Source organism: Secundilactobacillus similis DSM 23365 = JCM 2765, from assembly GCF_001311075.1.
Classification (GTDB): domain Bacteria; phylum Bacillota; class Bacilli; order Lactobacillales; family Lactobacillaceae; genus Secundilactobacillus; species Secundilactobacillus similis.
Map to the genome: position 1 here is coordinate 1 of NZ_BBAD01000017.1, position 49,974 is coordinate 49,974.

39 protein-coding genes, 6 pseudogenes and 1 riboswitch are annotated in these 49,974 nt (G+C 48.8%); of the genes and pseudogenes, 29 read left to right on the top strand and 16 right to left on the bottom strand.

From position 1 onward, the window contains the following. A partial coding sequence (locus JCM2765_RS05755) for a MarR family winged helix-turn-helix transcriptional regulator (protein ID WP_054734827.1) occupies positions 1-410 on the bottom strand: 410 nt, incomplete at its 3' end. Between the two features lie 571 nt (positions 411-981). Between JCM2765_RS05755 and JCM2765_RS05760 the strand changes: the two genes are divergently transcribed. Further along, positions 982-1,605, top strand: a complete 624-nt coding sequence (locus JCM2765_RS05760; protein WP_225351996.1) for a LysE/ArgO family amino acid transporter — start codon at positions 982-984, stop codon at positions 1,603-1,605. 954 nt (positions 1,606-2,559) lie between these two features. Here the strand turns inward: JCM2765_RS05760 and JCM2765_RS05765 are convergent. Further along, entirely contained in the window at positions 2,560-4,407 is a 1,848-nt protein-coding gene (locus JCM2765_RS05765; protein ID WP_225351997.1) for a heavy metal translocating P-type ATPase, read from the bottom strand. A gap of 98 nt (positions 4,408-4,505) precedes the next feature. Between JCM2765_RS05765 and JCM2765_RS05770 the strand changes: the two genes are divergently transcribed. Next, positions 4,506-4,856, top strand: a complete 351-nt coding sequence (locus tag JCM2765_RS05770) for an ArsR/SmtB family transcription factor (protein ID WP_054734828.1) — start codon at positions 4,506-4,508, stop codon at positions 4,854-4,856. 80 nt (positions 4,857-4,936) lie between these two features. Here the strand turns inward: JCM2765_RS05770 and JCM2765_RS05775 are convergent, their stop codons facing one another. Both JCM2765_RS05775 and JCM2765_RS18995 read right to left on the bottom strand, forming a co-directional pair. Then, positions 4,937-6,058 (bottom strand): aminotransferase, encoded by a 1,122-nt coding sequence (locus JCM2765_RS05775; RefSeq protein ID WP_054734829.1) that lies wholly within the window; start codon positions 6,056-6,058, stop codon positions 4,937-4,939. 12 nt (positions 6,059-6,070) lie between these two features. Further along, a pseudogene (locus tag JCM2765_RS18995) lies at positions 6,071-7,093 on the bottom strand (ornithine cyclodeaminase family protein); the annotation flags it as partial. Between the two features lie 454 nt (positions 7,094-7,547). On the opposite strand from JCM2765_RS18995, the gene JCM2765_RS05785 reads away from it, so the two are divergent. The 5 genes and pseudogenes from JCM2765_RS05785 (at position 7,548) to JCM2765_RS05810 (ending at position 11,789) form a co-directional block, all read left to right on the top strand. Further along, positions 7,548-7,919 carry a cupredoxin domain-containing protein gene (locus tag JCM2765_RS05785; RefSeq protein WP_054734831.1) on the top strand — a complete coding sequence of 124 codons (372 nt, stop codon included), beginning with the start codon at positions 7,548-7,550 and terminating at the stop codon, positions 7,917-7,919. Between the two features lie 23 nt (positions 7,920-7,942). Next, positions 7,943-8,215 (top strand): cupredoxin domain-containing protein, encoded by a 273-nt coding sequence (locus JCM2765_RS05790; RefSeq protein ID WP_054734832.1) that lies wholly within the window; start codon positions 7,943-7,945, stop codon positions 8,213-8,215. After that, positions 8,215-10,142: pseudogene (locus JCM2765_RS16655) on the top strand (copper-translocating P-type ATPase). The gene JCM2765_RS05790 and the pseudogene JCM2765_RS16655 overlap by 1 nt, the downstream one beginning before the upstream one ends. Positions 10,143-10,230: 88 nt before the next feature. Continuing rightward, the gene (locus JCM2765_RS05805; protein WP_054734834.1) at positions 10,231-11,046 is read left to right on the top strand and encodes a MerR family transcriptional regulator; all 816 of its coding nucleotides are present in this window, start codon (positions 10,231-10,233) and stop codon (positions 11,044-11,046) included. A gap of 56 nt (positions 11,047-11,102) precedes the next feature. After that, positions 11,103-11,789, top strand: coding sequence for a DUF554 domain-containing protein (locus JCM2765_RS05810; protein WP_054734835.1), 687 nt, complete (start codon positions 11,103-11,105; stop codon positions 11,787-11,789). 179 nt (positions 11,790-11,968) lie between these two features. Here JCM2765_RS05810 and JCM2765_RS05815 read toward each other — a convergent pair whose 3' ends face one another. The 4 genes from JCM2765_RS05815 to JCM2765_RS05825 form a co-directional block, all read right to left on the bottom strand. Further along, positions 11,969-12,346, bottom strand: coding sequence for a hypothetical protein (locus JCM2765_RS05815; protein WP_054734840.1), 378 nt, complete (start codon positions 12,344-12,346; stop codon positions 11,969-11,971). A gap of 147 nt (positions 12,347-12,493) precedes the next feature. Further along, positions 12,494-12,943 (bottom strand): Na+/H+ antiporter NhaC family protein, encoded by a 450-nt coding sequence (locus JCM2765_RS16660; protein ID WP_156301693.1) that lies wholly within the window; start codon positions 12,941-12,943, stop codon positions 12,494-12,496. Positions 12,944-12,948: 5 nt separating this feature from the next. Then, positions 12,949-13,545, bottom strand: a complete 597-nt coding sequence (locus tag JCM2765_RS16665; protein WP_082405009.1) for a Na+/H+ antiporter NhaC family protein — start codon at positions 13,543-13,545, stop codon at positions 12,949-12,951. A 611-nt stretch (positions 13,546-14,156) separates the two neighbouring features. Beyond that, positions 14,157-15,563, bottom strand: coding sequence for a C69 family dipeptidase (locus JCM2765_RS05825; protein ID WP_054734842.1), 1,407 nt, complete (start codon positions 15,561-15,563; stop codon positions 14,157-14,159). 288 nt (positions 15,564-15,851) lie between these two features. Between JCM2765_RS05825 and JCM2765_RS05830 the strand changes: the two genes are divergently transcribed. Then, positions 15,852-16,169 carry a DMT family transporter gene (locus JCM2765_RS05830; protein ID WP_054734845.1) on the top strand — a complete coding sequence of 106 codons (318 nt, stop codon included), beginning with the start codon at positions 15,852-15,854 and terminating at the stop codon, positions 16,167-16,169. A gap of 58 nt (positions 16,170-16,227) precedes the next feature. Here the strand turns inward: JCM2765_RS05830 and JCM2765_RS05835 are convergent, their stop codons facing one another. Then, entirely contained in the window at positions 16,228-16,917 is a 690-nt protein-coding gene (locus JCM2765_RS05835) for an EAL domain-containing protein (RefSeq protein ID WP_057151869.1), read from the bottom strand. 346 nt (positions 16,918-17,263) lie between these two features. Between JCM2765_RS05835 and JCM2765_RS05840 the strand changes: the two genes are divergently transcribed. The 4 genes from JCM2765_RS05840 (at position 17,264) to JCM2765_RS05850 (ending at position 19,327) form a co-directional block, all read left to right on the top strand. Further along, a complete protein-coding gene (locus tag JCM2765_RS05840; RefSeq protein ID WP_054734850.1) occupies positions 17,264-18,130 on the top strand; it encodes a DegV family protein in 867 nt (288 codons plus the stop codon). A gap of 55 nt (positions 18,131-18,185) precedes the next feature. Then, on the top strand, positions 18,186-18,401 hold the full coding sequence (locus JCM2765_RS19000) for a DUF1836 domain-containing protein (RefSeq protein ID WP_369404040.1): 216 nt from the start codon (positions 18,186-18,188) through the stop codon (positions 18,399-18,401). Positions 18,402-18,415: 14 nt separating this feature from the next. Further along, a complete protein-coding gene (locus JCM2765_RS19005; RefSeq protein ID WP_369404041.1) occupies positions 18,416-18,685 on the top strand; it encodes a hypothetical protein in 270 nt (89 codons plus the stop codon). 117 nt (positions 18,686-18,802) lie between these two features. Then, the gene (locus JCM2765_RS05850; RefSeq protein WP_054734853.1) at positions 18,803-19,327 is read left to right on the top strand and encodes a DUF6933 domain-containing protein; all 525 of its coding nucleotides are present in this window, start codon (positions 18,803-18,805) and stop codon (positions 19,325-19,327) included. A gap of 564 nt (positions 19,328-19,891) precedes the next feature. Here JCM2765_RS05850 and JCM2765_RS05855 read toward each other — a convergent pair. Next, positions 19,892-21,227: pseudogene (locus JCM2765_RS05855) on the bottom strand (MATE family efflux transporter). A 191-nt stretch (positions 21,228-21,418) separates the two neighbouring features. Here JCM2765_RS05855 and JCM2765_RS05860 point away from each other — a divergent pair. The 4 genes from JCM2765_RS05860 to JCM2765_RS05875 all read left to right on the top strand — a co-directional run bounded on the left by JCM2765_RS05860 (position 21,419) and on the right by JCM2765_RS05875 (position 27,368). Further along, positions 21,419-21,877, top strand: coding sequence for a hypothetical protein (locus tag JCM2765_RS05860; protein WP_054734855.1), 459 nt, complete (start codon positions 21,419-21,421; stop codon positions 21,875-21,877). Beyond that, on the top strand, positions 21,874-22,815 hold the full coding sequence (locus JCM2765_RS05865) for a L,D-transpeptidase family protein (RefSeq protein ID WP_054734858.1): 942 nt from the start codon (positions 21,874-21,876) through the stop codon (positions 22,813-22,815). The genes JCM2765_RS05860 and JCM2765_RS05865 overlap by 4 nt, the downstream gene beginning before the upstream one ends. A 790-nt stretch (positions 22,816-23,605) precedes the next feature. Further along, positions 23,606-26,377 carry a cation-translocating P-type ATPase gene (locus JCM2765_RS05870; protein ID WP_054734861.1) on the top strand — a complete coding sequence of 924 codons (2,772 nt, stop codon included), beginning with the start codon at positions 23,606-23,608 and terminating at the stop codon, positions 26,375-26,377. Between the two features lie 157 nt (positions 26,378-26,534). Further along, positions 26,535-27,368, top strand: coding sequence for a YitT family protein (locus JCM2765_RS05875; RefSeq protein WP_054734864.1), 834 nt, complete (start codon positions 26,535-26,537; stop codon positions 27,366-27,368). A 577-nt stretch (positions 27,369-27,945) separates the two neighbouring features. On the opposite strand, the gene JCM2765_RS17990 is transcribed toward JCM2765_RS05875, so the two are convergent. Genes JCM2765_RS17990 through JCM2765_RS18000 form a run of 3 tightly spaced genes read right to left on the bottom strand, consistent with a single transcriptional unit; the run spans position 27,946 to position 29,152 of the window. Then, positions 27,946-28,380, bottom strand: coding sequence for an MFS transporter (locus tag JCM2765_RS17990; RefSeq protein ID WP_225351998.1), 435 nt, complete (start codon positions 28,378-28,380; stop codon positions 27,946-27,948). After that, on the bottom strand, positions 28,377-28,619 hold the full coding sequence (locus JCM2765_RS17995) for a hypothetical protein (protein WP_225351999.1): 243 nt from the start codon (positions 28,617-28,619) through the stop codon (positions 28,377-28,379). The genes JCM2765_RS17990 and JCM2765_RS17995 overlap by 4 nt, the downstream gene beginning before the upstream one ends. Next, positions 28,613-29,152, bottom strand: coding sequence for an MFS transporter (locus tag JCM2765_RS18000; RefSeq protein ID WP_225352000.1), 540 nt, complete (start codon positions 29,150-29,152; stop codon positions 28,613-28,615). The genes JCM2765_RS17995 and JCM2765_RS18000 overlap by 7 nt, the downstream gene beginning before the upstream one ends. A gap of 214 nt (positions 29,153-29,366) precedes the next feature. On the opposite strand from JCM2765_RS18000, the gene JCM2765_RS05885 reads away from it, so the two are divergent. The 6 genes from JCM2765_RS05885 (at position 29,367) to JCM2765_RS05905 (ending at position 36,298) form a co-directional block, all read left to right on the top strand. Beyond that, positions 29,367-30,488, top strand: a complete 1,122-nt coding sequence (locus JCM2765_RS05885; protein WP_054734867.1) for an acyltransferase family protein — start codon at positions 29,367-29,369, stop codon at positions 30,486-30,488. Between the two features lie 801 nt (positions 30,489-31,289). Continuing rightward, entirely contained in the window at positions 31,290-34,409 is a 3,120-nt protein-coding gene (locus JCM2765_RS05890; protein ID WP_054734870.1) for a YfhO family protein, read from the top strand. Between the two features lie 17 nt (positions 34,410-34,426). Further along, positions 34,427-34,561, top strand: coding sequence for a hypothetical protein (locus JCM2765_RS18725; protein ID WP_263849328.1), 135 nt, complete (start codon positions 34,427-34,429; stop codon positions 34,559-34,561). 458 nt (positions 34,562-35,019) lie between these two features. Continuing rightward, the gene (locus JCM2765_RS05895; RefSeq protein ID WP_054734873.1) at positions 35,020-35,649 is read left to right on the top strand and encodes a hypothetical protein; all 630 of its coding nucleotides are present in this window, start codon (positions 35,020-35,022) and stop codon (positions 35,647-35,649) included. 134 nt (positions 35,650-35,783) lie between these two features. Beyond that, entirely contained in the window at positions 35,784-35,966 is a 183-nt protein-coding gene (locus tag JCM2765_RS05900; RefSeq protein ID WP_054734879.1) for a helix-turn-helix domain-containing protein, read from the top strand. A gap of 20 nt (positions 35,967-35,986) precedes the next feature. After that, positions 35,987-36,298, top strand: coding sequence for a hypothetical protein (locus tag JCM2765_RS05905; protein WP_054734881.1), 312 nt, complete (start codon positions 35,987-35,989; stop codon positions 36,296-36,298). A gap of 85 nt (positions 36,299-36,383) precedes the next feature. Here JCM2765_RS05905 and JCM2765_RS05910 read toward each other — a convergent pair. After that, positions 36,384-39,114, bottom strand: a pseudogene (locus JCM2765_RS05910) (HAD-IC family P-type ATPase). A gap of 358 nt (positions 39,115-39,472) precedes the next feature. On the opposite strand from JCM2765_RS05910, the gene JCM2765_RS05915 reads away from it, so the two are divergent. The 3 genes and pseudogenes from JCM2765_RS05915 to JCM2765_RS05925 all read left to right on the top strand — a co-directional run bounded on the left by JCM2765_RS05915 (position 39,473) and on the right by JCM2765_RS05925 (position 43,982). Next, positions 39,473-41,059 carry an Nramp family divalent metal transporter gene (locus JCM2765_RS05915; protein ID WP_054734883.1) on the top strand — a complete coding sequence of 529 codons (1,587 nt, stop codon included), beginning with the start codon at positions 39,473-39,475 and terminating at the stop codon, positions 41,057-41,059. 7 nt (positions 41,060-41,066) lie between these two features. Beyond that, the gene (locus JCM2765_RS05920; RefSeq protein WP_054734887.1) at positions 41,067-41,504 is read left to right on the top strand and encodes a universal stress protein; all 438 of its coding nucleotides are present in this window, start codon (positions 41,067-41,069) and stop codon (positions 41,502-41,504) included. A gap of 679 nt (positions 41,505-42,183) precedes the next feature. Beyond that, positions 42,184-43,982 (top strand): annotated as a pseudogene (locus JCM2765_RS05925) (heavy metal translocating P-type ATPase). A 353-nt stretch (positions 43,983-44,335) separates the two neighbouring features. Here JCM2765_RS05925 and JCM2765_RS05930 read toward each other — a convergent pair. Both JCM2765_RS05930 and JCM2765_RS16675 read right to left on the bottom strand, forming a co-directional pair. Beyond that, positions 44,336-45,256 (bottom strand): glutathione S-transferase C-terminal domain-containing protein, encoded by a 921-nt coding sequence (locus tag JCM2765_RS05930; RefSeq protein WP_054734890.1) that lies wholly within the window; start codon positions 45,254-45,256, stop codon positions 44,336-44,338. Positions 45,257-45,368: 112 nt separating this feature from the next. Then, entirely contained in the window at positions 45,369-45,911 is a 543-nt protein-coding gene (locus JCM2765_RS16675; RefSeq protein WP_082405011.1) for a helix-turn-helix transcriptional regulator, read from the bottom strand. Positions 45,912-46,156: 245 nt separating this feature from the next. Next, positions 46,157-46,311, top strand: a riboswitch (FMN riboswitch). 137 nt (positions 46,312-46,448) lie between these two features. Between JCM2765_RS16675 and ribD the strand changes: the two genes are divergently transcribed. The 4 genes and pseudogenes from ribD (at position 46,449) to ribH (ending at position 49,768) form a co-directional block, all read left to right on the top strand. Then, complete coding sequence (gene ribD, locus JCM2765_RS05940) at positions 46,449-47,492, top strand: bifunctional diaminohydroxyphosphoribosylaminopyrimidine deaminase/5-amino-6-(5-phosphoribosylamino)uracil reductase RibD (protein WP_054734892.1); 1,044 nt, start codon at positions 46,449-46,451, stop codon at positions 47,490-47,492. Between the two features lie 2 nt (positions 47,493-47,494). Beyond that, a complete protein-coding gene (gene ribE, locus JCM2765_RS05945) occupies positions 47,495-48,097 on the top strand; it encodes a riboflavin synthase (RefSeq protein ID WP_054734894.1) in 603 nt (200 codons plus the stop codon). Then, positions 48,094-49,301: pseudogene (gene ribA, locus JCM2765_RS05950) on the top strand (GTP cyclohydrolase II). Before ribE ends, ribA begins: the two are co-directional and overlap by 4 nt. A 2-nt stretch (positions 49,302-49,303) precedes the next feature. Further along, a complete protein-coding gene (gene ribH, locus JCM2765_RS05955; protein ID WP_054734897.1) occupies positions 49,304-49,768 on the top strand; it encodes a 6,7-dimethyl-8-ribityllumazine synthase in 465 nt (154 codons plus the stop codon). Positions 49,769-49,974 lie beyond the last annotated feature (206 nt).

Below are 49,974 nucleotides of genomic sequence, written 5' to 3' on the forward strand. Positions count from 1 at the left end.
TGAATGGCTGCCATTAAAAATTGTTGAAAATCTTCCCGTTGAACTGGGGAGAGGTCTTGCGTTAATTCACGCTCTAATTGGCGTTGGGCGGCGGTCAGTGGTTCTTTGAGTTTTAGGGCTTTATCAGTTGGTTGTAGCACCTTACGACGCTTATCATCAGCGTCTTCGATTTGTTTGATCAGACCCTTTTTGACCATGAGTTTAACGTTGGTAGTTGCCGTGGAACTACGGATGTTGAAGGTACGTTCTAGGTCGGTTTGGTAGATGGGCTGTGTGGCATTTTCAAAAAAGAAGTTGAGGAAAACGACTTCCATACTGCTGATTCCAAGCTGATCGCCAACTTTGACAAAGTAGCGAAAAATGTGCCGGTTAAGTACTTGAATGAGGTGTCCCAGATCTTGAGTTGACAAATATAATGCCTCCATAGTTGCGAAATAGGGTTCATGAAAATGGTACGGGTAAATGGGCGAGAGGTCAAGCATTTTTAGAGAGTAGAGAAGGGCGGTTAGAAGGTGGTGTGCAAGCCAGGAAAGGCGAAATCCCCGGGTCTGGGATTTTGCCTTTCCTGGCTTGCATGCAACCTTCTGCCCTTCGGAACTCGTTTCGGCGTAGCTGCCAGAAAGCACCATAGTAGCCACTCACTGAATAAATCAGCGTCCTAAAAAATACAGTCAAAAGCGGCGCCGAAACAAAGTAATCGGAATGCACGTCGCGAATCGTACCCAGTAACCAGCGCTACTGACACACCTAGCTGATTGCAGTTCTTATTGAACACCTCACCCGCAGACTGTCCCGTTCCCCAAGATTGACACCACCGCCCCAATCCTGTAAACTCACGGTACTAATTAAATCGCTAGTAGACCAATCATCATCGGGTGGTTGGAATAGGCATTTGCTTGTAGTCGTAGATGCGACGCGCTTCATGGCGTCGAAGACTTCAAGGCAAGTGCCTTTTTGTTTGCGTAGAGGGAGAGTGACGTTGTGTCGGAAGTTATTTTAAAAGGAATGTTGATTAGTTTTGCGTTGGTGTCGTCGATTGGAATGCAAAACCTGTTTGTGTTTAACAACGCCATGAGTAATAAGCTTGGGCGGGCAATGTTGGTGGCAGGCTTTGTGTGGTTAGCGGATACGGCGCTGACGACGGTGGCCTTTCTTGGGATGGGCGCGTTGGTCAGCCGATATTTGTGGTTGAAGTTAGCAATTATGCTGATTGGGGGCGTTATCGTGGCTTGGATGGGGTTTGGCATCTTACGGTCAGCTAACCAAATCGAGTTAGGTAAAGACGGGCAGCAGATGCCACTAAAAGAGGCTTTTGTGACTGCGTGGGTCGTGGCTTTTGCGAACCCACAAGCCATTATTGATACCAGCGTGACGCTGGGTGCGTTACGTGGAACGTTGGAAAACTGGCAGGCGTTACCGTTCTTAGGCGGCATTGTTTTGGCGACGGCTATTTGGTTTAGTGGCATTACGTTGATCGTTGGTAGCTTGAAGAACCGGTTGCCGAAACGGGTGTTGATGTGGATCAACATTTTGTCGGGATTGATCGTGATGACTTACGGGGTTGTGCTGTTGATAAAGGCAGTTCAGATTCTGCTTCATTTATAGATTTAGATTGTCGTTTGTGTCCAGCGTAAGCATCTTCAGTTTGTGAAATGATTCTGGGGTTCTATAGTGGGAAGATGCCGCGGGAGGCTCCGGCGCTATGTGAGGCTGGAACGCAGTGGCGGGCCTACGAGCTAGGAATGGGCAAAACCCGCCCATGCCGGATCTCTCCGGACCCGCGTATGACATAAGGCACTCGCACCCCGAACCCCACGGGGCACGACTGCCTAAGTCATACCGACACTGCTGAGCCTCGCGCGCCTCCGCCTCCCGCTACATGGTGCGTTGTTGGCAACCAGAATAGCTAACTATCACATGCTGAAGTTCACGCAACTACGTGCCGAAAACGTTAGATGGTAACTCGACAACTGCAGAAACGATTATGGTCAACGTTTCGTAACCACAACGAATCAACGATTGTGCTTGTGCGTTACGTTAGCATTAAGCGGGTATCGATGCCATATCCAGCACGATTATGAAACGGCAGTTGCTGTTCAATTTTGTGTTTCTCGAATCAACGTTAGTGTTATTGCGATACCGCCGCAAGCTGTCTAGTTCAGCACTTGAAATGGTCTACAATGCTGCCGAATTGCGCCAACGTAAGATGTAGGTAAGCGACTAGGTGTATGCTGTGTCGCGATGATTGGTGGTTGTCGGTGTTCTTCCGACAACCGCCAATCATCGGGGACAAATGTAAGACTCGCACGGGTTTGAGCGAGGCTTACATTTGAGGTCTGAGACCGCTCTTTGGCTCAGGCCGGCCCCACAGCAGGAACCTAGTCGCTTACCGGAATCGCCAGTTCACGCAAATCAAACTTCACAAGTTAAACAGAAGAATGCTTACGCTGGACACAAACGTAAGCAAAGAAAGTGCCATTACCTCAAACGGGGCAATGGCACTTTTTTAATTCACTTATAGTCGTTGTAACCGCAATGCGTTCAACACTGCTAATAACGTCACGCCAACGTCCGCAAAGACTGCTTCCCACATGCCGGCGATCCCGAGGCGCCGAGTGCTAAGAAGCCAATTTTGATGACGAGGGCGAAGATAATGTTTTGCCAAACGATTCGTTTGGTGTGGTGGGCAATGGTAATGGCTTGAGCCAGTTTGGATGGTTGATCGTCCATAATGACGATGTCAGCCGCTTCAATGGCGGCGTCTGATCCCAGACCACCCATGGCAATACCAACGTCTGCGCGGGCTAGAACGGGCGTATCGTTGATGCCGTCACCCACGAAGGCGACCTTTTGGTGTTGCGGGTGTGCTTGTTCGGTGAGGTCAGCCATCACGGCCACCTTTTGTTCTGGTAGGAGTTCGGCTTCAACCCGGTCTAAACCAAGTTGTTGGCCAATCGTGCCCGCAATGACGCGATTATCGCCGGTTAACAACACCGTCTGCGTCACGCCTTCTTGCTTCAGCGTTTGAATGGCTTTGGCAGCATCGGGTTTCGGCTGATCCGCAACGGTGATGCGACCAACGTACTGGCTGTTAACCGCTACGTTGACTGTTGTTCCCAACGTTTCGGTATCGGGCACGGTGATTTGATGAGCGGCCATTGCCTTGGCATTTCCCACGACAACGGTTTGACCATCGACTGTAGCGGTAACGCCGTGGCCGGCCTTTTCGGTTAAGTCGCTCACGGCAACCTGACTAAGATCACCTTCGTAAGCCGTCACGATCGACCGCGCAATTGGGTGGGTCGATTGCTGTTCAACGGCGGCTGCGAGTTTCAATAGATCAGTTCCCGACATTGCAGCAGTAGCTGGTTCAACCCCGTTAACGGTAAATTGACCTCGCGTTAGGGTTCCAGTTTTATCAAATGCCACCGTCTTCACGGCAGTCAAGGCTTCAAGGAAGTTACTGCCCTTGATCAAGATCCCATGTCGAGAAGCCGCCCCGATGCCGCCGAAGAAACTTAGTGGTACTGAAATGACGAGGGCACAAGGACAACTGATAACTAAGAAAACCAGTGCTCGGTTGATCCAAGTCGCCCAATCCCCAACTTGAAGGAGCGGTGGCACGATGGCGAGTAGTACGGCCAAGCCGACCACAACGGGTGTGTAAATTTTCGCAAAACGCTTAATGAATTTTTCAGTAGTTGTTTTTTTCTGGTTAGCATTTTCAACCAAATCCAAGATTCGCGCAATTGTGGATTCTTGGTAGGGTTTGGTTACCAGCACTTCGATCATACCGGTCAAGTTAATGGAACCACTTAGAACGGCATCACCGGGTTGAACGTCTTGTGGGAGCGATTCGCCGGTAAGCGCCGAGGTATCTAAGCTGGTGGTCCCAGTGCGTAACTCGCCATCCAACGGGACCCGTTCACCCGGTTTGATGATTAGGAGTTGACCAGGCGTGACTTTTTCAGGGGCAACGGTTTTGGTACCCATCGCGGTTTTTACGGTCGCTGTAGTGGCTTTCACCGCCAGCAATGCTGAAATCGACTGTTTCGACTGGTTAACGGCAACGTCTTCAAACAGGTCGCCAACTTGATAAAATAACATGACCGCAATGGCCTCTGGATAGTCGCCCAGTAAAAGCGCGCCAATCGTAGCCACGGCCATTAAAAAGTTTTCATCAAAGAGTTCTCCGTGACGAATATTTTGAATCGATTGCCAGAGAACGTCATAGCTAACTAATAGGTAACTAATTAAATAAGCAGAAATCATTGCCCATGACGCTGGTAAAAGTGGGGCAATTAATAATATAATGGTTGAGCTGGCTAGCGTGGCAATTGTCCGTTTGTGTTCCAAGAGACTGCGGAGAGTCTGCCGGCGCCGAGCTGGGTTGATGGTTTGGTTCATTTCGATCACCTCATAACGTATCTACATATGAACATATCTTCATATGTAGTATAACAGTTGCTCATATAAATACAAGTCATGGAGGCAAATTAGTTAAGATGGAAGACCCTAAACATTTGGAAATGGTTGAGCACCTAAAGCATCACTTAGGTGTTTCAGATGAACTGGAACGGATGGTTGCCCTGTTTAAAGCCTTGGGCGACGTTAACCGGGTCCGGATTATTTTAGCGTTGTCTCAAACGACGTTGAGCGTCACGGAACTGACAGAAGTTTTAGATTTAAGTCAATCGAGTATTTCACACCAGTTGAGTATCTTGAAGCAACGTAATCTGGTAAAGGGCACTCGAAGCGGGAAGAACATTCATTATAGTTTGGCCGATCAGCATATTATGAGTGTTGTGGGATTGGTGAAGGAACATGTGGCTGAAAATGAAAAGAAAAACGATTAACGGATGGTACAAAAGAGAACGCAACTGATATTGGTCAATATCAGTTGCGTTCTCTTTTGGATTTTGGTTAAGTAACGCCCTTAGAGTGTCTGCATAAATGCGCTTAATTGATTTAAGCCATTTTGCAGTTCCGCATCTTCAAAGGCGTACCCGATGCGAAGCGCGTGTTCAACGTCAAACTCAGCGCCTGGAACGAGTAACACGCCCGTGGCTTTAAATAATTGGTCACAGAAGGTTTCGCTTGGTATATCAAAATCATATTGTAATAGTGCGGTTGTCCCAGCTTGGGGTTTTAGCCAACTAATATGTGGCTGTTGGTCGACCCAATCGCTTAATAACTGTAAATTGTGCCGGACGATGGCCCGATTGCGCTTTAAGATAATTTCTTTGTTGGCTAGGGCAACTTCAGCAATCATTTCATTAATAACGCCGCAGCTGATCGTGTTGTAGTCACGATGTGAGAATAAGGTGTTCATGAACGCATCATCGTGAGAGGCAATCCAACCAAGCCGTAAGCCGGCTAACGAGAAGACCTTGGACATGCTGCTTGTAGAAATGCCTTTATCGTACAAGTCGATAATCGAAGGGGAATAGTCGTCCGTTTGGGTCAAATGACGGTAAACCTCATCGCATAAAATATAGGCGTCGACTGATTGAGCAACGTTCACAATATGTTGAAGGTGTTCTCGTGGCATTAACGACCCAGATGGATTGTCGGGGTTGTTTAACACGATCAGTTTGGTTTTATCACTGACAAGTGATGTTAACTGATCAATATCGGGTAAGTAGTCATTTTCAGGAGTTAGGGCCAGTAACTTAACGGTAGCGCCGATTGATTCTGGAATGGACTGTAGTTGTTGATAGGTTGGGGTGACGACCACAACTTCATCACCGGGCTCAACGAGGGTGGTTAACGCGAGACTATTTGCCCCGATGGCACCGTGGGTGGTCACAACCTGGTTAGAACTCAAATGTTGATAAAGGTGCGTGATGTTTTCCAACAGGTCAGGCGCACCGACAATATCGCCGTACGTTAAGCGGGTCGTTAGCAATTTGTTGGTAAATGCCGCTTCATCAGTGTGAGTGAGCGCCAATAAATCTTGTAATGAGAGTGGCGAGACACAGGTTTCACCCAAGTTATACGTTGCGGTCGTTTCGTAATCGTTCATCCATTGTTCAACGCCAAATGTTTTTAGTTTCATTTGCTTTTCCTCCTAAAGGTCGATCGAGTGACCAGCCGTTAATGTTTCAGCCTTTTCAAGGGCTAAGTTGGCGGCCGCGATATCCTGCAATGCGATGCCGGTACTATCAAATAAAGTCATTTGATTTGGCGTCCATTGATTTTGAGTTGAAGTAGCCAGTAGATCACCAATTTCAGTCAGTTGATCTTCTTGCAAAATATTGGCGCGAATCGCATTTTGCGTTTCGCCAACTTGAGCAGCTTGTTGCCGATCATCAACGTAACTGTTGGCAGTTTTAAAGATGGTTTCGTCGACTTCTTGCTTCCCGGTCATATCAGCGCCGATGGTATTGAGGTGAGTGCCTGGTTGAACCCAGTCTGATTGAATCATTGCCTTAGTCGAAGGGGTTGCAGTGACGATGACTTGAGCGGTTTTAGTTGCGTTTTCGAGGTCATCACTAGCGGTTACCGTCAAATGAGATAGTTGGGTTGTTAGTCGTTCATAAACGGCGGCGTGAGTATCGATCGTTGGAAGGAATTGTTCTGACAATTGTTGAGTCAATGTTTCGGCTAGTTGGGTCGCTTTTTGTGGCGCAACTAAATCGACAATGGTGACGGTTGAAATGTGAGGTAACACGGTCAATTGGGCCATGATCTGGTAAAGTGCTTGGGCACCAGCACCAACAATCAGCAAGTTTGTGGCATCGGGGTTAGCCAAAAGGCGACTCGCAACCGCGCCGGCAGCCCCAGTTCGATAACCAGTTAAAGCGGCTGCGTTAACAACCCCCTTTGGTAACCCAGTTTGATCATCGTAAATGGTAACGGTGCCGTTTAGTTCCGGCAGTCCCTTCGCTTCATTTTCAGCGAACCAAGATAACAATTTAACGCCATACGCATGTTGAGATTTTAGATAACCCGACCGAATATCCATGTCAGCTTGATCTGAAATAAATTCATGGTAGATCATGGGCCAAATAACGCCCTGACCGGTGCCTTTATCTTGATAAGCCGTTTCAACGGCATCAATCACACTCGGAAAATCAAGTAACGTTTGTAAGTCACTACTAGTAAGATACGCATGATAACAACCTCCTGAGTTTTAGCGAATAACCAAAAAATGGTATCCATCGTCCTACTCTTATAACACAAATGCGCCGTACCTACGAGTAAGACAATGAATACCATCCATCTTAAAGTTGATTATACCCGGTGATATAATCAACACGATTATTCTGTTGGGATAAATGTAGCATGAGTGCTAAAGGATGTCAAAATCATTTTTTATTTAGAGGCCATCGTGAATCAAGTCAATTTTAAGACGGGATACCGTCAAATGGCGTAATGACGGCAAATATTTTCAATGAGAGAAAGGTCCCACAGTTGAATTTCAATCAAATTTAAAATGATTAGGGTTTTATATTGACAATTGTAAACAACGGCGCTATGATAATTACGAAGTTTACAAATGTAAACGAAAAATACATAACCAACAAAAAGGGAGCGTGAGCAACATGATTAAACTGATTGTCCTGATCGTCGGGCTGGCCTTGATTGGCTTCATCGCTTGGTGGTTCTTCGGTAAGCACGAAGCGGCAACCGGAACCGCCACTGTTACAGATGATGTCCAAAGTATCGACGTGAACGTTAAAGGCGGCTACGACCCAGAAACGGTCGTCCTCAAGCAGGGGGTTCCCGCTGTGCTGAATTTTACCCGGCAAGATCCGTCGAGCTGTTTGGACCGGGTCGTCTTTCCGGATTTCGGGATCAACCGGGAATTACCAAAGGGTGAAGAACAGTCAATTAAAATCGATACCAGCAAGGCCGGCGAATACCAGTGGGCTTGCGGGATGGACATGTTTCACGGTAAGTTGATTATTAAATAACGAAAGTCTAGGAGGACACGATCATGAGTGAAAACGTACAAAATGCTAAAGTTGAAGTTGCCGGGGGCTACAACCCAGAAGTTGTCACATTGAAGCAAGGCGTGCCTGCCACCATTACCTTTACCCGGACGAGTGATCAAGGTTGTCTTGATGTGGTTCACTCTAAGGATTTTGATTTCGAAACCGAACTGCCATTAAACGAAGCCAAGACCGTCACCGTAAACACGGATCAGGCGGGTGAATTTAACTTCAGTTGCGGGATGGACATGTTCTTCGGGAAAGTGGTGATCAAGTAATGAGTATTAACAGTCGCTTTTGGGTGTCATTGGTGATGTCCGTGCCAATGGTAGCCGAAATGGTGCTTCACCCGTTGACCGGGTGGATGCTGCCTGGCGGCGAATGGACAATGCTGGGATTGACGACCATCGTAATGGCGGTGTCAGCCGGCCCGTTCATGCAAAGTGCCTGGGCATCATTTCAAAAGCACCACTCTAACATGGATACCTTAGTTGCGATTGGGACGGCGACGGCTTATCTGTATAGTATTTATGCGATGATCACCCATCAAGCCGTGTTCTTTGAATCAGCTGCGGTAGTGACGACCTTCGTGCTACTTGGCCAGGTATTTGAGGAACGGATGCGTAACAACGCATCAAATGCCGTGGAAAAGCTGGTCGATTTGCAAGCGAAAACCGCCGAAGTATTACGTGACGGCGAGTTCGTCAAAGTCCCACTTGCTGAAGTGGTCGTTGGCGATACGATCCGGGTCAAACCGGGCGAAAAGGTGGCTGTTGACGGCGTGATCACGCAAGGCACTTCAACCATCGATGAATCGATGGTCACCGGTGAAAGCATGCCGGTGGAAAAGGGTGTCGGTGACCACGTCATCGGTTCAACCATCAACAGTAACGGGAGCTTCCAGTTCCAAGCTGAAAAGGTTGGCGAAGATACCATGCTGGCCCAAATCGTGGAACTGGTCAAAAAGGCTCAAAACAGTCACGCTCCAATTCAAAAGTTAACGGATAAGGTGTCAGACATCTTCGTGCCAATCGTGTTGATGTTGGCGATTTTAACCTTCTTAATTTGGTACGTGTTCATTGGTGCCAGTGTTGCGAATGCCTTGATTTTTGCGGTGTCAGTTGTCGTGATCGCCTGCCCATGTGCGCTTGGCCTAGCCACCCCAACGGCCTTAATGGTCGGGACGGGTCGGAGTGCCAAGATGGGTATTTTGATCAAAATGGTGAGGTCCTTGAAGCCGTGAACGATGTGACAACGGTGGTGTTCGATAAAACCGGGACCATTACGGTTGGGCAACCAGCTGTGACGGATATCATCGGTGACGCAACGCAAGTGTTGACCGTTGCGGCTGGACTGGAAGAAGCCTCGGAACACCCACTGGCAACGGCGATTATGACTAAGGCAAAGACCGATGAGATCACTGTGCCAGCAGCGAGCGATTTCAAAGCCATCGAAGGTAAAGGCGTTGAGGCCAGCGTTGACGGTCAGACCGCCTTTGTCGGCAACGATAAACTACTGGCAGATTACCAAATCAGTGCTGATTTGAAGCAACGGGCGCAACAACTACAAGATGAAGCTAAGACGGTGGTTTACGTTGGGCTAAGCGCTCAAGTGATTGGCTTGATTGCCATTCAGGATGCGCCAAAGCCAACCTCTAAAGAAGCTATCGCTGCATTGAAGTCACGGGGCTTGAAGACCGTGATGTTGACTGGTGATAACCAACGGGTTGCGCGAGCGATTGCGGACCAAGTTGGCATCGACGACGTGATCGCGGATGTTTTGCCAGGTGATAAAGCTGACCACATCAAGACCTTACAGCAAGACGGTAAAGTCGCCTTTGTTGGTGACGGGATCAACGATGCGCCAGCGTTGACGACTGCTGACGTTGGGATTGCCATGGGTTCTGGGACTGATATCGCCATTGAATCTGGTGGTATCGTGTTGGTGAAGAACGATCTCCGTGACGTTGACCGGGCGTTAGCCTTGAGTAAGAAGACCTTTAACCGGATCAAACTGAACCTATTCTGGGCGTTCATCTACAACGTGCTTGGGATTCCGGTGGCGGCTGGGGTGTTCTTCGCAATCGGCGTTACGTTGAGTCCGGAACTCGCTGGGTTAGCGATGGCGTTTAGCTCACTATCCGTTGTGACGAGTTCGGTACTGTTAAATAAGGCGAAGATTTCAACGCGGGTCCAACCTGCCTAAAGCATTAGAAAAGTATCATGAACGGCTCTCCTTGGGCGTTCATGGTACTTTTTTTCATGGTATGATAATTAAAAAGGAGGTGGCCACTATGCAGAATCGTTTTTCAATCGGTGAAATGGCCAAATTACACCAAACGACAGTCAAGACGTTACGGTATTACGACCAAATCGGCCTATTTAAACCGGCCGAAACCGCACCGCAAAGTGGCTACCGATATTACACAACGGCCCAGTTTGAACGGTTAAATACGATTCAGTACCTCCAAGCATTGGGGTTATCGCTCAAAGAGATTCAAGCGCACTTGGCGCAACTGGACTTAGGCACGTTTAGGACGTTACTCCAAGAACAGGAACACCTTGCAGATCAGCGCATTCAAGAACTTATTCGCATGAAGCGCCGGTTTCACGCACGCCTGCAAGACCTTGACGAAGCGCAACGGGTCGACCAACTGGAAATGCCAGTTATCCAAACGTTGCCAGTTCGACAAATCGTGTCACTGGTACAACCGATTCGGAGTGAACCAGAGTTAGAACTTGCGCTTCGACACTTGGCGACGCAAGCGGGGTTAGCGCCAGCGATTTTCATCGGTGGCGTTGGCTTAACCATTTCCCGGGAAAACATTCTGGCGCGTCATTTTCAAAGTTACCAAAGTGTCTTCATTCTGGTACCGGAAGCCGTTACTGGCCCGTTGGCGGGGACGTTACCGGCTGGTGATTACGCTTGTATTTACTATAATGGTAATCATCAACAATCACGTGCGGCGTACGAAAAGTTGCTGACCTTTGTGCAAACAGCCGGTTACCAAATTATTGGTGATGCGGTGGAACGCACCGTGATCGACCAGTACGTATCAAAAAATGCCACGGATTACCTTACCACGATTCAACTCCCAATTCAGCGTTGACTCTCCGGTAAGGGGAGGGTTTAAACTAGAAGCATTAACTTAAGGGAGTCGTTAACATGATTGGGACGATATTTAACACGATAATGATCATTGTGGGGAGCACGGTGGGCAGTATTTTTAAACGGGGACTTAAACCCCAGTATCACGATATTTTGATGCAGGCGCTAGGGCTCGCCGTTGTTGGGTTGGGGTTAAATGCCACGATTCAGCACATGCCTGATAGCCACTATCCGGTGCTATTTATTGTCAGTTTGGCGTTGGGTGGTTTGATTGGACAGTGGCTAGATCTGGAAGGTCGCTTTAATCGCGGATTGGCGCGGTTTTCCGGTAAGAGCAACCTTGCTGAAGGGCTGTCGACGGCGATTTTGCTGTTTTGTATCGGGACTTTGTCGATCGTGGGGCCAATTGAAGCGGCGTTGAAGCATGACTATACCTACTTGATGACTAACGGGATGCTGGATGGGATTACGTCGATGGTGCTGGCGGCATCTTTTGGTATCGGCATCATGATTGCGGCGGCGGTGCTGTTTACTTGGCAGGGGAGTATCTACCTGTTGGCAACGCTGATGCATGCGGCCATTAGTAATGCTTTATTGAATGAAATCTCAATCGTTGGGGGCATTTTGATTCTGGCTTCGGGATTGAGTATTCTTGAGATTAAGAAAGTTCATACGTTGAATTTACTGCCGTCGTTGGCGGTGCCACCGCTGTTTTTTATTGCGTTGGCGTTGTTTGGTCGGTAAGGCGGAAGTTCTGGTTGGTAGCCGGAACTTTTTTAGTATGCAGGCGATAATCAATTTTTGAAGTGGGGGAACTACCGGGAAATCAGGCATGATACCATTTTATATTCTGGCAAGTTTTATCGATCGATATTAAAAACCGACCATCTGAGTTAGCCACGTGCTAACTCAGATGGTCGGTTTTAATGTTCATCATTAGATTTCAACTTTGTAAAGCAAGCCACGATGACGTTGGTCACCATAATCGATCCGTAAATCGTCACGAAGTTCAAAACGGGTGAATTCAACCAGCGGTCATTTACAATGATCACTGCCAGATAGCCTACCAACCAAACAACCGTCAACCCGCCTCGCAGCCAAGGCAGGGTACTGACCCGGTTGCGTTGTTTAAGCGTTGGATAATGCCGTTCAATCAAAGTGATCACCAGCATGTAGATCACCAAAATCAACGCACCATATAAGATGATTTGACCGAACGACAAGCGAACCAGTGGTACCATCAATGCCATCAAAATCAACCAACTAACCAACGTATACGCACCGTATTTTAAATCAACCATCTCGATTTCCTCCCATCACCTAGAAGGTATCATACCGAGTGCAATTTGTCGTAACCGGTGACTTCATTTTGACTGACTGCTAAAACTGTTCCAAAAGATCGTGCTTGGGTGAGTAGCGGGTCAATAGAAAAATCACCGAAACGATACCTAATACGATGCAGTACCAACTATACGGCACGATTGCCGCGGCTGAAATCTGGCGATTGCGCCAGCCATCAGTAGTTGACCACCATATGGAATTAGCCCCTGTCCCACGCAGGAGAAGACGTCGAGGATGCTGGCCGTATACGATCTAGAGATGCCATAGGTTTCCGATAAATCTCTAGCGATTGGGCCCGCAATCATAATCGATACGGTGTTATTCGTCGTGATCACGTCCAGTAACAGAATCAAAAAGGCAATCGCAAACTTTCCACCACGAGTTCCCCGTGCGTGCTTCGTGATCTTATCCAGCAACCACTGAATGCCACCCATATGAGTCATTAGCGCTGCCAAGCCACCAACCACGATTGAAATCAACGAAATATCAGCCATCGCTAACATTCCTTTGTGGGCCGCATCCATTGCACCGATGAAGTCAAATTCACCGTAGCCCATGCCGATCACCACGCTGATACGATACCCAGTAATAGGACTAATAGCACGTTTAAATTTAAAAACGACAGCCCAATCACCACTAGGTACGGTAGAATTTTCAGCCAGTGGATTGCACCTAAGTCACCTAAATGTGCTTGGCCAACCGGCGCCATCATCAGTAGCGCAATGGTGATCGCTACCGCTGGAATCACCATGATCAGGTTCGTCTTGAATTTAGCGAAAATGGTCACGCCCTGTGTTTTAGCAGAAACGATGGCGGAACCCGAAATCAGTGAGAGGTCATCGCCAAACATGGCGCCACTCACGACTACCCCGGCCATTAGTGCCATGTTGATATGAGCGATTTGGGCAATGCTAGCCGCAATTGGCATCAACGCCGCAACGGTTCCCATAGACGTCCCCATCGCAAAACTTAGGATACAGCCAAGGATGAAGACTCCTGGTACCAAGAAAGAATGGGGGAGGTACGTCAGACCAATATTGGTGATCGTCTCCACCGCGTGCATCGCTTTCGTCACGTAGTAAAAGGCCCCGGCCAACATGAAGATCACGATCATCAGCATCATAGTGTCCTGCCCGGCACCCTTGAAGAACACGGTCAACTTGTCATTGAATTTATCATCACGTTATCACCCTTCAAACAAAAGGCCACGACGCTTGCCATCACCATGGCCACCAATAATGGCAAATTATCAAAGCTTCCAGTCAAAATGCCCGAGCTAATGTATAAAATCAGAAAAAAGAGCAGTGGTAACAACCCAACGAAGTTACCCTGCGGTGTCTTAGAGTTCACAATAGTTCCTACTTTCAGTTAGTTTTCCGACTGATTATAGCAAGTGGAATTGGGAATTTAATGAGAGTGTGCGGAGCGAGGCGGTTAGAAGGCGGCGTGTAATGGGCGCTCAGCTAAACTACCGGTTTTTGGTAGTTTGGCTGAGCGCCCATTACACATAGCCTTCTGCCTCGCGTAGCACTATTCGGCGTGGTAGCCAGAAGGCACGTGGTTGACAAACTCCTCCTACGTCAGGAACCCTAGAAATAACAACCCAAGCGGCACCGAATTTTGTCGCCCGAACGAGCGCCTTTCACGGCGACTTTGGCGAGCGAAGCGATGCCAAACAGCATACATCCAAAATCAAACCTAACGCTTGCGCTTTTCACAAACAACAAAAAAACCGAACACAAAAAGCGTGCTCGATTCAGTAAAACGAATTTAATCATTCAAAGTAAATTGCAACTTCATCTGTGGTTCACCCAGTGCCAGCATCTGCCCGAGAAGCTTATTGGCGTTCTTGCGGGTAACATCGGCCATTTGGTTGTTGATGTCTTCGAGGTAAGCAGGCAAGTCGGCTTGATCAGCAGCGGCCTTGTCAGCTTGAATCTGAAGGTTACGGCAAGCGGCAACGGTGTGTTCTTCAAACAGGTTTTCCTGATCTTCGTACAGACCGAAGTTGCTGTCGCCGATGAGGGCCATGATGTTGCTCAACCAGTACATGTTGGTTGGGTCGCATTCGCCAGTAGTGCTCTTGTAAGCCAGTGGCGTGTCTTTAACGTTGGCGTAGAATGGCACAACGGCGTTAAAGGTGTTAGGGCCAAATGCTAACCAGTGAATACCAGCGATTTCAGCTGGAACATCGTTTCTAATCTGGAGAATGTGTAATTCCTGGTTCCGATTAATCCCGATTGGCCGGAACTGCTTCTTCTCGGCTTCGGTCCCGGTACCATAAGGATCGTAAGGGGTGTTTTGGTAGTGAGAACTCAACACGAACTTAACGTCTTCCACGCTGATCTTCTTTTGCGTCCGGCAAATAAATGGCAGATCCTGATCGATTGGCGTGGTGTCAAATTCAGGGTTGAAATACTTTTGACCATACCAAGCCCGTGGATTGTTGTAACGGGTATCCTTGATCGTGGCACTCCCGAAGATGTGGCGAAGGTTTACTTGGTCACGGTCGGGGTTCAAGTGGTAGGTTTCAATCAATTCTGGGAGATCAGCGGCGTAAAGCGTGTCATCTGAATCAAAGTCGAATTGGTCGATGTTCATGCGGTTAGGGGCGATGACGTAAGCATCGTCTGGAATCCGGATGGCAGCCCAGTGGTGACCGGCGATGGACTCAAAGTACCAAACTTCATCTTTGTCAGAGAAAGCCATGGCGTTGAGTTCGTAAGTCCCGTATTTTTCCAACAAGGCCCCTAAGCGTTTAACGCCTTCGCGAGCGGAGTGGATGTAAGGTAGGGTGATCGTTGTAATGTCTTCTTCACCGATCCCGTCGTCAACTAAGGGATCGACCCCTAAAATTCGGGAGTTGGAGGTGATGGTTTCCGTAGCGGTCATGGCCACGTTATCACTGTTGATCCCGGCAGCGGCCCAGAGTCCGTGGCCGTCAGTGCCTTCTGGGGTTGAGGTGTAAGCCAGTGGGTTGTCAGGGAGGTCAATGGCGACCTTACTGAGTACCGATTGGTAGTGGCGTGGTTGGTCTTCAGGCTTAACCACCACAAACTTCTGAGGGTCCAATGGTGCAGCCCCGTCTTCGTTTCGAGCAATCATGGTTGAGCCGTCAATGGAAGCGTTCTTTCCCACTAGTACTGTGGTACAAGAACCCTTGATCCGTTTAGTCATAAATAGAGCATCTCCTCAATTAGAATTACGGTTTAATTGTAGGGCATTTATCGGTAAAAAGCGAGGTTCTGGCTTGCTGAAAAAATGGTGAATGTTTCATGTGAAACATTTAATTGATTGCCACAAGTTGCCCCAAATTTTTCAATGTGATAGGATACAAGGAACAAAACAGCACATTACCACCGGGTAAGCAGCACGAGGTGGCATTCCGTTAGGTCGTTGAAGGAATGCCGCAGCGGGCTGCTTTTTTGCGTTGGTAGTGAGGCCAATATTTAGGAGGACAAGATGATGGCTTGGATTTATTTAGTGATTGCGGGAATTTTTGAAGTAGTTTGGGCGAGTTTTTTGAAGTTGAGTGAAGGGTTCTCACACTTGGGCTGGTCGGTTGCAACGATCATTGGGATGGTGTTGAGCTTTCTCTTCTTAGCGAAGGCCACGCATCAATTACCGTTGAGTTTGGCTTACCCGATTTGGACCGGCATCGGCGCCCTTGGGACGGTAATCGTTGGGGTTATGGTGTTTGGTGATCGTTTGAATCCGTTGACTTGGGTGTTTGTTGGCGTACTGTTAATTGGGATTATCGGCATTAAGTTAACGACAAACTAAAAACACCGGCACCCTTGAGACACCAGTGTTAGCTAAGAAGTAGCTGACCTTTAAGTGATTAACTTTCGCAGATGGCACCGTCCGCGTTATTTGGCAATAATGCGGGTTTGCCCGTGTAGTATCCTTGCACGATATCACAGGGGTAATCGTGTTGCACAACGGCGAGGTCGTGGGCACTTTCAAGCCCCTCAATCGCTAGCATCTTGTCGTTTTCTTGCGAGAGGTCGTACCAAAAATTCAGCTCTGGCGCGATATCGCTAATGTGGGCGAATGGCCGGAAATTTTGGAAGGCAAACTTGTATTCATCGATGTAGTCGTTGAGTTTGAACACGAGACTAGGCGTGTTATCGCCGGTGCCAACGTCATCCATGCAAACCAGTAACCCGTAATCGTGGAACCGCTTGGCTGCCGCGAGTAATTGCGAGTCAGTAACCCGTGGATCAGTGCGTTCGGTTAGCTCAGTGAACAGCCGAATTGAGGTTGTCGCTTGAACGCGAGCGACCATGTCAATGTATACCGGATCAATGAACTGTAGCTGTTCAAGGTTAAACGATAAAATGGTGATCGATTCAGGCATGGTACGTAGTGCTTTGGTTAATAGGCGTTCGATTTCGTCTGCCGAAATATCGCCGAAGTTGGTAGGCAAAACCCATTGATTGCCGCGGTATTCACGAATAAAGAGCTCGTAGCCGACTGGCACGTCAGTCGGCTGTTGCGCTGCAAATTTGGGTTGGCCGTAAAACGTCATCAATAGATATCCCTCCAATTTTATCAGGTGAATTAAAAACGACCCGAGCATGTCGTATAAGAACACATGCGCGGGTCGTGGCGTTGGTTAAGTCCAACACTTGAGCGTTTTTTACATTTAATTTTTAATTCCTGATTTACTGCCTCCAGTATACGGGGTTAACTAATGAAGTTCAAGGGTAAATTTAACAAATTCTAATATAAGTAATATTGAGAAACAACAGCGCAAAAATGTTTGGACCGGTGACAAAATCGAATCATTTAAAAATTAATTGACATATTCACGTTGTAGTTTACAATACTACGTAACTAGTATTCAAAACTACGAAAAAGATGAGGGTCATGAGATGCAAACAAAAATCGCGTTGATCGTGGATTCAGCTTCCGACGTACCGGGAGAAATTCTGGCACAGTACCAAAATATTGAAGTCGCACCGATGCTGGTCACGATGGCAGATGGGAACACCTATCTTGACCGTGAAACCATTCAACCAGATGAATTTTATCAACAATTGGCGGCTAACGATACGTTGCCTAAAACGGCGAGTCCCACTGTTGGTAGTGTGAAGGCCCAAGTTGAGCGATTGCAGGAACAAGGCTTTACACAGATTATTGGCATCACAATTTCAAGTGGGTTATCAGTGAGCTATTCGGTATTCAAGCAGGTCGCGGCCGACGCTGAGGCTGAGATGACGGTGGTGGACACCAAGAATATCGGTATCGGCAGCGGGTTATTCGCAGTTTACGCGGAACAACTGATCGATAACGGCCTCGCCTACCACGACATCGTGGCCCGGCTTCAAAACGCGGTGGCCGACAGTAAGGTGTATTTTTACATTCCAACGTTAAAATACCTGCGGGCGGGTGGTAGAATTGGAAGGGTAGCTGGTTTACTGGGCACGATGCTCAGTATCAAGCCAGTCATTTCCTGCGATGAGAATGGTATCTACTATCCGATGACCAAAGCGCGTACTGAAGCGAAAGCTGTTTCCAAGCTGATTGCGGCGGCGGTTGCTACCGCTGAAGGGCAACCCGATTTTCGAATTGCGGTGACGCAAGGGGTAAATCCAGCGCTGCTGACGAAGGTGGTTGCTGAATTGCAAGCGCGGTTTCCGAACCAGTTGATCTACACCGGTAACGTGTCACCCGCATTAGGCGTCCACACGGGCCCTGGTTTGGTGGGCGTTGCGGTGCAAGTGGGCGTGACCCACTAACGGATTGAATCGGCACTGATCTGAGCAGGAACCTTAACGATAACTGGAGGCAAATATGACGATGCAGACGACCGACCCAACTGAATTAAGATTACCGCTGTGGGCTGAATTACCGCAATTTAGTCTGCATTTGGACCAATTATTAGACATTACCAACATGGTGCTGACGCCGATTACGGATGATCAAGTGACCAAGACTATGATGCACAACTACTTTAAGGCCGAGATTATCATGGCGCCGGTGAAAAAACGCTACACGCAAGGCACTTAGCTGGTGCCATTGTGGTGGGGTTACTGAAAAACGTGTTCGCGCTGACTGAGTTGAAGCAGGCGATGGGCTGGTTGCTGGCGGATGCACCGGCACAGGAAGCCTATGATAACTTTGTGAAGTTGTTTAATGAGCAGGCGGCGCAACAGGGCCAGTTAGCCACGCAGGAACCAGTCAGTGTTGATTTAACGACTGCTTCGCCGGCAACCGTGATGCAGTATGAAGCCGTTCAAGCCGTGTTGCACTGGTTGGCGGCCAAGCGAGTATTGAAGGCCTACGAAAAATAGCTATATACCTATGAGGGGTATATCGAGATACCACAAGAAAGATAATTCGGTGGGCTTGTAAGCGAATTCACGTTATAATGGAAGGTATCAATCTAATTAGATAAAGAGGACTTCCACATGATTATTAATCCACTGAAACAAGCAGTTCCGCACTACACAGGGATTCCAGCGACTGATGAGCCGGAAGTGGCCATCATTACTGCTCGGCAGGCACCATTTTACTCATGGCACGCCAGCGCATTCGTCCACGACCACAAGACCGTGTTGGTGCTGGCAAATGACCGAACCAAAACGGCAACGTTGTTGATCGGCGTTGATGATGCTGATCAATCGCAGTTAGCTGAACAAATCAAACAAGCCATTCGGGTGGCTTTTGAAGCCAGCGACGTGGCTGAAGCCGATATTGACACCTACTTTAAAAACGCGGGTGACTTAGCGTTAGGTGAAGCTTTCGACCGCTCAACGTTACCGGTTATCAAAGACTTTGTGAGCTGGTTACAGGCCAACTATGGCCCTGGTGAACTCCCGCTTGATCAGGTAGTGAACCGAGCTGTCATTGAACGGTTAGTGAGCGTGCCCGTGTTGACGGTACCTTCGCATTCGTCGAAGAGTGAGTTGGCAACGGCGATTAGTGAGGTTTAAAGCACAGATAAATTGAAAAGGTCACCGTAGATTCCGGTTTTAGGAATTTGCGGTGACCTTTTCAGTTTGTGAAATATGATTTGCGTAAACTGTCGATTCCGGTAAGCGACTAGGTTCATGCTGTGGGGCCGGCCTGAGCCGAAGAGCGGTCTCAGTCCTCGAATTCAAGCCTCGCCAAAATTCATGCGAGTCTTCAATTCGTTCCCGATAATTGGCGTTGTTGGGAAAAGCACCAACAACCGCCAATTATCGCGACACAGCAGGAACCTAGCCGCTTACCTCCATCTCACATTGCGCAGTTCGGCACTATCGCAGAACATCTCAAAACACGTTGAACGGAAATATTGTCTCATCGAATCAGCATAAACGCGACGTTCAACTGATGAAGACCAGCATCACATAATCGTTGGTTCATTGCGGTTACTAAACGTTGGTCACAATCGTTTCTGCAGTTATTGAGTTACCATCCGGCGTCGGTTATTACGCTGGACACAAGCGTAAATAAAAAAAGTAACGCAGTGGATGCAAGTCAGCATCTTCTGCGTTGCTTTTTAAGTCTCAAAGTTAATCAATCTGTTTTTGCTTCTTCGGTGCCGCCAACGTTCGATACAGCCATAACCCCATGATGCAGGTAATGACGTCTGCGATGGTTGGGCCCAAACCGCACGTGGTAGCCGAAGATGTGAGCTGCAATCAAAATCACGATGTAAAAGACGACCCCTTGCCGTGAAATTGACATGATGAAGGCGCCCAGTGGACTACCAATCGACTGGAACATGGTGGTGAAGACGAGTACGCCACCCACGAACGGTGTGGTGATTAAGAAGGCCCGCAGCATGTACGTGCCGGCGGTAATGACAGCCGCTTTGTTCAAGAACAGTGCCACGATTTGCGGCGCAAAAATCATCAAGATAGCTGCCAGCACTAACGAGTACCCAACGTTAACGGTCAGATCAAAGCGGACCGTTTCTTTGAACCGCTTCATGTCCTTAGCGCCGTAAGTGTAACCAATCAACGGTTGGGCACCAAAGGCGAAGCCAACCATGATCAACGTGACGATGGTGTAGATTTTCATAACGATGCCTAACGCGGCCACTTGGGTTGCCCCGTATTCTGCCAAATACCGGTTCAAGACCATTGTTCCAAAGGCGGTCATAATGTTTGTAATGGCAGCCGGAATCCCAATCAGCAACACCTGACGGATGAAGCTAAATGGAATGCGGCGTTTGCTGAAGGAGAGGGAGATGATCTTACAGTATTTGGCAGTTAACCAGATGAAAACCAAGTCCGTGCAACCGTAGCCGATGATGGTGGCTAGGGCAGCTCCGGCAGCACCCATGTTGAGGCCGAGGATGAAAATTGGGTCTAAGATGATCGTCACGATAGTCCCGACAACCGAGCCGACCATGGACTGAACGGCGAGGCCTTCAGTTCGGATGATGTTGTTAGGCACCAGCGAAACGATAACCAGTGCGGCTCCGGCTGACATGATGCGGTAGAAATCAGCGGCGTACTGGTAGGTTTCAGCGTTGGCGCCGAACATGTACAGAATCGGGCGTTCAAAGACCAGCAGTAACACCGTGATCACGAGGCCGAACGCAATTGCGGCGTAGAAGCAGAAGCTGCTGATCCGAGCAGCATTGTCGAAGGCCTTTTGACCCATCAACCGGGAAATAAACGAGCTGCCACCTAAGCCGAAGATATCACCGATGGCAATTAAGAATGAAAATAGGGGCGTGCAAAGCGAAACGCCCGCAACCAGTGCGGTATTTTGCGTTTGCGACACAAAAAAGGTGTCCGCAAGGTTATAGACCATACTAAACACCATTCCCAGCACGATGGGGAATGCGAGTTTGAAGAAGGCCTTGGGAATGGACGTTTTCTCAAAAAGCTCTTGCATGAAACGTGTCACTTCCTATTCAGTTATTTTGGACGTTAAAAACGTTGATTCTTCCATTATAAGTTCTAAAATGAGAAACGTGTAAGGGAAAATGCAAAATTCTTAAAATGCCATAAAGATTTGCCATTTTATAGAATGGTTAAGGTTAATGCGTCATAATCGAGGCATGATTGAAAAAAGGAGCGACGACAATGACGCGAGAAGCGAAGCAACGCAAACACCGTGGCTCACACCGTTGGCTGATCGCGGTGGTGACCTGTCTCATCGCCCTTGGGGTGGGCAGCTTAGGCTACGCAAGTTACTACCATCAGCGGTTTAAGCCCACGCAGATCAACGGCGTGACGGTGACGAATCTAACGGTCGCGCAAGCAACCAAGAAATTGAATCAAAGTACCGGGAGTCAGTCCAGTAAAGCGATTACGGTGGCTAAATCCCGGGTTAAAGTCAGCCAAGCATCGGTTGCCAAGTTACTGACGAAACGAAATGGTGAAGCTGGTCACATGGTGGACACCGTTTCAATGAAGTTAACGACGCAGGTATCCGCAAGTGCTCAGCAGTACCGGTTGACGACACTGTTACCGGCATTTGAAAAGCAAATCGATACCATCAAGCTATTCGCAAGACGCCAATTGACGCCAAAGTGGTCTTGAAGAACGGTCAACTGAGTGTTACTCAGGGCCAGTCTGGGACGGCACTGGACAAGGCAACGATGGTGGCAGACTTCAAACAGCAAGCGAAGACCGAAGCGGTGATCAGCGTCAACAAGGTTACCAAACAGGCGGTCAAGGCCGACAGCAAGACCATCAGTCAAGTGAAGGCCAACCTGCAAAAGTTGCTGACCCAGACGGTGACGCTGAACGTGTCAGGCACCAACATCACGTTTAAAGCTAGTGATTACCTGAAAAACGGGACGGCAACGGCGGATGGCAAGTACCAGTTTGACACGACGCTACTGAAGCAAAAAGTGGCGGCGTTAGCAACCAAGTACGATACCAAAGGCAAGTCGGCGAAGTTCAAGACCCACAGCGGGAGCACGATTACAGTCCCTGCCGGCGGCACTTGGGGTTGGTCAATCGCCCAAACGAAGCTGGTCAAATACATTCTGTATGGCTTTGAACACCCAAGCAGCCAGACGTTGAACCTGAAGCATTTCGTTACTGGCACGGGTTACGGCAAGACGAACACGGTCGGTGACACGTACATCGAAGTTAACTTGAAGACGTTGCACGAATACGCCTACGTTAACGGCAAACTGGTCTTCTCAACGCCCGTGATGTCCGGGACGATCACCGGTGGCAATAAGACGCCACAGGGGTTGTACTACATCATGTACAAGCAACGCAACACCACGCTGACGGGCCAAAACGATAACGGTTCAACCTATAATTCTAAGGTTAAATACTGGATGCCAATCACCAACTCCGGTGTTGGCCTCCATGATTCTTCGTGGCAACCAAGCTACGTCTACGGCAACACGAGTTACCGAGCAGATTACCATTCTCACGGATGTATCAACAATCCACCTTCGAAGATGGGCAAGCTTTACTCGGTTTCGTATGCTGGGGAGCCGGTTGTGGTTTACTATTGATGATTAATTGATTGAAGCGTTCAACTTATGATGAGTTGAGCGCTTTTTTGTTGTTGTTTATGAAGTGTGGTGATTTGCGTGGACTGTCGATTCCGGCAGGCGGCTAGGTTCCAGCTATGGGGACCGGCCTGAGCCAAAGGGCGGTCTCAGACCTCGAATTCAAGCCTCGCCAAACCCCGCGAGTCTTGAATTCGTCCCCGATAATTGGCGCAGTTCGACACTATCGCAAACATCTCAAGTACTTAACTGTGCGGTTGGCTACAAAATTGCAACAGTCAACTGTCAATTCATTCTGAACGTTCATTCAACGTGCTTGATTGCACAGTGAATTTACGCTGTAACGTTGTCGTTCAGCGTCTATTGAGATGTTTGCGATTGTTATCATACGACAGTTTGGCCTTCATGATAAATTTTCGGGAGTGCGGTAATCGATGCCGAAAGCCCGCAAACAAGAGGTCGGTCAGAAAATTGGGCTCAGAATCGTGCCCGCGGCGTTCCAGCCAAATTTTCAGATCGACCGGTTGTGCCCACAATATCATCCATGATTAACGCGTCAACGAAGCCAAATTTCATAAACTTCGCACACTATCGCCGGACACAAACGACAATAAAACACCCAAAAAGACAGTTAACGGAAGTGTGTCCAATAAGCCAAGTGAAAACATTGACAAAGTAACTGTAAGCAGTATCCTTTAGGTGAAAAAGAGAACTGATTTGAGCTAAGAAGTGGCGGTTTTGCTGGTTGAAACGGTCAGTGGTGAACTGGCCACCTCAAAGGAAGTGACTCGTGATGGCAACGACAAAGAAGCGGCAGTGGTACGCAGAAGCGGACTTATCGGAAGTTGAACAGGAATTGGCAACTTCGGCGACGGGGTTAACGCAAAAAGTGGCTGAAGAACGGCTACAACGAGATGGTGACAACACCATTAATCGCGCACAGGGTCAATCGCAACTGAAGGTTTTTTTGATGAATTTTGTGAGCCTGATGGCGATTTTGCTGTGGGTGAGTGGACTGATTGCGATACTGTCTGGGACGTTGGAATTAGGCATCGCCATTTGGCTAGTTAACGTGATCAACGGGTGTTTTAGTTTTTGGCAACAGCATCAGGCCCAAAAAGCAACGGACTCGTTGATGGCGATGTTACCGACTTACACGCAGGTTTACCGGGATGGTAAGGTGCAGAAGCTGGATGCTAAAGACCTCGTCGTGGGCGACGTCTTTCAGCTTCAGGCGGGTGATGCGGTTCCCGTTGACGCGCGGTTGATGACCGCCACCTCGATGCAGGTCGATCAATCAGCATTAACTGGCGAACCAGTGCCAGAATCAAAGCGGGCGGATTACCGGCAGGGTGATGGCGAATTTGCCGAATCGAATTTAATTTATGCCGGGACAACGGTTGGGGCTGGTACCGGGACCGCTGTGGCGATTGCGACTGGGATGCATACGGAATTTGGGCAAATTGCGGCCCTGACGCAACAGCAGGGCAAGCAAAACAGTCCGTTACAGTTGGAGTTGAATCGACTGACGAAACAAATTTCAGTGATTGCGATTGGCATCGGACTAGCCTTTTTCGTGGCGGCGATTTGGTTCGTGCATTATCCGGTGGCGAAATCCTTTATTTTTGCGCTTGGGATGATTGTGGCGTTTATTCCGGAAGGCCTCCTACCAACGGTGACGCTGTCGTTAGCGCACGGGGTGCAACGGATGGCGAAGCGTCACGCGTTAGTCAAGGAACTCAGTAGTGTCGAAACGTTGGGTGAAACCACGGTGATCTGCTCGGATAAAACGGGGACGCTGACCCAAAATCAGATGACGGTCAACCACGTCTGGCTACCACACCAAACCTACACCGTTTCGGGACAGGGTTACGTCAATAATGGTGAGATTCAGCTCAACGGCGCACCGGTCGCCTATCAAGACGATGCGGATTTGGCACGCTTATTGCGGGTGTCAACGTTAAATAACGATACGCGGGTTCAACTTGATCCCAAAACGCAGCAGCCAAAATTACTGGGAACGCCAACCGAAGCCGCGTTAATGATTTTGGCGGAAAAGGCGGGGTTTGACGTTGATGCCGAAACCGCTAAAACGCCTCGGTTAAAGGAGTTACCGTTTGATTCGGACCGAAAACGGATGACGACGATCCACCAGCACGATGCAAGAACGTTGTCGATTTGTGTGAAGGGCTCGTTAAGTGATTTATTGCCACTGTGCCCAACGATTCAAATTGCGGGGCAGGCGCGACCGATGACGGATAAGGATCGGCAGGCCATCAACGATGCCAACCAACACTATGCAGCACAGGGATTACGGTCGCTGGCGGTGGCCTATCGAGCAGTACCAGCCGAAGCGGATCAGCAGGCACAACTAGACGGGCTCACGATTGAAACTGCCGAACAGCAATTGACGTTTCTGGGGTTAACGGTCATGGCTGACCCACCACGTCCGGAAGTGATTGAAGCAGTTCAAAAATGCCACGATGCCAGCATCCGCATCATCATGGTGACCGGTGATAGTTCCCTAACGGCCAAATCAATCGCGGTCAAAATCGGGTTAAATACGGACAAAGTTCGCGTCGTCACCGGGACTGAATTAGCTGCGATGCCAGATGATGAGCTGAAAACGGCACTTAAAGGCGAGATTCTGTTTGCGCGGGTGGCACCAGAACAAAAGTACCGAATCGTCTCCACGTTACAGTCGCTGGGCGAAATTGTCGCTTCGACTGGTGATGGTGTGAACGATGCACCGGCTTTGAAGAAGGCCGATATTGGTGTTGCGATGGGGGTCACCGGGACTGACGTTGCTAAGGATGCGGCCGACATGATTTTGACCGATGATAACTTTGCATCGATCGTGGCCGCAATCGAAGAGGGGCGAACGGTTTACAGCAACCTGCAGAAGTTCCTGCTGTACATCTTTAACTCCAACGTCCCAGAAGCGATTCCATCGGTGCTGTTCTTGTTTAGTCGCGGTCTTGTGCCGTTACCGTTAACGGTGATGCAGATTTTAACCGTTGATTTGGGCACGGACATGTTGCCAGCGCTGGGTCTTGGTGCCGAACGCGCTGAACCGGGGATCATGCAGCAGCCACCGCGGGCGAAAACGGCGCATTTGTTGAATAAGCACCTTGTGTGGAAAGCCTTTGCTTGGTACGGATTGCTGGCATCAGCAGTCTCGACCGGCGCCTACTTCTTTACGAATTGGCAGGCAGGGTGGCCGAGGCAAGCGCTTGCGGGAAGCGGTATTGGTTACGCCCGAGCCACCACGATGACGCTAGCGGCAATCGTCTTCTGTCAAATCGCCGCGGCCATCAACTGTCGAACCACGGTGACGTCGCTGTTTAAATTCGGCCTGTTCAGCAACAAGCGCGTTTGGGCCGGGATTGGTTTTGAAATTGTTTTACTGGCGGTGCTGGTTTATGTACCGGTGTTACAACCGATTTTCAATACCGCGCCGTTGATGTTAAATGACTGGCTGTTCCTGTGTGCCATTCCAATTCCGATTTTTCTGATTGAGGAAGCGCGGAAGTGGCTGGTTCGGAGAAAAACGATTACGAGTTAATGGGTTCTTAAAATAAACGTGAAACGCCTCGAATTACTGAACAATTAGCAATTCAAGGCGTTTTTAAGCGATCAATTCAGTTGCCTACAGCTCAACTTGCAGTTCCAGCGATAACCCGTTACGCTTATAGGAAGATAACGGATAGACGGAGGACATTATGACTAAATCGGTGGTTCAAAGAGGCTTGCGAATTATATTGGGGGCGGCGGTTTACGCAGTCGCCATTAATTACTTTTTGATTCCAAGTCGAATTGGTGAAGGTGGCGTCACTGGCCTGACAACGATTGGGTACTATACGTTGCGCATCTCACCCGCGTTAACCAACTTAGTGCTGAATGGCATCTTGATTGCGATCGGCTTTCGGTATTTAAAACGCGAAACGGTGTTTTACTCACTGTGGGCGGTGTTGTGGATCTCGATTTTCTTGCGAGTACCCGTTTTTTGGCCATATCAGACGCACCAAACGCTGATTGCGGCAATCACCGGTGGCGTGTTGATGGGTATCGCAATGGGCCTGATTTTTCGGGCAGGTGGCACGATTGCGGGGAGCACCATCCTGGCAAAAATCGTGAATCGCTACTTTGGCGTGCAAAACGGCTCAGCAATGCTGTTCTTCGACTTAATCGTGGCGATTCCATCGGGACTCGTCATCGGGTTTGAAAACATGTTGCTAACGGTCGCCGAACTCTACATTTCAGCGGTGGTATTGAACAAATACCTCGACACATTCGGCGCCAAACGCTCACTACTGGTCATCTCAGCGCAAAACCAAAAAATCGCTACGGCGCTGTCAGATAAGCTGGGTCATGGCGTAACGCTGTTAAAGGCAACCGGTTTCTACAAGCAACATAACCAAGACGTCCTGTACTTCATCTGCACGGTGCGCGAGTGGCCAGCAGTGATGACGATCATCAAGCAAACCGACCCAGAGGCATTAGTGGTGACGGATCGGATTCGGAGTGTTCGGGGGATGGAGTTGGAGGAGTTATAGAGAGTAAAGAGAGTGGAACGAAGCGGTTAGAGACCGGAGCATAAGCCCTCTCACCATAAACTCCGGTTTTTGGGGTTTGTGGTGAGAGGGGCTTATGTGCAGGTCTTTGCTTCGTGGAACTCATTTCGGCGCAGGCTAATCAAACTAGTCACGTGAACAAACTTCACGATGGTGTCAATCATTGCTAACTAAAGCCTAACTGGCGCCGAAATTACGTAATAGCAATGCGCGTTGCCAGCACCACTCATCAAATTAATGCGTCATCTGGTTTTTGGGGTTTGTGGTAAGAGGGGCTTATGTGCAGGTCTCTGCTTCGTGGAACTCATTTCGGCGCAGGCGAATCAAAGCACGCACGTTAACAAACTTCACTAAGTCACCGATAATCGCCAACTAAAGCCTAACTGGCGCCGAAAATAAGTAATCGCAATGCGCGTTGCCAACATCACTCAGCAAATTAATGTGCCATCCGGTTTTCATGTCACCAACACCACACGTTTCCAAAATTCAGAAGCCAAAAAAGCCTCAGTTAAGCGCCAACCAAGCACTTAACCGAGACTTTTTGAATATCAGTAACTCATCACTGATCAATCTTATCAATATTAACAACCCGCAAACAAGCCACCAGCATCATCACCACAATCGCCACGTAAACCACGTTCTGCAAGTTCCCCGCAGGATTACTAGCGAACGCCATCCCGTACAACGATGGACCAAATGCTGAGAGGCAGTACCCGCCGGCTTGTGCCATCCCAGAAAGTTGAGCGGTTTCGTATGGTGAGTCGGTTTTAACGGCAAACATGGTCATGGTGGTCATAAAAAAGAACCCAATCGCAACGCCGACTAGGGCGCCTTCCAGTAACCAAAAAAACATCGAGGAAGTATGCTGCCAAAACAGCATTGAACTCGCAATCAGCCCCAAAACGCCCGCAAAAACGGTGAGCCGAGTTAACGTGCGTTTACTGAGTACCGTTAGCATTTGGGGCAAGAAAACGGAAACGGGAAGGCCAATCAAGCGTAGACTGCCATGACGATGCCGGCGTGGCCAGCGCTCACGTGGTGGTATTCCATCAAGGCGGGCATCCAGGCGGTCACCGTGTAGCTCAACGTGGCTTGGCCACCGAAAGTGAGGAGAAATGGCCAAGCGTGGGGGTTGGTCCAGAGGTGCATTTTTGGTTTTGGGGTGGTCGAGGTTGCCGTATTTGACCGTTGGGGGTGCACTTTTTCAGGGACTAGGCGGCCAACTATCAGCACGCCATAAAGCTAATGGCCGGAATAATCAGCAACAGCAGCAGAATCATTTGCCAGCCGAAGCGACTGCTGATGGGCGCAGTGATTAGGTTGAACGTCATGTTCCCGAAAATCATCGTGAACGAATAAAGGGTGGTGTACAGCCCGATTTTATTTGGAAAATACGCCGAGACCAATGAGGGCATAAACACGTTGATGTGGGCGATACCGATGCCAATTAGAATCGTACCGAGAATCATAGTTGGCATCGTGATGACTAGCCGCAACGCCGATCCAATGACGATACAGCCGAGGGCTAAGAGCAGGGCCTTTTTCAGGCCAAACCGTAACATTGGCTTTGAAGCAAAATTTGAAAATAGCATAAACATTACTAGCGGCAGCGTGGTGAGGATCCCCAGCTGACTTTGTTGCGTATGTAAGGCGTTGGCAAGTTGACTAAGTAGGAGTGGCGGGGTGGTAATGGGGGAACGCATGATGAAGCCAATCAAAATGATGACGATCAGCAACCAGGTTCCCCGGCGTTTCAGCGTGGACATGGACATCTTCCTTTCTGCGCGTGGTCTAGGTTGCGCTCTTTCCAATATAAGCGTTTTTTAGGGGACTTGAAAGCTTAACTTAACAACTGGTCTACAGAAAACGGTTTCAGTGTTCGGTGATAGTTACGTGAACGACCCGAATCGCTGTAATCGACCTTCACAACTCGCAATTTTCAGCTTAAAATAAGTCAAATAAGAAAGTGATGGTGATTTTTTGGCAACTCAACGACCTGCAGTTCAAGCTGATATTGGCGATTATCTCAAACTGGTCGCCTGTACCTCGGTGATGCTGCAACCGATTTTTAGCCTTGCGCTGACGACCCAACCGTCCGCACCGGCGCAAGTGGGGATTGGCTTTTTGTATAACTTAGTTAAGTTCACGGCACCGGCGTTCATTTTTGGCATCCTGTATTCAACGATCCGAACGACGATCAACACGGACCTTACATATGGCGGTTATTTAAAGCGAATGTGGCACGCGCTGTTTGTGCCAACCCTTTGGTGGACGAGTATTTATCTGCTGGTCATGCCGTGGGTGCAACAAGTGAGTCGCTATCATAGCGTTGGGGGCTTTTTCTGGCAGTTTATTAACGGCAATGCAGCGCCGCATTTGTGGTACAACACGATGATGTTGCAGTTTATCTTTTTGATGCCACTGTTTTGGGCAATTGGTCGTTGGTGTGGGACGGATGCGAAACGGGGCTGGTTGGCAGTCGGCGTAACGGTGCTCATTACCGGTTTATGGTTAGTGCTGTACGATACGCAGGTCTTTCACGGCCCTCACATGAGGGATTGGTACCTATTGGACCGGCTGTTCATTAGTTTTTTGATTTACGGTGTTTTCGGAACATTGGCATGGCAGTATCGGCAAGTGGTTAACCCTTGGTTGCAGAAGTGGTGGTTAGCGTTAGTTGCTGGTTTCTTGGCTAGCTTTTACTGGATCAACCGTGAGTTATTTGCGTTTTCATTTCCGGTAAAATTGACTAATGCGCCGTATTATAAGCCGTCGATGGTGATTTATGATTTGATTGCGATTGCGTTGGTTGCAGCGTTGGCGGTGACGCAAATTCAACGGCGGAGTCGGGTAACTGGATTTGTTCACCGGTTTGCGGGCTTTGCGTACAAGGCCTTCTTATCCAACGTGTTTTGGGAACAGTTGGTTTGGCTGGGATTTGGTAAGGCGCTGACGCAGAACCACGTTGGTTTGGGGATTTTGGTCACTTATGTGCTTACTTGGAGTCTGTCGTTTGCATCAGCCTTTGGCATTCATTTTGGGTGGCAATGGTTGAAGCGGATGATAACTAAGAATAAGCTGCCTGTGGGTACCGCTGATTGACGGGAGTGAAAGTTAAAGTTTAAGGTGCAATAGTCGTTAACACCGTGTCTTTTAATCGAGATTATTGTTTAAATTTTAAAGAATGAAGCTACAAAAATGTAAAGAATGGAACGACATTTTTGTAAAGAATCGACCGATAAATTTGTAAACTTTATTATTCGAAATACTTATAAATACCGGTGCGATAATGATTAATTAGGTGCGATTTTTTAAATTAAAAAAGCGAATTATGAATCAAAATTTCATCGTGAATATAGTTTAAAAAACATAAATTTAATAACCCATTCGTCATTCTTTTAGGAGAGTGGACACTGGATGAACTAGTGACAATTGCTCGTCCAGGTAAACAAAGTACCTTTTTGACAAGCTTTTTTAAAAGTACGCGGATGACTTTAATTTCGAAGAACCACATGCTACAATTGCATCGGAAATCAAAAAGCCCGTGACGGGAATCACGGACTTAGTGCTAAAAGCGCAATGCTTACAGCGTGTAAGTATAACTTGGCGGCACTGCGATGGTATTTCTATAGAATTAAAAACATGAAGGACTGTGCCCGCAGTCCTTTTTCTTTTGCTGTCATTTTTGATAAATGACCCAAACCGATAGACACAGAAAACTTCTAACGTATTGATTATAGTTGACTTAGTTGATAATCACAATTCGTGATAGTTTATGCCGTGAATCATATTTGATATAATGATTAAAGGATTGGTTACGGTTTCCCGCATCACCTGTTCATCGCGTCTAAAAAACCTTACCATCGAGTTAGTAAGAGACTGATTTGTTACGGGAGAGATGACATGTTAAGGAAAGTCTATAACAAATTTCCGGTGTGGCTCGTCTACACCGTGGCGTTTACGCTAGTTGTGGTGTGTTCGTTTGGCGTCCTGCGCTTTGGGGGTCAGACGACGATTTGGAATGTGGATGGGATCGCACAACATTACCCGATTTTGGAACAATTCTATCGCATTTTAAGGGGAACCGCCCACCAGTCACTGTTCGGTTGGTCCTGGACGTTAGGCCTCGGGGCGGATCAGATGACGACCTTTGCCTACTACGTGGTGGGAGATCCGTTTAGTTATCTGATTGCGCTATTCCCCGCGGATCGACTGGAACTAGGGTATCAACTACTGACGATTTTACGGCTATACGTCGTGGGCTTGGCCTTTATCGCGTTCGCCAAACAACTCAAACTCAAACGGGGTGGGACCCTGATTGGCACGTTGGTGTACACCTTCGGCAGCTATTCGTTTTATTCAGCCTATCACCACCCGTTCTTTTTGCTGCCATTGATTTTCTTCCCACTGGTTTGTCTGGCAATTGATCGCATCTATCAGGGTAAATCCTTCCTGTGGCTCGTCGTGATCACGGCGCTCGTCTTGATTAGCAACGTCTATTTCGCTTACGTGTTAGCGATTGGCGCGTTGGTGTTTGCGATTATGCGCTACCTTGATCTGAAACTAAAGGGTGAGTTGGTTCGACCGCTACCTTGGTCGTTGCTGTACTTTGGCTTAACCGTCGTGATGTCAACGTTGATGGCGGCGGTGGTGCTGTTACCCAACATCTTAGGGATGCTCAGTTCATCTCGTTCGGGGAGTGCTATTTTTGCGAGCGGATTGAAGTTTTACCCGTCAATTTATTACACGCATTTGCCAAATGCGATTTTAAATTCCAATGGGACCACCTACTACTGGTTAGTGATGGGGACGAGTGGCCTGACGTTTATCGCGATGGTGTGGACTATGCGCCATTTTCGGCGGTATCTCATGTTAAATGTGACGTTGCTGCTTGTGGCGGTCGGGTTGCTATTTCCGGCCGTTGCGGCGGTGATGAACGTGATGAGTACGCCGTCTAACCGGTGGGTGTTGTTAGTCCATCTGGCATTTGGTTTAGCTGCCGGGCACTTTATTGACCACTTGCACGAGCTGGAACCGGCGGACTTTAAGTGGTTTATGGTGGCAACGGCGATTTTGCTGGCGCTGGTTTGGGTCGGCAACGGGTTTATCTTTAAGTTGCCGCAACACCACTTGATGACGTATGGGCTGTTGCTGGGCTTTATGATCGTGCTCGCGTACGCCATTATGACCGGTGCGACGGGCTTGCGCTTGAAGTGGGCGTTGTTGGGGCTAGTGCTCCTCAACGCGGCTAGCACCGGACTGGGATTTTACAGTCCGAACTACGCTTACGCTTCTCGGAGTGAATTGAGTCGCGGCGTCGCTAGTCACTGGTCAAAGGTGTTTTTCGATAAGGCTGACCAGTATTTGAAGCAAACGGATACCAGTTTTTATCGAACCGCCACGACCAAGGACTACTACACCCTGCACAGTGCCGGCAACAACATGCCGATGCTGCTGGGGATGCACCAAATCGGCTCGTATTTCTCGGTTCAAAACGCAGCGGTCAACAGCTTTAACACTCAACTGTGGAACAGTGAAAATACGATGAATAATCCGACAAGAAACGCTGATGAACGCACAACCATGTTGTCGCTGTTGGGGGTCAAATACCTCTTTGCGCGACAGGATGAAATCAATAAAAATCGCGTCCCGTATGGCTATCAAATAGTGCGACGACGAAATGGCAAAGCGGTCTTTCGGGACCATCCAGTTTACAGTCTAGGCAACGGGACGGGCACGGTATTACTGAAAAACAAGTACGCGTTACCGTTAGCATACACCCAAACGACGCAGTTAAATGCGAGTGCTTATCGCAAGCTAAGTGCGGTAGATAAGGAACAGGCACTGCTAAGTGGTGCTCAAACGAGTCAAAAAGTTAGTGGTGTGAAGACGGTCACGGCAAAGCGGGCGAGTCACACGGTACCGTATACCGTTTCGATGACTAGCCAGCCGATCACAACGCTCACCCAAGCCATTAACTATCGGTTGCATCACAACACCAATCGGTCACTGTCTTATGGCATTACCGGTGATAAAACACCGGCTGAGGCCGAGAAGTATGCCGCAACGACGAACCTGTTAAAGCCAACGTTATCCGTTACCAAATTGTTGGCCCAAAACGCGGCAGTGATTGCAAAAAATAATCAGAAAAACACTAACGGGTTAAAGGAAATGACCGGCGACCTGCTTGGTCAAAATGCGCAGTATCAGCTGACGATTAACAACCCCAATTCGTTGAAGAATTGCGAACTGTATTTGGAAATCGATGGCATCAAAGCCCAGTTTCCATCAACGAGTGAGCGGTTGGGTTATACGGCCACTCGCGCAAAGCTGGCGGACGTGCCATTCTCGCACGAAACTAAGTTGAATACGTTGCGGGAAATCAATACGTCACCGTACTTTGACTCCTACTTCCTGAACGTCCAGTCCGGCACGCACAAAACATCAATTGACCAGCTAGGTATCAACAACATGTCCGACTACGAACCGAAGCACCACTTGCTGATCAACTTGGGCTATTCAACGAAGGCCCGGCAAACGATTAATTTGAGCTTCTACAAGGCCAATAAATTGACGTTTAAGCACGTTAAGATCATTGCGGTCCCATTCGGTGCTACCTACCGAACGAAGACGCAGAAGCTGCAAAAACAGGCCTTAAAGCACCTAACCGTCACTAATAATCACGTGACTGGGACGACGAACCAAAGTCGAGCAAGCGTGTTAACGACCTCGATTCCGTATTCTAAAGGCTGGCAATTAACAGTCGATGGTCAAGCAACAGCGATTCAAAAGGTAAATACCGGCTTTATCGGCGCCAAAATTCCAGCTGGCAAGCACCACGTTAAACTGAGCTACACGACCCCAGGATTACTGGCAGGTAAATGGTTGTCGATTCTCGGCTGGTTCGTGTTATGCTTAGCAGCGGGTTGGACAATGTGGCGTGGCTTGATTAAACGCCGGCGACCAAATACTGGTCAACATGCGCAACCGATAGTCGAATCTGAAACGAACAATGAGGAGTAAGCGGAGGAATGGGCCTGATGAGTTGGTTATTACTGATCTTTATTGCGCTATTGCTGGTGACTAGCATTAGCTATTACCGTCACTGGACCTGGCCGTTTCGGTTGGGATTGTTGGCAACGTTGATTTATGTTGCGTGGCAGGTTGGTTTGTGATGACGTTGATTGGAAGTATGTAGAGCGCGAAGTAAGGCGTTTAGAAGGCGAAATATAAGGGCGGGCCAAGCGAAGCTACCGGTTTTTGGTAGGTTTGCTTGGCCCGCCCTTATATGCAGCCTTCTGCCTTACTTCGCGCATTTCGGCACGGTGGCCTAGATGCAATATCGCTGACAAACTTCACAATGAATCAGGCAAGCGGAACGGCAAAGTTCAAGTGGCGCCGAAAACAAAGTAATCGGAATGAGCGTCGCCAGTAAATCATCGATGAGTAACGCAGCTATCGATTATCAGCCGATGTGCGTTTACCAATCTTCGGCCCCAAATTAACCAATACTATTCCTTCAAACCCTGCCCCAAAGAATATTTCCCAGGAAATTCCCCAAACCAACCCAATCGCCAAGTCAACATGATACAATAGACGCTATGTTAATTTCGAACCAAGGGGGATTTAAAAAATGAACGCAAAATGGGTAGTTGGGATCATCGCAGGCATCATTGGCCTGGGTGCCATTCAAATCATTCATACAACGGCGCGAGCTGAAGCTGGGTATGCCGTGACCACGAAAACGGTGCGGGTCGGACAGATTACGGTGCCGAAGAATACGCGGGTTTCAGTTGCCAGTCAGGTGACCCATAACGGGCAACGATACGCGCGCGTGGAGATGCAACGGTTGCGGTATCAGTTGCGGCGACAAACAAGCCGGCGGTATTTAACGGTGCCGATGCAGGACTTAAAAGCGAGTCGGCGGGTTGCAACCGATCAGTTTAGTCAGCTTAAGCAACGGCGAGTCAACTATGATACAACGCAGCCGGTCATCAACGTGACCACGGACGGTCGGGTGGAAATGTACCGAGATGGTAGCGTTGATAATCAAGCGCCAGTCGCAAGTGCGCAAGTTACCAAGAGTTGGCGCAGTGGCCAAACCACGGTGTTGACGTTGAAGACGTCGTTAGCGCGACTAACGACTGCACATACGAATCAACTCAAACTACGGGCGAACGGGGCGGTTGCAAACGGGACTTACGATAGTTACGCAGTCGGGCCGCAACGGCAAATTTATTACGTATGGACGGGCTTATCTTAGCCGTAATAACGGGCGTTTCCGGCTGGAAGCGTCTTTTTATTTGTGGTCAAATACCGCCTGCAACCAAGCGGTGCGACCAGCTTGATCACCATCATGCTATGCTTTGAGTGTTAACAAAAGAGGAGGAGTCAGACATGCACATCGGCGCCAGGTTAAAACAGCAGCGGCAACAGCGGGGGTGGTCGCAACAAGAGTTAGCGGATCAGCTCCATATTTCCCGCCAATCGATTTCAAAATGGGAACAGGAGACGGCGTTGCCAAGCTTCGCCAACGTGGTGGCGATGAGTGATTTATTTGGGGTGTCGTTAGAGAGTTGATTCGAAAGGATGAGGCATTGATGCGAGAATTAAAGGATGCGCAGCGGGTAACGCCCGTTGAGAAGATTGTGTGGAATAGCATTGGGTTAGCGGCCATCGTCATGATCGTAATGTTGGCGATGCGGATTGATTTCAACGTTGTGGACACGTGGTTTAACTGGGGCGCCTTTGTCTTACTGATTGTTTGGTTGTTTACGTTGAACTGGCGGGCGGTTAATCAGTTGCTTTCACGGAAATCGGTTGTGCTTGGCATCGTGGTGTTCACGTTGTATCTGATTCCGTTTATTTATTCGTTTATTCAGGGGTTTATTGCTGGGTTCACGGGACAATAGAAATTTTCGGGGAAACATAAAAAGCAGGTCACTTACACAGCAACTGTGCGAGTGACCTGCTTTTAGTTATTGATTAGGTTGAAGCTTAAGCAATCTTATCCCGGTGCATCTTATCCCACTGCAACCGGCCAAGTTTGACGATTTCCGTCACAATCAGGACCACGATCCCAGCGATGATCGGTACTAACCAACCGTACGTGAAGTTCGCGCTGGTGGTGTGGAAGATGTCTTGCATGAATGGCAGGTAGATAATGCCCATCTGCAGGACAATCAAAGCGGCGATGATGTAGAAAGCCATCTTGTTTTGGAAGAAGTATTTTGAAATAACGGGGTGGTTATTCCGCAAGTTGAACAGGTAGAAAATCTTACCGAAGATCACCACGTTTAACGTCATGGTACTGCCGACTAAGGCACTGATACCGTGGCCAACTAAGGCGTCGTAGGCGAACATTCCTAACCCGGCAATCAGTAACGAGACGTAAACCACTTCGAACACGTCCATCTTGGACAAAATCCCAGCCTTAACGTCTCGCGGACCACGAACCATGATGCCACTTTCGACCGGTTCGAAGATGAAGGCAAATTGAATCGTTAACGCTGACACCATGTTGATCCACAACAGTTGAGTTGGGTAGAGTGGCAACGATTGGTCCATCACGATACTGAGGACCACGATCAGACCTTCCGCGAAACTGGTTGGTAACAGGAAGCGAATCGTCTTACGAATGTTATCGAAGACGTGACGGCCTTCCTTAACGGCGGCGAGGATGGTGGTGAAGTCGTCGTTAGCCAGAACCATATCGGCGGCACCCTTGGCCACATCGGTCCCCTTGATCCCCATGGCAACCCCAATATCGGCTTGCTTGAGGGCGGGGGCGTCGTTGACCCCGTCACCCGTCATTGAAACAACGTGACCGTTGGCTTGTTGGGCGCGCACGATTCGCAGTTTATCAGCGGGGGTGGTTCGGGCGAAGACGGTGTAACTATCGATAACGTTTTGAAGCTGTTCATCAGACAGTTCGTTTAATTCAGGACCGGTAATCGCCTTCGGATTATCGGCTAAATTCAGTTGCTTAGCAATGGCAGCGGCCGTTTCAGGGTCGTCACCGGTAATCATCTTAACTTGGATCCCAGCGAAGCGTAACTGCTTCACAGCGTCCGCAACTTCAGGACGAGGTGGGTCAATGATGCCGACTAACCCGACAAGCTTTAAGCCGTCACCGATTTGGTTGGCATCGATCTCGGTAATTTCCCGGGACATGATTTGGTAACCCATCGCAACCACTCGCTTACCTTGGCGAGTCAGTTGGCTCATTTGATCAGCCATACTGCCGGCTTCAACTTGGCCACCGTGGTCTTGAACCAGTTTGGCCAAGGTTTGTGGCGCCCCTTTCACAAGGAGGACGCGTTGGTCGTTAAAATCAACTAATCGAGCGGAATAACGGAAAGCGGAGTCGAATGGTAACGAATCGATTTCAGCCGCTTCCGGGGTTTCACCAGTTAACTTATGGAAGAGGGCGGTCAACGCCCCATCGGTTGGTTCACCGGTCAGTTGCCACTGGTCATTTTCAAAGTTGAAGACGGCGTCAGAAGTCTGACCGGCGATTTCAACTAACCAGTTTAAGTTGTCGTTATGACGCCAATCGACTTCTTGACCATCAGTTGTCAGGACTTGACCAGCATCATCGTAGCCAACACCAGAAACGGTATATTGATTATCGGCGGTCAGAATATCGGTGACCGTCATTTCGTTCTTGGTTAAGGTCCCGGTTTTATCGGTGTTAATGATGTCCACGGCCCCCAGTGTTTCAACGGCGGGCAACGTTTTAACGATCGCGTGTTGCTTGGTCAGTTGACGGGTTCCCATGGCCAGCACCACTGAGGTACTAGCGGGCAGTCCTTCAGGCATTGACCCAACGACCATTGTGACGACGGCGATTAACAGTTGGTAAACTGTAAACTTGGATGATTGCACCCAGGATGAACAGTAACACGGCAGCAATCACAATCGCTAAGGATAAGCCGAACCCTAACCGATTCAGGTTTTGCATTAACGGCGTTGGCTTTTCCTTGACTTCAGCAACATCTTGTTGGATCTTCCCAATTTCGGTGTGCGCACCAGTGGCAATCACGATCCCTAACCCAGAACCGCTGGTAACGGCCGTCGAGGCAAATGCCTGGTTGCGACGTTCAGCTAGTGGGAGGTTCGCGTCATCAATGGCGTCTTCGATCTTTTCCTGGGAGTCAGTTTCACCCGTCAACACGGATTCTTGAATCTTCAAGTTATCCGCGTCGATCAAACGAAGGTCGGCTGGCACTGAATCCCCAGCCTCTAGTCGAACCAAGTCACCCGTAACTAATTCACGTGACGGTAACGTGGTTAATTGACCATCCCGGATCACGAAGCTTTCCGAAACTAAGAGTTCCTTGATCTTGGAAAGGGCGTTATCCGCAGAAACTTCTTGGAAATACCCGATAAAGGCGTTCGCAATGATCACCAGTCCGATAACGATTGAATCGGAGTAGTGGTGCAAGAAGAAGGTCAAAATTGCGGCGGCCGCCAAGATGTAAATGATACTGTTATTGAATTGCTTCAAAAACCGCAACAAGTTAGACACTTTTTTAGCTTCAAGTTCGTTCGGGCCTTGTTGGTTCAGTCGTTTTGTTGCCTCATCAGTGCTGAGACCTGCTTGACCGTCCGTTTGCCACTGTTGTTCCAAACCAGAAGTACTTTGTTGCCAGACTTGTTGCTGACTGGGTCCAGCGTCAGCGCTGTCTTCAGTCGGAGTTGTTAATTGATTGTCATCTAATGCCATGTTAAAAAATCATCCTTTCGTGTGTGCAAGTGATTAGCGATCTGGAATTACCAAATTGTAACGATCTTCCAAGTTAATCCCTTCTTTCAGTAGTGTTAATTAATAGATTATCTAAGCTATCGCATAAAGGCAAGCTAATTCTCTCGAAAATGAGACGTTTACTTTATTTTGGCTAGCCAACTTTTTTATCTAATTCTATTAAATCACATCAAGACCGTGGTTGTAACTAAGAAAGCGCTTTTTCAAAACCAAGTTATACCATCTTTGGTTTAAGGCTACCCTAAAAAGTATTTTAAAAATTAAATAAACTATTGTACAATGACTGTGATTTAAAAATTCATGAAGGGTGGTCATTCAATTGGAGAATGAAAACGTCCCTCGCAAACATCGGTTGATCGAGTATGCGAACGGGAAATCACTAGAAGAGATCAACGGTACGGTCGAAGTGCCAAAAGGCAAGGGGTTCTGGAAAACGCTGTTTATGTACTCAGGGCCTGGCGCGTTAGTTGCGGTGGGTTACATGGATCCTGGTAACTGGTCAACGTCCATCACCGGGGGCCAAAATTTCCAGTACTTACTGATGTCTGTTATCTTAATGTCAAGTTTGATCGCGATGTTACTACAGTACATGGCGGCTAAACTTGGCATCGTGAGCCAGATGGATCTCGCGCAAGCCATTCGCGCGCGGACCAGTAAATCATTAGGTGTTGTGTTATGGCTATTGACCGAATTAGCGATTATGGCGACGGATATCGCCGAAGTTATTGGGGCAGCGATTGCGCTGTACTTGTTATTCCACATTCCATTGGTGATTGCGGTGTTCATTACCGTATTTGACGTTTTATTACTGCTATTATTAACCAAAATTGGATTCCGGAAGATTGAAGCCATCGTGGTTTGTTTGATTTTGGTCATCTTGTTTGTGTTCTTGTACCAAGTGATTCTGTCACGGCCTGATTGGGGCGGTGTTTTTGCCGGCTTGATGCCAACGACCCGGACGTTCTCCGGTTCAGAACACGTTGCGGGCATGACCCCAATTTCAGGGTCATTAGGGATTATTGGGGCAACGGTGATGCCACATAACCTCTACTTGCATTCAGCGGTTTCTCAATCACGAAAGATTGACCATACCGATGAAGAAGACGTGGCTCGGACGGTTCGGTTCTCAACTTGGGACTCAAACATTCAATTATCATTTGCGTTCGTGGTCAACTCATTGCTGCTGATCATGGGGGTTGCGGTCTTCAAGAGCGGTGCCGTTAAGGACCCATCGTTCTTCGGCTTGTTCCAAGCACTATCAGATACGTCAATGTTAAGTAACGGTGTGTTGATTGGCGTTGCTAAATCCGGTATTTTGTCCATTTTGTTTGCGGTGGCACTGTTAGCATCTGGTCAAAACTCCACGATCACCGGGACGTTAACGGGTCAAGTGATCATGGAAGGATTCGTCCACATGCGGATGCCACTTTGGCTCCGTCGTTTGGTTACCCGGTTGATTTCTGTGGTACCAGTGTTGATTTGTGTTGGGTTAACGGGTGGTCAATCCGCTATTAAGCAACACGAAGCCCTGAATAATTTGATGAATAATTCGCAAGTCTTCTTGGCGTTCGCCTTACCATTCTCAATGTTGCCACTGTTGATGATGACCAACAGTGAGTTAGAAATGGGCAAGCGGTTCAAGAACAACTTCCTAGTTAAGTTGTTTGGCTGGATCTCCGTTATTGCGCTCACGTTCCTGAACATGAAGGGCCTACCGGGTTCCGTTGAAGGATTCTATGGCGACAACGCAACGAAGGCACAGTTGATGCAGGCTGATGTTATTGCATACGTCTTGATTGCGGCCGTCTTAGCATTGTTGGTTTGGACCATCTACGATCTGCATCGCGGTAACAAGCGGTTAGCAGCCAAGTTGAACGGCACGGATGAAGCCGCTACGGAGGCGTAAATCGAAGATGACAAAAACTGATTTTAAGCACATTTTAGTTGGAGTTGATGATTCAGCGGATGCACTGTTAGCGTTTGATTACGCGATTCATACGGCACAGCAATTAGGTGCGCGTTTGACGATCGTCTCCGTGTTAGAGAGTCACGAAATGAGCGTCTATCAAGTAATGGATAAGGACTACATTCACGGTGAACGCCGGGAATTGGAAGCCCATATCCAAAAATACCTCCAGCAAGCACAAGCGGCGGGCATCGAAAACGTCAATGCTATCGTGTCGGAAGGCAATCCGGGGGAAACGATTGTGAATGATGTGATCCCGCACGTCAAACCGGACTTGTTAGTAATTGGTTCCATTGCCAAGAAGGGCGTTCAACGTCGCTTTGGGAGCCAAGCGGCTTACATGGCGAAGTATGCGCCGGTGTCGGTGATGGTGATTAGAGAGTGAAAAGGCGCGGTTAGGGCCCAGAATATAAGACAAATAAAGCGTAGCACCCCGGGTTTGGGTGCTACGCTTTATTTGTCTTATATGGCCGGGCCCTGCGCCTTTTCACTCGTTTCGGCTAGATGACAGTATTGAAGTAATTGAAATAGCTTTGATGATGTATCAGTTAGGAAGTCACGTTCGATGCTTACCCAGCAAATCTTTACGACCACAATGTAGTAGTGAAGATTTGCTGGAAAGTAGGCTAATGACGTAGCCGGTGTAATCGATGATCCGATACAAAGAGGTTTATATGTAGGAAACGTTGCGGTTGACCATAACAGAGTGGTCCTGGCGACGTGCATTCTGGCAACGTTTGTTTCGGCGCCATTGGAGATTGAATGTTCCGGGATTTGACGACAATGTATGTACTAATTCAAAACCTTTTCCCTTCACCACGCCGAAACGCGTTCGGAGAAGCAGAAGGTTATGTCTAAGGCGGGCCAAGCAAAAGTACCCAAAAACCGGGTACTTTCACTTGGCCGCCTTAGACGCCACCTTCTAACCGCTTCTCCGAACGCTCTAATATTCCAAAATCATAAACAATAATTATTCTAAGCTAACTGTTAGGAAACTCGGAATATCCTAGTGTACAATTGAGATAAGGAATAGTTCAACGATACACATATAGGAGGTGGCGACAATGTTAAAGCTTTCGAATTACAAACGGCTCTGGGCAGTTTTGATTGTTGGGGTGATTGCCCTGATCCTCAACTTCGGTCTTCAGCAGGCGCTTTGGGCACAAATCGTCGTGACCATCTTGGGCTCACTGATTGCGCTATTAATGTTGGTCGATATGGTCAAAACGCTTCGGTCAGGTAAATTTGGGGTCGACTTACTCGCAATCACTGCGGTGGTTGCGACGTTGGCAATTGGTGAATACTGGGCGGCTTGATCGTCTTATTGATGCTGACCGGTGGGGATGCGCTGGAAGACTATGCTGCGCACAAGGCCAACTCAGATTTGCAGGCGCTGTTGGAGAAATCACCTCAACAAGCGCATTTGATGAACGGGGATGCTGTGACGGCGATTCCGGTTGAAAAGGTTCAGGTTGGCGATCATTTGTTGGTGAAACCTGGCGATGTTGTGCCGGTTGATGGCACGATTTTAAGTGGGCAATCATCACTGGATGAAGCCTCGCTGACTGGTGAATCCCGGCCCGTCGATAAAGTAGTTGGTGATACGTTGATGTCTGGATCAGTCAACGGTGATGGGTCGCTTGAAATGGTGGCTGATCAGCGAGCTGAAGACAGTCAGTACCAAAACATCATTCGGTTAGTGAAGCAGGCGGAAGAACAACCGGCACACTTTGTTCGGATGGCGGACCGGTATGCGGTGCCGTTTACGATTTTGGCGTACATTATCGCTGGAACGGCGTGGGCGGTTTCAAAGGATCCGACCCGTTTTGCACAAGTGTTGGTGGTGGCCTCACCTTGTCCGTTGATTTTGGCGGCGCCGGTGGCTCTGGTTGCCGGGATGAGTCGAGCCAGCCAAAGTGGGATCATCGTGAAGACTGGGACCACGTTAGAGAAGCTGGCGAAGGTCCAGACGGTCGCATTTGATAAAACTGGGACAATTACTCAAGGTAACTTAAAAGTGACGGAAACGCGGCCAGAAACGGGCTGGACGGCAGAGCAGGTGTTGACCCTTGCGGCGGCCGCTGAACAGCAGTCTAACCATATTCTTGCTCGGTCACTGGTTCAAGCTGCGCCAGCGCAATTACCAGCGGCAACCGCTGTCGTTGAAACCACTGGTGGTGGCGTTCAAGCTACTATTGATGGGCAGATTGTCAGAGCTGGTAAAGCTGATTTCGTGCTACCAGCCGGTGCGATTCAACGGGTTGATGAAACCGCAGTTTACGTTGCGGTGGCTGAACAGTATATCGGCTGCGTTATCTTTGAAGACGAACTTCGACCAGAGGCGCCAGCAACGATGACGAAACTGCACCAAATGGGGATTCATCACCTGATGATGATTTCGGGTGACCGCAAACCAATTGCTGAAAAGATTGCGGGTGCGGTTGGAATCGATGAAATTCACGCGGAATGTTTACCAAACGATAAAATTGAAGTGTTGAAAGAAGTTGCCGAAGATCGCCGGCCAGTCGCCATGGTGGGGGATGGCGTTAACGATGCGCCATCCCTGGTCACCGCGGATGTCGGGCTGGCAATGGGCGCTCACGGTGCCACTGCGGCCAGTGAATCGGCGGATGCTGTCATTTTGAAGGATGACTTACAACGGGTGGCGACCGCGGTCGTTATTTCCCGGGAAACGATGTCGGTTGCCCGGCAGTCAGTGTTGATTGGGATTCTAATTTGTACGATCCTGATGTTGATCGCCAGTTTTGGCGTGATCCCGACGATCATCGGGGCGCTGTTCCAAGAAGTTGTCGACACCGTGACGATCCTGTGGGCCTTGCGGGCGCGGACGGCTAGAACGTGAGCGAATTTGGCGGCGTTTGGCACGGCGTTCCAGAATAAGTGACAAAACGAAGATGAGATTACTGATGAGGGCAAGTAAGCCTAAGACTACAGAAAATAGCAGATTATGATGGAACAGGCTAATAACAAATAGCGGCAGGGTAATGAGCAGGATAAGGGTATCAAAAACGTTTAACGCATGTGCCCAGCGGTTATAGGGTGGTTTAATAAATTGGTTTTGTTGGTGAAATTCAAATTTGAACACTAAGTGACCTCCTATAGATGGTTGATACGTTAATCGTACTGCCCAAGCTACAAACTAAAAAGCAACTGATGGTTGATTTCAACGACCATCAGTTGCTTTTTGAGTTACCCTTAATTTTCCCACTTACTCATATCTGGTCCCAGTGGTAAAACGTGGTCAAAATCGGTCACCGTTTCACTCACTTGGAAGAAGTGTTGCTTGATCGCCAGAAAGTCGGTATTTTGTTTAAATGCCGGAATCTGGTAACAAGCTTTTGCGTACCGCCAGAGGTTCGGGAAGTCCTCGAGCCGCTTTTGATTAAGTTTGTTTTGGAAGTAATAAACGAGATCAAACCGAACTAATCGAACGAATAACAGTAGGTCCGATAGCGTTACGTGGTCACCGAACAAGAAGGGTTGATCAGCGAGTCGGTCGTCAAATTCAGCCAGTTGATCAAAGAACTGGTTGGATAGTCGTTCGTAGTCGGCTTGCGTGGTCACGTCGTTGATTTCGTTAACCGGCTTAGAAAGGTTATCGATGATTTGCTGGTTCATGGCGAGAATCTCATCACGTTGGGCTGCGGGTAGAACATCTGGTGCATCGGCGGCAACGTAGTCGTGCCATTCGGTTGCGAGTTCGGGTAATAGCGTACCCGATTCGCCGTTAACGACTTTACCGGTTTGTCGGTCAACTAAAGCTGGCACCGAAGCTCGGGCGCTAAAGGTTGGATCGGCTTTGCGGTAACTCTCACCGAGACTGGTCGTGTGTAAAATTGGATCAGTATCTCCCTCGTGAGGGCCGTAGAACCAATCGTCGTTAATGCCATCGTGGCGAAGGGCGTAGACCGGACTTTTGGCGATGACGTGGTCTAAACCGAGAATATCAATCAACATTGCGACGGGCGTTGCCCAAGGACAGAATCGGCCCCAAACTAAGCTGTAACGGTTGGGTTCAACGGGAAGCTCGCCAGTTGAAAATTTTAAATCAAACGTTGAATTAGTAGGCTGCTTGGGTTGCCAAGCACAAGCGGCGTTATCGGAAGTGGTTGCCATGATGAAGACCTCGATTTCGTGTAAGTTAGGTTTAGTGTACCTAATTTTAACGCGAAAGGGTATTGATTAGCTTGCGGACAATTGAATTTTGATGACGAAAAAGATGTGCTACTTAGCGATACTGCTGGCGAAAATAATCCGTCGCCCAAAGACCATAAACCATGCTGCCTGGAATCAGGATCAATAAAAATATCCCTAGTTCAATGAGCATCGTGAGCGGATCCTTAAAGATGGGCTCGTGCCAGGCGAGCTGTTCGATAACGTAGATGACAATCATGACGACAAATGAGTAACTAAAAAATGTGCCACCAAACAGCCAGAAAATAAAGTTCTTCTTTCCCCAGCGTGGATCATTGTGGTAGTGCTTATAAAGCAGTGTTCCGATCGGGCCAAACCGAAACCGCATTTTTTTAAGGGTTTTCAGTTGGCGGGCATCCTTTTGAAGTTGGGTCATATAGCTTGCATCTCCCTTGAGCATGATATCCAGCGACAGGTCGTACAGGTCGCTGATTTTGATCAGAGTCGGGATGTCAGGATAGTTTTTGCCGGTCTCCCAATTTGAGACGGTTTGGCGCGCAACGTGGAGTTGATCGGCAACTTGTTGCTGAGTGAGACTCAGGTCCTCCCGACGTTGTTTTAGCGTGGTCCCTAACATGACGTGCTCCTTTCAATAACCATAGTGAGATATGAGCGCTACTTTTCCTAGCAAGTGTACCAAGCATTGCAGTGTCGGACAAGCAAGAGCCTCGGGCAAGGGGAAAATTCAGGATATTGAGTCGATTACCCGGGAAATATTTTTATCAAAACAGTTAATGTAACATTCCAAAAGTTTGTGCCGAACTTTCGACACTTGCTTGCATTACAACCGGTTTCATAGTACGATGATGCCAATAACTGAATAGATTTCTTCGGGGCAGGGTGTAATTCCCGACCGATGGTGACAGTCGCCGTACTTACGGGTACGGTTGACTGAAGTCCGTGACCCACGGTTTTCCGTGGTTGACCCAGTGCGAGTCTGGGACCGACAGTTAAAGTCTGGATGGGAGAAGAAAAAACGCAACTTTTTCAAACCATGGGTGCAGTCTCTTTGCTGTACCGTGACTCGTTTGAAATCTTGTTTAGCTTATCAATTAATGAGCCCCGTTCGCCAAGCAGTTGGCGGTTGGGGCTTTTTTCGTGAGGTGAATGAGATTTGACAGATCAAGACTATTTCAAGTTAGCGGTGGCAGCGGCGCATCAGGGGCTAGACACCTGGACCAATCCGCAAGTTGGTGCGGTGATCGTCAAGGATGGCCAAGTGATTGCTACCGGTTACCATCACCAGTTTGGTCAAGCGCATGCCGAAGTGGATGCGTTGAGTCAACTGGATGACGTGGCTGACGCAAAGGATTCTACCGTTTACGTGACGTTGGAACCTTGCAGTCACTACGGCAAGACGCCACCCTGTGCCAAGCGATTAGCGGAAGTTGGCGTTGCACGGGTCGTGATTGGTCAGCAGGATCCGAATCCACTGGTGAGTGGTAAAGGCATCCAACTGCTTGAAGACCACGGCGTTGCGGTAACGGTGCTGAATCAGACCGCCGACCTCAACGAGGCGTACACCTACTTTTATCAGCACCACCAACCGTATTTTACTCTCAAATACGCCATGTCATTGGACGGCAAGATCAACGGCGCTGGGATGACTAGAACGCAGCTGACGTCTGAACCGGCGCAACAGGACGTGCAGCAGTTGCGAAGTCGGCAACACGCCATTTTGATTGGCGAGCATACGCTACTAAATGATGACCCTCAATTGACGGTGCGCACGCGCCAACAGGCCTTTCCACCGATTCGAATCGCGTTGGTCCGGGATGCGAATCAGTTGGATCGGCGCCTAAAGCTCTTTAATAACGCGGCGCCAACCTGGTTCTTGAGCGAAACCGAAGTAACCACGTCGGTACCGGAAAACGTGAAGGTCGTGGTTCGGCCAGAATGGACGCCAGTGGTGATCAGTCAATATCTGGCTGAACAAGGGCTTCAAGCCGTGCTGGTTGAAGGCGGTAGTCAGGTTCAGGCGGCGTTTTTGGCGGCTGACTTGGTGAACGAATTGGTCGTTTATGTGGCACCGAAAGTGTTGGGTGGTGCTGGGTTACCCGCCGCAGTGGGCGAACCGCTGACGGCAGCGTTTAACCTCGGTGCGCCAACGATTACCCAGTTCGGTCACGATGTTCGCGTGCGTGCAAGGAGGGTGTAGCGATGTTTACAGGAATTATTAAAGGCGTTGGCCGGGTCGTGCAGCTCGATCAACAAGATGAAACGGCAACTTTAACGTTGCAAGCAGATTTATTTCGCGAGATTCAACCGCAACTTGGCGATAGTATCGCCATTAACGGGACTTGTTTGACGGCTACGGCAGTGTCGACAGACCAAGTGACGGTTGAAGTGATGCCGGAAACCAGTCGCCGCACGAACCTTGGGGCGTTGGCAGTGGGGAGTCGGGTCAATTTGGAGCCAGCGCTACAGGCATCAGCTCGGTTAGACGGCCATTTTGTGTTGGGACACGTGGACACCACCGCCGTGTTGACCGCTAAGCAAGCGGATCAAAACGCCATCGTATTGACGTTTGAACTTAGTGCTGAGTATGCGCCCTACATTGTTGAGAAGGGCTCGATCGCAATCGATGGCGTGAGCCTGACGATTACGGCAACCGACCAGACGCATTTTTCAGTCAGCTTAATTCCGTTCACCTTAGCCGAAACCGTGCTGGGTGACCGAGAACTTGGTGACCGGGTGAACATTGAAACGGATATTTTGGGCAAATACATTGTGGCAAACCAACCAGGAGGGACACGCGCATGATCGATCAAGACGTTATTTCCACCATTGAAGCAGCTGTTGATGAGTTAAAGCAGGGCAAGTTAATTATTGTTGCGGATTCACTGGATCGAGAGGCTGAGGGTGACCTGTTGGGATTAGCTGATTACGTCACGCCGGAGAACGTGAACCGGATGGTGACTAAGGCTCGCGGGTTACTGTGTGTGCCGATGAGCGCCGGCGTTGCTGAGCGGTTGGGATTAAAGCCGATGGTGTCCGATGCGACCGATGCGTTTGGAACAGCGTTTACCGTTAGTGTTGATGCCCGAACCACCAGCACTGGGATTTCCGCGTTTGATCGATCAGATACGATTGCGGCGTTGGCCAATGGCGATAGTACCTTCGACGACTTTTATCACCCGGGACATATTTTCCCACTGATTGCCCGGGAGAATGGTGTTTTGGAACGAGACGGCCATACTGAAGCTGCGGTTGATTTAGCACGGTTGACTGGTGGTAGTCCGGTGGCCTATATCTGTGAAGTTTTGAAGAAGGATGGTACGATGGCCCGGCGCAAGGACTTAAAGGCCTTTGCGGAAGGTACTCAGACCAAAATGATCACGATTGGCGACTTGATTCGTTACCGACAGTTGAAGACGGTTGATGCAATCACCACGGTTGATTTACCAACGGACTACGGTCATTTTAAGATGGAAGCCTTTAAGACGAGTGACGAAGGGGAACCCACGTTGCTGATCTCGAAGGGCGATTTAAGTGGTGATGTGCCGGTGTTACTACGACTGCATTCGGAATGCTTAACTGGCGATGTGTTCGGCTCTAAGCGCTGTGATTGCGGGGCGCAACTGCATGAAGCACTACGTCGAATCGAAGCGGCTGGCCGTGGCGCCGTGTTGTATTTGCGACAAGAAGGTCGTGGCATCGGGTTAGCTAACAAACTTAAGGCTTATAAGTTGCAGGAGCAGGGCTTTGACACCGTGGAAGCGAACTTGAAGTTGGGCTTACCTGCGGATGACCGGAACTACGGGTTAGCTGCCGCCATTCTCCGACAAAAAGGGGTCACCAACGTTGATTTGATGACCAATAACCCGGATAAAATCGAACAATTAGAAGCGCAGGCATCCACGTTCACGCACGCCAATCACTGGAAGTCGGCGTGACCACGGAAAACGAAGCGTACTTAAAAACGAAAAAGCAAAAATTTCACCACATGCTAAAGGAGGTCATTTAAAGATGACAGTAATCAACGGAACACGAGACGGCAAGGGACTTAAGATTGGTATCGTCACAGCGCAGTTTAACGCGCTGGTCACTGAAAAGCTGCAGGCGGGCGCAATCGATCAGTTGAAAAAATACGGCATTGTGGAAGATGATATTACTGTGATGTCGGTGCCCGGGGCGATGGAATTGCCACGCATTACGAAGTTATTGGCAAGCAAGGGTAGTGTTGACGGCATCATCGCACTGGGTGCAGTCGTTCGCGGTGAAACGTCTCACTACGATTACGTTTGTTCTGAAACGGCTAGTGGGTTAGCGGACGTTTCGCTGAATGGACCGGTACCCGTGATGTTTGGCGTGTTGACGACTGATAACCTGGATCAGGCCATTAATCGTGCTGGTGGTAAGGGTGGTAATAAAGGTGCCGATTGCGCGGATGGTGTGGTTGAGATGATTAATTTGGAACGGGCACTCCGGTAGATGAATATGATGAGCGAGTTCGGTTGTTGTTGTTGACTGAACTCGCTTTTTTGCTGTCGATTGTGTCCAGCGTAAGTGTGCGAAGTTTGTGAAACTTGGCTTCGTCGGCGCGTTAATCATGGATAATATTGTGGGCACAGCCGGTCGGTCAGAAAATTTGGGCTGGAACGCCGTGGGCACGATTCTGAGCCGGAAAAGCACGTCTC

Bases quoted from the DNA above. Each gene is read 5' to 3' on its own strand.
- JCM2765_RS05905 (WP_054734881.1), top strand. From the start codon at position 35,987: ATGCGAGAATTAAAGGATGCGCAGCGGGTAACGCCCGTTGAGAAGATT.
- JCM2765_RS16675 (WP_082405011.1), bottom strand. From the start codon at position 45,911: ATGTTAGGGACCACGCTAAAACAACGTCGGGAGGACCTGAGTCTCACT.
- JCM2765_RS05785 (WP_054734831.1), top strand. From the start codon at position 7,548: ATGATTAAACTGATTGTCCTGATCGTCGGGCTGGCCTTGATTGGCTTC.
- JCM2765_RS05815 (WP_054734840.1), bottom strand. From the start codon at position 12,346: ATGGTTGATTTAAAATACGGTGCGTATACGTTGGTTAGTTGGTTGATT.
- JCM2765_RS05765 (WP_225351997.1), bottom strand. From the start codon at position 4,407: ATGAACCAAACCATCAACCCAGCTCGGCGCCGGCAGACTCTCCGCAGT.
- JCM2765_RS05900 (WP_054734879.1), top strand. From the start codon at position 35,784: ATGCACATCGGCGCCAGGTTAAAACAGCAGCGGCAACAGCGGGGGTGG.
- JCM2765_RS18000 (WP_225352000.1), bottom strand. From the start codon at position 29,152: ATGTCCACGCTGAAACGCCGGGGAACCTGGTTGCTGATCGTCATCATT.
- JCM2765_RS05920 (WP_054734887.1), top strand. From the start codon at position 41,067: ATGACAAAAACTGATTTTAAGCACATTTTAGTTGGAGTTGATGATTCA.
- JCM2765_RS05825 (WP_054734842.1), bottom strand. From the start codon at position 15,563: ATGACTAAACGGATCAAGGGTTCTTGTACCACAGTACTAGTGGGAAAG.
- ribH (WP_054734897.1), top strand. From the start codon at position 49,304: ATGACAGTAATCAACGGAACACGAGACGGCAAGGGACTTAAGATTGGT.
- JCM2765_RS19000 (WP_369404040.1), top strand. From the start codon at position 18,186: ATGACGATGCAGACGACCGACCCAACTGAATTAAGATTACCGCTGTGG.
- JCM2765_RS05835 (WP_057151869.1), bottom strand. From the start codon at position 16,917: ATGACGTTTTACGGCCAACCCAAATTTGCAGCGCAACAGCCGACTGAC.
- JCM2765_RS05770 (WP_054734828.1), top strand. From the start codon at position 4,506: ATGGAAGACCCTAAACATTTGGAAATGGTTGAGCACCTAAAGCATCAC.
- JCM2765_RS05830 (WP_054734845.1), top strand. From the start codon at position 15,852: ATGGCTTGGATTTATTTAGTGATTGCGGGAATTTTTGAAGTAGTTTGG.
- JCM2765_RS05930 (WP_054734890.1), bottom strand. From the start codon at position 45,256: ATGGCAACCACTTCCGATAACGCCGCTTGTGCTTGGCAACCCAAGCAG.
- JCM2765_RS16660 (WP_156301693.1), bottom strand. From the start codon at position 12,943: ATGGGCTACGGTGAATTTGACTTCATCGGTGCAATGGATGCGGCCCAC.
- JCM2765_RS05870 (WP_054734861.1), top strand. From the start codon at position 23,606: ATGGCAACGACAAAGAAGCGGCAGTGGTACGCAGAAGCGGACTTATCG.
- JCM2765_RS05850 (WP_054734853.1), top strand. From the start codon at position 18,803: ATGATTATTAATCCACTGAAACAAGCAGTTCCGCACTACACAGGGATT.
- JCM2765_RS05810 (WP_054734835.1), top strand. From the start codon at position 11,103: ATGATTGGGACGATATTTAACACGATAATGATCATTGTGGGGAGCACG.
- JCM2765_RS05890 (WP_054734870.1), top strand. From the start codon at position 31,290: ATGTTAAGGAAAGTCTATAACAAATTTCCGGTGTGGCTCGTCTACACC.
- JCM2765_RS05775 (WP_054734829.1), bottom strand. From the start codon at position 6,058: ATGAAACTAAAAACATTTGGCGTTGAACAATGGATGAACGATTACGAA.
- JCM2765_RS18725 (WP_263849328.1), top strand. From the start codon at position 34,427: ATGAGTTGGTTATTACTGATCTTTATTGCGCTATTGCTGGTGACTAGC.
- ribE (WP_054734894.1), top strand. From the start codon at position 47,495: ATGTTTACAGGAATTATTAAAGGCGTTGGCCGGGTCGTGCAGCTCGAT.
- JCM2765_RS05860 (WP_054734855.1), top strand. From the start codon at position 21,419: ATGACGCGAGAAGCGAAGCAACGCAAACACCGTGGCTCACACCGTTGG.
- JCM2765_RS05805 (WP_054734834.1), top strand. From the start codon at position 10,231: ATGCAGAATCGTTTTTCAATCGGTGAAATGGCCAAATTACACCAAACG.
- JCM2765_RS05875 (WP_054734864.1), top strand. From the start codon at position 26,535: ATGACTAAATCGGTGGTTCAAAGAGGCTTGCGAATTATATTGGGGGCG.
- JCM2765_RS05840 (WP_054734850.1), top strand. From the start codon at position 17,264: ATGCAAACAAAAATCGCGTTGATCGTGGATTCAGCTTCCGACGTACCG.
- JCM2765_RS05895 (WP_054734873.1), top strand. From the start codon at position 35,020: ATGAACGCAAAATGGGTAGTTGGGATCATCGCAGGCATCATTGGCCTG.
- JCM2765_RS05790 (WP_054734832.1), top strand. From the start codon at position 7,943: ATGAGTGAAAACGTACAAAATGCTAAAGTTGAAGTTGCCGGGGGCTAC.